We start from the raw sequence: 55,105 nt of genomic DNA on the forward strand, positions 1-55,105 counted from the left end.
CGCGGCCAAGCGCTTCAATGATCTGGATTATGCGGACCGGCTTCTCACGCTCGCCGAGCGCATGCTGGAGCCGAGCGATGAGATCTTCACCGATCACGGCCTCGTCCTCCTCAAAGCCCGCCGCCTGCAGGAAGCGCGCGAGCGTCTCGGCAAGGCGGTTCGCATGAGCCCGGACCAACCCGCGCCCGCCCTCTACCTGGCGGCGATTCACCTGCAACTCGGCGATAGGGCGGAGGCCTGCTGATCGGGATCGCCCCTGGCCGAAACAGGCGTGCGTCGATTGCCGCCTGCGCGGCTCTCTGTTACCCACGACAGCATGAAAAAAAGTGGTTCAGGTCGGGGCGGCGCCAGTGGCGGCCGCAAGGGAGCGCGGCAGGATTTCCGGTCGCGGGAGCGCATGCCTGCGGACAAGGGCCGCGCCGGACCGGGTGCGGCCGGGCAGGGGCGTGCGTCGAAGCCGGATGCGCGCAAGTCCGCAGCCCGTCCGACGCGGACCAGCGCCTCGGACCTGTCCCGTCCCGCCAACCCGACAAGCCCCGTGAAGTCGCCACGTCCCGCGAAGGCGGCTCCTCCGGCCGCTCCCAAGCCGACCCGGGCCCAGGCGAAGGCTGCCGCCCAGGAGGTGCTGGCGACCGGCGTCCAAACTCTCACGGTGGAACCTGACGAGGGTGATATGCGGGTGGACCGCTTCCTGGTCGCGCGCTTCCCGCAACTGGCCTTCACCCATATCCAACGCATCGTCCGCAAGGGCGAGTTGCGGGTTGACGGCAAGCGGGCCCAGCCGAATGACCGGCTCCTCGCGGGCCAGAAGGTTCGCATCCCGCCCCTCAAGCTCGATCAGCCGCGACCGGCCTCGCGCAGCGCCGCGAAGGACCAGACCGACCGCGACTTCCTGAAATCGATCACGCTCTACGAGGACAAGGATGTCCTGGTGATCAACAAGCCCATGGGGTTGGCCGTGCAAGGCGGTTCCGGCACCACGCGGCACGTCGACGGCATGCTCGATTCCCTCACCGACGCGGACGGCCAGAAGCCCCGCCTCGTCCATCGCCTCGACAAGGATACGGCCGGCTGCCTCGTCATCGCCAAGACACGCTTCGCGGCCTCCACCCTGGCGAAGTCGTTCCGGTCACGGACGACGCGCAAGATCTACTGGGCTCTCGTGGCGGGCGTGCCCCGCGTGCGGCAGGGACGCATCTCCACCTACCTGTCGAAGGAGGAGGGCGGCGAGGGCGATTCCAAGATGCGGGTCGCCAAGCATGGCGACGAGGGCGCGAGCCACGCGCTCACGTACTACGCCGTGGTCGATACCTCGGCCCAGAAACTCGCCTGGCTGTCCCTCAAGCCCGTGACCGGCCGGACGCACCAGTTGCGGGCCCACACGGCGCATATCGGCCATCCTATCGTGGGCGATCCGAAATACTTCGACATCGAGAACTGGGAGCTTCCCGGCGGCATCCAGAACAAGCTGCATCTCCTGGCCCGGCGCATCGTCATCGCGCATCCCCGCACGGGAAAGCCCATCGACATCACGGCGCCCCTGCCGCCCCATATTCAGCAGAGTTTCAACCTCCTGGGCTTCGATACCAGCGAATACGACCCCATCGTGGAAGCACCCGAGGAATAAGGGTGCTCCCGCCCACCTCCGCCGTCGCACTTTTGCCGTGCCGGCGCCCTAGGCTCCAAGACCTCGGTGCGCCGTTCGGGCGGGCCGGGCAAGGAGGAGATCGATGGAACACAAGCATCTTGATCAGCTCCGTAGCGTAGCCGACGTTGAGCCGAGGTCGATGACCCGGCAGGAGCGCCTTCAGCGTTGGATCGACATTCTCGAGCGCAACCCTCATCGGCGTTTGAACTCCCTCGGTGAGATCGAGTACCAGCCGCCGGCGGAGCGGGCCCTCGTCCGGGCCAACGACTCGCCGCTGACGGTCGCCTTCGAAGACCCGGTTCTACGAACCGAAGGATTGGCCAGCGACAGGCTAGGGGATGCCATGAGGTTCTTCGAGCTGACGGAAGGGCAGGCGCACTACGCGCTCTGCTCCTGCCTCAGCGGGCACCACATGGAGGCCGCGTCGTTCGCGCAGCGCCTGCGCAACACGACCGGAGGGCAGGCGTGGCACGCGGTGGCGGGCGCCTGGGGTCTGGCGGGCCTCGCCATGGCCTTGCCGGGTTTTCTCTACCTGATCGGTTGAAAGGTCGACACGGATCGGGAGACCTGCCGGGGCCTCCCGATCAATCGTTTGACCTTTGCGTCCGCGTCGGGAATGAAGGACCCGCAGAGCAATACGGCGTCCCACCATGCTTCACATCGAGCCCGTCCGGCTTTCCACCGACAAGCTGATTCTTCGCCCCCTGAGCCTCGAGGATGTCCCCGCCCTCGGGACGGCGGCGAGCGACGGCGCCCTCTGGGAGAAGCGCACGACCACGGTGCCCCGGCCCGACGGGTTCACCGAATATGTCTCGAAGGCGCTCCAGTTGCAGGAGGCGGGCTTGGCGCTCCCCTTCGCGACGGTGGTCCGCGACGGCGACAGGGTCGTCGGCAGCACCCGCTACATGAACATCGACGCCGCCAATCACCGGGTCGAGATCGGCACGACCTGGATCGCCGGCTCCTGGCAGCGCAGCTTCGTCAACACCCACGCCAAGTATCTGATGCTGCGCCACGCCTTCGAGGTGCTGGGCTGCCACGCCGTCGAGTTGCGCACTCACTCCCAGAACGACCAGTCCCGCCGGGCCATCGAGCGGCTGGGCGGCAAGCTCGACGGCATCCTGCGCCAGCACATGATCATGCCTGACGGCCATATCCGCGACACGGTGGTCTACAGCATTCTGCCGGATGAATGGCCCGCCGTGAAGGAACGCCTCGAACGGCGCATGGCCGCCTAAGCCCGGGACCCCTCATCCATGAAACTCGCCCTCTTCGACGTCGACGGAACCCTGGTCGACAGCCAGAACATCATTGTGGCGGCCCAGCGGGCGGCCTTCGGGGCCCTCGGCCTGGAGCCGCCGAGCCGGGAGCGCTCGCTGTCCATCGTCGGGCTATCGCTGGCGGAGGCCTTCACGGTCCTGGCGGGCCCCAAGGCGCCCGTCGCGGAGCTTGCGGAGGCCTACAAGGACGCGTTCTCGCAGCTTCGCCTCGACCCAGCCCATGAGGAGCCCCTGTTCCCCGGCGCGGAGGCGTGTTTGCAATGGCTCTCCGGCCAGGAGGATCTGGTGCTAGGGATCGCCACGGGCAAATCCCGCCGCGGCGTCTCGCACCTGCTCGACCGTCATGGCTGGCGCGAGCTGTTCACCACGATCCAAACCGCCGACGACGCACCGTCGAAGCCTCATCCGGCCATGATCCGTCAGGCCATGGAGGAGGCGGGCGCTGAGCCCCGGGACACGATCATGATCGGCGATTCCACCTATGACATGCAGATGGCCAAGGCGGCGGGCGTGATGGCCGTCGGCGTCTCCTGGGGCTTCCAGCCGGTGGCCGCCCTCAAGGAGGCCGGGGCCGACGTCATCGTCGATTCCTACCCGGACATGATGCCGATCCTGCGGGATTTCGCGTCCATCCCCTCCCGAAGCGCTGTCTGAGCCCTTATCTCAAGATCATGACCGATACCCGCGACTGGTTCCCGTCCCCGGAGGAGCCGAACCCCATGCGCGCCGCACAGGCCGGCATGAAGCCGGCCCTGCCCAAGCGCTTCTACAAGCAGACCGGCGTGGAGGAACGCGACGGCGTTTTCGCGTTGACCCTCGATGGGCGCACGGCCCGCACCCCTGGCCGCCATATCATCGCCGTGCCGTCCCGGTCCCTCGCGGAAGCGCTCGCGGAGGAATGGGCCGGGCAGGGGGAGGAGATCGACCCGTCTGTCATGCCTCTGACGCGGATCGTGAACTCGGGGATTGACGGCGTTGCGCCGCGCCGCATGGAGGTCGCCGACGACCTGTCGCGCTATGCGGAAACCGACTTGGTCTTCTACCGTGCCGGGGAGCCGGCAAAGCTGGCCGAGGCCCAGGAACGCGCCTGGGAGCCGGTTCTCGCCTGGGCGCGCGACGACCTCGGGGCGCGCTTCCTGCTGGGCGAAGGCGTCATGCATGTGCGCCAGCCCGAAGCCGCGACGGTCGCGGTTCGTGACAGGGTGACGGCGGAGGAGTCCCCGTTTGCCGTCGCGGCCCTGCATGTGATGACCACGCTGACCGGATCCGTGCTGATCGCGCTCGCCCACGCCTCCGGCCGTCTAGGAGCGGACGAAGCTTGGGACGCTGCCCATGTCGACGAGCGCTTTCAGGAAAGCGTCTGGGGCGAGGATCATGAGGCGATGGTCCGCCGCAACTTGAGGAAGGCCGATTTCATTGCCGCCTCAAGGGTCTACCGCCTCGCCAAGAGGGCTTGAGCGACCCGTCAGGAGCGCTGGAAGCTGATACCGCACTTCTTCTGAACGGAGGCCTGCTCGATGGCCTGCATCTGACCCTTGAGCTGGGCCAGTTCTGCCGTCTTGGCGTTGTCGCCACCCACGAAGAAGGCCGCCGGCCAGAAGATCACGACGGCCGCGGTGGTCACGGCCGCATCCTTGCTGCGCTGCGAATCCTGCACGCCGGCGGCCGTGGCGGCGGCCGAGCTGACCCTCTGGGCTTCCTGGCTCAATTCCCGGCAGCTGTAGCTCTGGTACATGACGGGCGAGACGTAGGACGCGGACACGTCCGACGACCGGCTGGCACAGGCGGCCGTCAGGGCCGATGCAGCCAGCAAAGCGGCGACGGACTTGAAAGGAAGCAGCATGAATTCCTCCATATATAACGGTACATCGTAACGTTTGAGCTATCATATGGTTTCGCATCCCGTGCTGGTGCGCACGCCTATCGTTGGATTTTTGCGGTCTCGGCTTGTGTGCTAAGCCAACGCACCTTTCCCGCTGGCTTGCTTAGAGTTTCCCCATGAAAGACATGCTCGAACGCCTCGAATCCCGCCGTGCTCAGGCCCGACTGGGAGGCGGCGAGAAGCGGATCGCGGCGCAGCATGGGCGGGGCAAGCTCACCGCCCGCGAGCGAATCGAACTCCTCCTCGATGGCGGGTCCTTCGAGGAATTCGACATGTTCGTCGAGCATCGCTCCACCGATTTCGGCATGGAGAAATCAAAGATTCCGGGCGACGGCGTCGTCACCGGCTGGGGCACCGTCAACGGCCGCACCGTCTTCGTCTTCGCCAAGGATTTCACGGTCTTCGGCGGCTCGCTCTCCGAGGCCCATGCCCAGAAGATCATCAAGATCCAGGACATGGCCCTGAAGATGCGGGCACCTATCGTGGGTCTGTTCGATGCGGGCGGGGCCCGCATCCAGGAGGGCGTGGCGGCGCTCGGCGGCTATGGCGAGGTGTTCAAGCGCAACGTGATCGCGTCGGGCGTCATCCCGCAGATCTCCGTCATCATGGGGCCCTGCGCCGGCGGAGACGTGTATTCGCCCGCCATGACCGATTTCATCTTCATGGTGCGCGACCGCTCCTACATGTTCGTGACCGGCCCGGAGGTGGTGAAGACGGTCACCAACGAGACCGTGACTTCGGAGGAGCTGGGCGGCGCCAAGATCCACACCACCAAGTCCTCCGTGGCGGACGGTGCCTACGACAACGACGTGGAGGCCCTGCTGCAGGTGCGCCGGCTCCTCGATTTCCTGCCCGCCAACAACCTCGACGGCGTGCCGGAGATCCCGAGCTTCGACGATCCCGGCCGGGCCGACGAAAGCCTCGATACCCTGATCCCGGACAATCCGAACAAGCCCTACGACATGAAGGAGTTGATCCTGAAGGTCGTGGACGAGGGCGATTTCTTCGAAATCCAAGAGGCCTATGCGAAGAACATCATCACGGGGTTCGGACGCGTGGAGGGACGCACGGTCGGATTCGTGGCCAACCAGCCGATGGTGCTGGCGGGCGTGCTCGACTCGGATGCCTCCCGCAAGGCCGCCCGGTTCATCCGCTTCTGCGACGCCTTCGGGATCCCGATCGTGACCTTCGAGGACGTGCCGGGGTTCCTTCCGGGAACAGCCCAGGAATATGGTGGGCTCATCAAGCACGGCGCCAAGCTCCTCTTTGCCTATTCGGAGGCGACGGTGCCGCTGGTGACGGTGATCACCCGCAAGGCCTATGGCGGGGCCTACGACGTGATGGCCTCCAAGCATGTGGGCGGCGACGTGAACTACGCCTGGCCCACGGCCCAGATCGCCGTGATGGGCGCCAAGGGCGCGGTGGAGATCATCTTCCGGGCCGATATCGGCGATCCGGACAAGATCGCGGCCCGCACGAAGGAATACGAGGATCGCTTCATGTCGCCCTTCGTGGCCGCCGAGCGCGGTTATATCGACGAGGTGATCATGCCCCATTCCACCCGGCGCCGGATTGCCCGGGCGCTCGCCATGCTGCGCCACAAGGAAACCGAGCGCCCCTGGAAGAAGCACGACAACATCCCGCTTTAGCGCCATCCGACCGTCGTTAACGGGAGCCTGCCGACGCGGTCGAACGGTTCGCCCCAACGCCCGGAAACTGTTGTATTTTTGACGCTCCGGAACGTAACGCTGGGCGGTGTAAGGGTGAAGAATCCGTTGACCGGCGCCAGGGGCCGGGCGGATGTCTGGAGGTCGAATGCCAGCGATATCAGCGGCTTCGCGCCGGGTCTTAAAGCCGGGGCTCGGCCAGCCCCCGTTCCCGGAAACGGTTTCGCAACCAAAGAGTCTCAACAACACTTAACCTCAACGGCCGTTCACCGTGATCCGTTAAGGATTTCACCCCCCGCCCCGTGGGACATTCCCGATCCTAAAAGGGATCAGCCGGCGCCTGAAAGCCGGAGGGGGTTTTGAGCCAATGATCAGCCTGAAGCTTCACGATTTCATCGAACGGGTGAGCGCGGCCGGGTGCCTTTCGGCGGGCGACGTCGAACATCTGCGGGCCGACATCCTGTCGGCCGGCATCGCGAGCCGGATCGAGGCCGAGGCGCTTCTCACCCTCGATCGTTCGGTCGAGGGTGACGACGGCTGGAGCGCCGCTCTCGCATCCATCATCGTCGAGTTCGTGGTGTGGAGCCGTTCCCCGAGAGGGTCGGTGGCGAGCGAGGACGCTCTCTGGCTGACGACCTTGCTCGAAATGGGCGGCCCGTCCGCCTCCGCGATGGCGATCGCCTACGGGATCCTCGACGAGGCGCACCATGTGGACGGCACGCTCCTCGATTTCATCATGCGGGGCCGTCAGCAGGCCCGCCTGATGAGCGTGGCCGCCTGAGCCGGGCGGCCGCATACCGCTAATTGTTGACCCGTCGGCGCTTCCCGAAAGGTCTGCCGTGCAGTAACGGAGGGTGCACCGGCACCGTACCCTTCGGTATGGTGTCGGCAAACGGTACCGTTCGTACCGCGTGCCCTGGGGGATCTCCCGCCCGGGCATGGTCGTCACCATCCGGTTGCAAGCGCTCGAGGGCCTATGTTCTCAAAAATCCTGATAGCCAATCGCGGCGAGATCGCGTGCCGTGTGATCAAGACCGCCCGCCGAATGGGCATCAAGACCGTGGCGGTCTATTCCGACGCCGACCGGGATGCCCTGCATGTGGAGATGGCCGACGAGGCCGTGCATATCGGGCCCGCCGCCGCAGCCGAATCCTACCTCGTCATCGACAAGATCGTCGAGGCGTGCAAGGCCACCGGCGCCGAGGCCGTGCATCCGGGCTACGGCTTCCTGTCGGAGCGCGAGGCCTTCCCCAAGGCGCTGGAAGCCGCCGGCATCGTGTTCATCGGCCCCACCCCCCATGCCATCGCGGCCATGGGCGACAAGATCGAGTCCAAGAAGGCGGCGGCCGCCGCCAAGGTCTCCACCGTTCCGGGCTATCTCGGCGTGATCGAGGGGCCGGAGCAGGCGGTCACGATCGCCGATAAGATCGGCTATCCGGTCATGATCAAGGCCTCGGCGGGCGGCGGCGGCAAGGGCATGCGCATCGCCTATTCGGCCGACGAGGTCGCCGAGGGCTTCGCCCGCGCCAAGTCGGAGGCGGCCTCGTCCTTCGGCGACGACCGGGTGTTCGTGGAAAAGTTCATCACCGACCCCCGCCACATCGAGATCCAGGTGCTGGGCGACAAGCACGGCAACGTCATCTATCTGGGCGAGCGCGAGTGCTCGATTCAGCGCCGGAATCAGAAGGTCATCGAGGAAGCCCCGTCGCCCCTGCTGGATGAAGCCACCCGCAAGCTCATGGGCGAGCAGGCGGTCGCCCTCGCCAAGGCGGTGGGCTACGATAGCGCCGGCACCGTCGAGTTCGTGGCGGGCCAGGACAAATCCTTCTATTTTCTCGAGATGAACACCCGGCTCCAGGTCGAGCATCCCGTGACCGAGATGATCACAGGCGTCGACCTCGTGGAGGAGATGATCCGGGTCGCGGCGGGCGAGACCCTGCGGCTCAAGCAATCGGACGTGACGCTCCGGGGCTGGGCGGTGGAGAGCCGCATCTACGCCGAGGATCCGGTGCGCAACTTCCTGCCGTCCACGGGCCGCCTCGTCACCTACCGGCCGCCTCAGGAGGGCGAGGAGCACGGCGTCACCGTGCGTAACGATACCGGCGTCTACGAGGGTGGCGAGATCTCGATCTATTACGATCCGATGATCGCCAAGCTCGTCACCCACGCGCCGACCCGCGAGGAGGCGATCACCGCCCAGGCGACGGCCCTCGATGCCTTCGCCATCGAGGGCATCCGCCACAACATCCCGTTCCTGTCGGCCCTGATGCAGCACCCGCGCTGGCAATCGGGCCAGCTCTCCACCGGCTTCATCGCCGAGGAATTCCCGGGCGGCTTCCAGGTGCCAACTCCGGAGGGTGAGGCCGCACACGTCCTGGCGGCGGTGGGGTCGGCCATCGACCACGTCCAGAATGAGCGCAAGCGCCACATCTCGGGCCAGATGCGCCCTCACGCGGCGGTGAAGTTCGACCGGGAGCGCGTGGTGATGCTGGGGCGGGACCGCCATGAGGTCACGATCGAGGACATCGAGGGCGGGTTCGCGGTGAATATTTCCGGCGAAGCCTGGCCCATCGTGTCGTCCTGGCACCCGGGCCAGCCGGTCTGGACCGGACAGGTGGGCGGCAAGACCGTCGCCGTGCAGGTGCGGCCGATCCTGAACGGCATGATCCTGTCCCACGCGGGCGCCTCGGCGGAGGCCCGGGTCTATACCCGCCGCGAGGCCGCATTGGCGGCCCTGATGCCCGAGAAGGTGGAGGCCGATACGAGCAAGAAGCTGCTCTGCCCCATGCCGGGTCTCGTGAAAGCCATCAGCGTCAAGCCGGGCCAGGAGGTCAAGGCCGGGGAGGCGCTCTGCATCGTGGAGGCCATGAAGATGGAGAACGTGCTGCGCGCCGAGCGAGACGGCACGGTGGCCAAGATCTACGCCAAGGAGGGCGACAGCCTGGCGGTCGATGCCACCATCATGGAATTCGCCTGAGGCCGGATATCATGCCGCTTTATTTCGCCTACGGGTCCAATATGGACCGGGTCGCCATGGCCCAGCGCTGTCCCTCCTCCAGGGCCATCGGCCCCGCGCGCCTCATGCGGCACCGGTTCATCGTGACCGTGGACGGCTACGCATCCGTGGGGCGCGACCCGGCCCATGCGGTCTGGGGGCTGCTCTGGGATCTCGCCCTGGCCGATATCCCGGCCCTCGACCGCTACGAGAGCTTGTCGACCGGGCTCTACAGCAAGGTCGTCCAGCCCGTGCTGACCCAGCAGGGCGCGCGCCGCGCCCTGGTCTATCTCGGCCGAACGGCGAAGGTGGGCGCCCCGAAGGCAGGCTACATGGAGGGCGTCCTGGCGGCGGCCATGGAAGCCGGTCTCCCGGCCGAATACCTGCGCGAGCTCGGCCAATGGAAGCCGCAGGGCCGATCGCCCGGACCGGGGCCCGATTTGCCCGAAGGCCAGCCCGGGCGCCCGGCGGTCCGGCCCCGCTGGAGCGCGCCTGCGGGCGGAATCCGCCGGCCGTCCGAAATCTGAGCCTGGCCGCGCGGCGTGGCCGAGCGACCATCGTCAGTTTGGCCTGCGCCACGTCCCCGGCAGGTGGATGGCCCTGCGGTCCTGCTCTATGATGGCTCGCCGCATATCGGCGAGAACGACGCCGGACCGAATATCCGCGCCGATGCGGACAGGACCCACCTGCTCCAGCTGATTTCGATAGACACCGGAAACGACGAACGGATCCTCACCATGCCCGAATCCCCTCCTGAGCGTGCCGCGCACATCCTCGTCCATGGCCGTGTCCAAGGCGTGGGTTTCCGGGCTTGGGTCCACCACCAGGCGGAGCTGCGGGGCCTGGACGGCTGGGTGCGCAACCGCCGGGACGGGACGGTCGAGGCCTATTTCTACGGGCAGGACCATGCCGTGGAGGCCATGCTGGAGGTCTGCCGGGAGGGGCCGTCGAGCGCGCGCGTGGATCGCGTCGAGACGCTGGACGGGGGCAAGGCTAGGGCCGACAACGGCGAGGCGCGGGGCTTCAGCGTGCTGAAGACCGTCTAGGACGTCGGGGAAGCACCCTCCACGGGGCCGCCCGCCTCCTTCCAGGCTGCGAAACCGCCATCCACGTGAGCGACCGGCCGCAGGCCCATATCCTGGGCCGTGGCGGCGGCGAGTGCCGACCGCCACCCTCCGGCGCAGAAGAATACGAACGTCTTGTCCTCGGAAAAGACGGTCTTGTGGTAGGGGCTTTCGGGATCGATCCAGAACTCCAGCATGCCGCGCGGGCAGTGGAGCGCGCCTGGAAGACGGCCCTCCCGGTTGAGCTCCCGCAGGTCGCGCAGGTCCACGAAAACGACGTCGTCCCGGCCATGCAGGGCAATGGCGTCCGGTGTGGAAAGGGTGAAAACCTTCGCGTGCGCTTCGGCCAGAAGCACCTTGTATCCGCGCGAAATCACCTGAACCATGAACACTACCCCATTGAGATTCCAAGGATACTGGTCATCATGGGGCCAGAGTCAACCGGAGGTGAAGGTGCACGCCCTATCGAGTCTCGACTTCGCGGCCCTGGTGTTCTTCCTCCTCTCCTGGTTCGGCTACCACGTGCTGCTGGAGCTGACCGGTCTCGGCGAGAGAGGCCTCAACCGAATGATGAACGACTACCGCTATACCTGGATGGAGCAGATGGTCGTGCGGGAGAACCGCATCGTCGATTCGACCCTGACCTCGTCGCTGCAGAACGGCACGGCGTTCTTCGCCTCGACCTCCCTGGTGGCCCTCGGCGGCGTGGTCACGCTCTTCCGCTCCACCGATACGGCCGTGACGATCTTCGCGGACCTGCCCCTAGGATTGCCCACCACCCGCGAGGCTTGGGAGATCAAGGTGATCGGGCTTGCGATCATCTTTATCTACGCGTTCTTCAAATTCGCGTGGTCCTATCGGCTGTTCAACTACGTGGTGATCCTGGTGGGGGCCGTGCCGGTGCTGACAGTTTCCAACAAGGAAGAGGCGAGGGTCGCGGCCCGGCGGGCTGCAGCTCTCAACGTGGTGGCGGGCAAGCACTTCAACCGAGGCCAGCGGGCCTTTTTCTTCGCGCTGGCTTATCTCGGCTGGTTCGTGAGCGCCTATATCCTGTTCCTTACCACGGCCGGGGTCTTCCTCGTCATGTGGCGACGCCAGTTCACGTCCGACGCGCGCCGGGCGCTGCTGGACCCCACATCGTCGGAGACCGAAATATGACGGGCCGTCCCGATCCCGAGCCCATCGAGCGGGCCATGCTCGAGCTCCTAGCGCAAAAAGGCGCCGGCCGGAATCTCGACCCCACGGAGGTGGCGCGAGCCGTGGGCGGCTCTCATCCGGATGGATGGGGCCCGCTGATGCCGCACGTGCGGCATGCGGCCATTCGGCTGATGAAGGAAGGCCGGATCGTGATCCTCCGGAAGGGCCGGCCCGTGGATCCGGACGACTTTCGCGGGATCTATAAGCTGACGCTGCCCGGCACCGGCGGTTGATCCCACGCGATCTTCACAAGAAATCCGTTTCGGTCCAGAAAACCGGAGAGCCAAATGGCGGCCGATGGGGGGCAGGTATGAGCGCACGTTTCGAGTTGCACGGGGTGTTCCTGTCGGGTCCGACCTACAAGGTCGCCCTCACGCTGGCCCTCCTAAGCCAGCCGTTCGATTACGTTCACGTGGATCTGCCCGGGCGCGCCCATAAGGAGCTATCCTACATGGCGCGGCAGCGCTACGGCCAGGTGCCCCTCCTGGTGGACCGCTCGAACGGGCGCCACCTGTGCCAGTCGGCCGCCATCCTGGAATACCTGGCGGACATGCTCGGCCGGTTCGGGGGCGCGACCCTCGATGAGCGCCTGCAGGTGCGCGAGTGGCTCTACTGGGAGTTCGAACTGCTGACGCCCGTGTTCCGCGCGCGGGCCATGAGGCTTGGCTTCTACCCAGGCAAACCGGACGTCATCGAGCATTACGTCGCGGGTGCCGCAGCGGCGCTCGCCGTGCTGGACGATCACCTGGCTGGGCGCAATTGGGTGGTCGGCGAGGGGCCGACCATCGCGGACATCGACCTGTACGGCGCGGCGTCCTATGCGCCGGAGGCCGGGATCGCGCTGGAGCCTTATCCCCACCTCCTGAAATGGATGGCGCGGGTACAGGGGCTTCCGGGTTTCGCTCCCGCATCGACGCTGCTCCCACGGCCGACGGGAGCTGCCGCGTGAGCGAGATGCTGATTCGACGGGCCATGGCCGAGGACCTCGAGGCGATCATTCGCCTCCACGAGGAGGACGAACTTGGCGCTCATGGGGATGTCTGGACGGCGCAGACCGCACCCGCCTACCGGGCGGCATTCGACGCCATCAGCCGGAGCGCCGACAATCTGCTTTTCGTGGCCGAAACGGACGGCCGCGTCGTCGGCACGTTCCAGATGACCCTCATTCCCAACCTGACCGGGCGCGGAGCGCTGCGGGTCAAGATCGAGAGCGTGAAGGTGTCGTCAGGCCTGCGCTCTCGGGGAATCGGCGCGGCCATGATGGCTCATGCGGAGAATGAGGCCCGCCAGCGCGGCGCTGCACTTCTGGAGCTCTCCTCCAACAAGACCCGCACGGCCGCTCATCGCTTCTACGAACGCATCGGTTATGCGAAGAGCCACGAGGGCTTCAAGAAAAAGCTCTGAGGACGGCCGTGGGATCGAGCCACCGGCTCCATGGAGATGCCAGCGGGCGGGACCGCGACTTCGGGAGGGATTCAGGCCTTCTTTTCGCCCTTGAGGCGCGTGTTGCAGGCGCTCCAGAATTTCGGCCACTTCATGCCGGGCTCCGCCTTGCCGGCTGCTTTCACGGTCTTCCACTCGGCACCGCAGGTCTTCTGGCGTTCGCGAAGAGCGGCCTGGGCAGCGGACATGTCCTTCGCGGGTTTGCCCATCTCGGACTTACCCATTTCGGACTTACCCATTTCGGGCTTGGACATATCGGACTTGGACATATCAGATTTGGACATCTCTGCCTTGGCGTCCGGCTTCATGTCCGGTTTGGCATCCTGGGCCATGGTCCCCGTTCCGAAGACGACGCCGGCGCTCAATCCGCCGGCCAACACAATGCGAAGAAAGAGTTTGGTCATCGAAATTCCCGCAATCGACCGATGCGCTTTAAGGTTGCTTCAGAAGGCTAGCGCATCGCTCCAATCGATATAACAACATAATAACAATACATGCAAGCCATGCTCGAAACGAGGGTGATCTTTCCACCATCTTCCTTGCTCGGGCAGGGGCTTCGCCTCATCTTAGGCACGAGGCTTCCACCGAGGCCCGTCCCAAAGGAAGAGGAATGCCATGGCGGTCTCACCGCAACAGCCCATCGAACTGCATTACTGGCCGACCCCCAACGGTTGGAAGATTTCCATCATGCTCGAGGAATGCGGCCTGCCCTATTCGGTCGTTGCGGTGAATATCGGCAAGGGCGATCAGTTTTCGCCTGAGTTCCTGGCAATTTCTCCCAACAACAAGATGCCCGCCATCGTCGACCCCGACGGGCCCGGCGGGGAGCCGATCTCTGTCTTCGAATCCGGCGCGATTCTCCAGTATCTCGGCCGCAAGACGGGCCTGTTCTATCCGGCCGACGAGCGGGCGCGAGTGCAGGTCGACGAGTGGCTGTTCTGGCAGATGGCCGGTTTCGGTCCCATGCTGGGCCAGACCCACCACTTTCGCATCTATGCGCCCGAGAAGGTGCCTTATGCCATCGACCGTTACACCAACGAGACGAACCGGCTCTACGGCGTGCTGAACAAGCGCCTCGCCGACCGGGAATTCGTGGCGGGCGAGTATTCCATCGCCGACATGGCGATCCTCGGCTGGGCCAAGATGTGGGATCGGCAGGGCCAGGACATCGCGGAATTTCCGCACGTGAAGCGCTGGCTCGATACGCTCCTGGCCCGCCCGGCCGTCCAGCGGGGCCTCGCGGTCCATGCCGATCAGCGCAGCTCCAACGACCTGAAGGATCCGGCCGTCCAAGCGATCCTGTTCGGGCAGCGGGCGCGGTAACCTCCTCTGCCATGTAGGAGATGGCAGGGGAAGGGGAGAGCCTGTCAGGATGGAGCGAGGAGCCTCGACGTTCTTCCCTCCCCCTTGTGGGGAGGGCTAGGGTGGGGGTGAGGGCTCCGAACCGATGAAGGTTGGCGCTCACACCCCCACCTCCAACTCCTCCCCACAAGGGGGAGGAGGGCAAGCCGCGCAACTCGAGGCATGTTCATCACGCTCTTTCGCATGCGCGGACCTCACTCCACCCAATCGGGCTTCTCCAACCGCATGCCGTGCGCTCCCTTGTAGCGCTCGAAAGCCGGACGGGGCTGCTCCCAGCCCTTCAGGACGGCGTCGTCCAGCTTGTAGATCTCCACGCCCAGCGGACGGCAGACGTCGATGGGATCGCGGGCGTCAGGGCCCCAGAGCGGCACCGACAGGTCGCCGCCTGGGCACGTGGACAATGCGCAGAGAAGGTCGATTTCGGCGAAGAATTCCAGATAATCGCCGGTTTTCGCCGGGCAGTCGCGCATGAAATACTGGTCCTGGCCGTTCAGGCCAGTGCATTGGAAGACGTTGAGCACGTCATGCACGTCCATCTCGGTGAGACCATGAGGCGCTACGGCCCGGGTCAGGTTCGAATGGCAGCAGAAATCGAAATCCTCGCCCGTCAGCATCTTGTTCACGTAAGGATCGCAGCGGGTGCCGAGGAGGTCGTGAACCCGGCCGCCGTATTCGTCGATTCCGTAGCCGGAGAGGCTGTCGTCTGTGATGGTCACCAGGGGGCGCAGATATGGCAGGTTCGACCACAGACGGTCGAAGGTGGTCACGTGGGCGGCCTGCAATTGCCGGGTCCGCGAGGCCCAGAGCCTTTCGCGCGGGTTGTGCCGGTTCCAGATGTTGAGGTCGCCGACTTGGGGGCCCTCAATGGTGACGATGCGGAAGACGTGGCCGGCCGGAACGGTCCAGGACCGGCCCGTGCGGATCGGGATGGTGAAGGATTCCACGAGGGTTCGCGTGTCCGGCGCCTGGGTCACGCGCCGGTAGAACGCCTTGTCAACATCGAGCGCGGAGCCTTCCGTTGCTTGGTAGGCGGCGGGAAAATCGAGCATATGGGTCTCCTGGGCCGACGGGATGCCGCACAGGATGACCATGCTTCCCGGGTCAGGCCAAGGGGAGGGGGCCGCTCTCAGCTCGCTTTCGCCCAGGTCTGCGCGCGACAGATCAAACCGCCCAGGACGCAGCCGGAAAGTTCGAGCGCGTTGCCCTTTATTTTCATCTTGCCCGCATAGGTCTTGCCGTCCTTGTAATTGTAAAGCGAGCCGTTCCAGCCGTCGGCGGTGGGCTGGATGTTGGAGATCATCTGGACCCCCACGAGGCTGCGATTGCGTAAGGAGGGATCAGGATTATTGGCGTCCTTCGTCTCTCCCTTCACCGACACAATGGTGCCGCACCAGGCTGCGCCGCATCTGGCGATGCGGACCCGGGTCTCGCCGGTCTCGCTTACATAGGTGCCGCTGGGATCGGCCGACTGCGCATGGGCGGCACCCGAGAGGGCAAGCAGCGCAAGGGCCGCCAGGCTTAAAACTTTCATGGCTCACTCCCGAAGACGGCCTTCGCTGGGCCGATGCAATAAGGTTAGGGGAGAGCCGGGCCGAATCCAACGGTCGATAAGCCGAATCTGTGGCCGAAAGGCCCTTGAGGGCGCAGGAAGCCGCCGCTATAAGCGCCCCACTTTCCAGATTTCTCCAGTCAATGAGTGGATGACCCATGGCCATCGAGCGCACCTTTTCCATCATCAAGCCCGACGCGACCGAGCGTAACCTGACGGGCTCCATCAATGCCGTCATCGAGAAGGCAGGCCTGCGCATCGTGGCGCAGAAGCGCATCCTGATGAGCCGCCGCGAGGCCGAGACCTTCTACGCGGTCCACAAGGAGCGTCCGTTTTTCGGTGAGCTCGTCGAGTTCATGACCTCGGGTCCGGTGGTCGTGCAGGTGCTCGAGGGTGAGAATGCCGTGTCCCGCTACCGCGAGGTCATGGGCGCCACCAATCCGGAGAGCGCCGCCGAGGGTACGATCCGCAAGCTCTTCGCCAAGTCCATCGGCGAGAACTCGGCCCACGGCTCCGACAGCCAGGACAACGCCAAGATCGAGATCGCCCAGTTCTTCTCGGGCAACGAGATCGTCGGGTAAGTACGGTCACGAAATACTCCACGGCCCTCATCCTGAGGGAATTGCACAGCAATTCGTCTCGAAGGATGAGTCCAGCGGAGTGTTTCCTGCGCCACCTGGAGCCCTCCTTCGAGACGCTCGCTTCGCGGGCCCTCAGGATGAGGTTTAGTGATCTCGAAATCCGACGCTTCATAAGGCCGCCTCCGGGCGGCCTTTTCCTTTCCGTTTCGCCCCTTCTATGATGCCGCCCATGAATCAAGCGCCCCCCATCGAACGCCGCCCGTCCGTCTGCCCGCACGACTGCCCGTCCGCCTGCTCGCTGGACGTGGAGGTCGTCGAGGGCCGCAGCATCGGGCGGGTCCATGGGGCCAAGTCCAACCTCTACACGGCTGGCGTCATTTGCGCGAAGGTCGCGCGCTATGCGGAGCGGATCCACCATCCCGACCGTTTGCTCCACCCCTTGAAGCGGACCGGTCCAAAGGGGTCGGGCCAGTTCGAGCGCGTCAGTTGGGACGAAGCTCTCGACCTCGTGGCCCAAAAATTCCTGGAGGCGGAGCGGGATTTCGGCACCCCATCCGTCTGGCCCTATTATTATGCCGGAACCATGGGCCTCGTGATGCGCGACGGCATCAACCGCCTGCGACACGTTAAGAAATACTCCGGCCAATATTCCACCATCTGCACCACCATGGCCTGGACGGGCTACATCGCCGGTACCGGAAAGCTCGCCGGGCCCGATCCGCGCGAGATGGCGAAGTCCGATTGCGTGGTGATCTGGGGCACGAACCCGGTCCACACCCAGGTCAACGTGATGACCCACGCCATGAAGGCCCGCAAGGAGCGCGGCGCCAAGATCGTGGCGGTGGACATCTACATGAACCCGACCATGAAGCAGGCCGACATGGCCCTGCTCCTGAAGCCGGGCACCGATGGAGCCTTGGCCTGCGCGGTCATGCACGTGCTCTTCCGCGACGGCCATGCGGATCGGGATTATCTGGAGCGCTACACCGATCACCCGGCCGAGCTGGAAGAGCACCTGAAAAGCCGCGATCCGGCCTGGGCGTCCGCCATCACGGGGCTGTCGGTCGAGGAGATCGAGGCCTTCGCGCGGCTCGTGGGCGAGCGCAAGCGCACCTTCTTCCGCCTCGGCTACGGCTTCGGCCGCCAGCGCAACGGGGCGGTGAACATGCATGCGGCGGCCAGCATCGCGGCGGTGACGGGCGCCTGGCAATACGAGGGCGGCGGCGCCTTCCACAACAACGGGGCGATCTATCACTGGAACAAGGCGCTGATCGAAGGCCATGACGCCATCGATCCTGCCGTCCGCCGCCTCGACCAGTCGCAGATCGGCCGGGTTCTCACGGGGGATGCCGAGGCCCTACGGCATGGCCCGCCGGTCAAGGCCCTGCTGATCCAAAACACCAACCCGGTCTCCGTCGCGCCGGAGCAGGAGCTGGTCAAGCGGGGCTTCGCCCGCGAGGACCTGTTCGTGTGCGTGCACGAGCAGTTCATGACCGAGACGGCCCTGATGGCCGATGTCGTCCTGCCCGCCACCATGTTCATGGAGCACGATGATTTCTACCAGGGTGGCGGCCACCAGTACTTTCAGCTCGGCTCCAAGCTGGTGGACGCGCCCGGCGAATGCCGCTCCAACCACGAGGTGATCCGGGGTCTGGCCTCCCGCCTCGGCGCGGAGCATCGCGGCTTTGCGATGGAGCCCCGCGAGATCATCGACTGGACGCTTCAGAACTCGGGCTGGGGCAGCATCGAGGAGCTGGAAGCGCAGCTTCACATCGATGCCCAGCCGGACTTCCGGCAGGCCCATTACCTCGACGGCTTCGCTTATCCGGACGGCAAGTTTCGCTTCAAGCCCGACTGGTTGAAAGTGCCGTCCGCCAATGACGGCCCGATGGGTCCCTGGGCCGAGATCCCTGCCTTGCCGGACCACTGGGGCGTGATCGAAAACGCCACGGAGGCTCACCCCTTCCGCCTCGCCACGAGCCCGGCGCGAAGTTTCCTCAACTCGACCTTCACCGAAACGCCGGGCTCCAGGGAGAAGGAGGGCCGTCCCTCCGTGATGATCCACCCAGAGGACGCGGCGCGCCTCGGCATCGGCGAGGGGGACTGGACCCGCCTCAGGAACGACCGTGGCGATGTCTATCTGCGGGCGCAGCTCTACGAGGGCGTGCGCCGGGGGGTGCTGATCGCGGAATCGATCTGGCCCAACGCGGCTCATCCGTTTGGGCGTGGCATCAACACCCTCACGGGTGCGGACGCCGTCGCGCCCTATGGCGGAGCCGCCTTCCACGACAACCGGGTCGCCATCGAGCGGGTCGAGCCGGGGGCCGAGGGGTTATTGTCTAACTTTTAAGCCTAACGGCAAACACGTCTTGACCCCTGCCGGGGATGCCTATCCTTAACGCTCGACCGAGTACGGTTTTGCTCGTTTTCCGAAGGACTTCCCCATGATCTCCGTCATTCGCGCGGCGCTGGCCGCCGCAGCCTTGACCGCTTCCGTTTCCGCCGCCTTGGCGTCGGCCTCCACCACGCCGACCAATTATCAACCGGATCCGGCGCTGAAGACGGAAACCATGAGCCAGCTTACCGCCCGCGTGCGCAATGCCTGCGGCGTCACCCAGGCCAAGCTCCAGAATGCGTCGGAATCGTCCGTCAGGCGCCCCTGCGAATGCTATGCGGGCCGCACCATGCGCTCCCTCAGCCCCGAGGAAGTCCAGGCCTACCGCGACACCGGCGTCTTCAACGACACCGCCCGTGCCAAGGCCGTGGCGGCGCTGGATGCCTGCCAGCTCGCGCGCCCGGCGATGTAGGGATCCAACATCAGGAACGCCGCAGTCAATCGGGATCGTTATCACGCGGGCGGGGACAACAGTGCCCCGCCGGCATCCCAGCCTTCCCGGAACACGACGCGGCCATCCTCTAGCCAGGCGTCTCCCGCGCAGATCATCCGCAGGGCCGCCGGATAGAGTCGGTGTTCCTGCACGATGATCCGGGCCGCGAGGCTCTCCTCCGTGTCGCCCGGCACCACCGGCACAGCGGCCTGGGCCACGATCGGTCCGGCGTCCAACTCCGGCACGACGAAATGCACCGTGCAGCCATGGACCCGCACGCCTTCCTCCAGGGCCCGGCGATGGGTGTGGATGCCCCGGAAGAGGGGAAGGAGGGAAGGGTGGATGTTGATCATCCGGCCCTGCCAGCGTTCCACGAAACCGTCGGTCAGAACGCGCATGAAGCCCGCAAGGCAGACGAACGCGATGGCGTGCTCCCGCAAGACCGCATCGAGCGCGGCGTCGAAGCTCTCCCGGTCCGGATGGCTCTTGTGGTCCACGCTGGCGGTGGCGATTCCGGCCTCCCGGGCGACCTCCAGGCCGGCGGCGTCGGGCCGGTTGGCGAGCACAAGGGCGATTTCGGCGGGGAAATCGGGCGAACGAGCCGCCTCGATGAGCGCGCCCATATTGGAGCCGCGCCCCGAGATCAGAATGGCGACGCGGCGGCGGGACATCAGACGGACAGGCGACCCGTGGTCTGAACGCGCTCACCGCCCGAATGGGCCACCACCTCGCCGATGCGCACGGGATTCTCGCCGGCCTCCCGGAGGGCGGCTGTCACGGCGTCCGCCTTCTCGGCCTCCGCGAAAACGATCATGCCGATGCCGCAATTGAAAGTGCGCAGCATCTCGGATTCGATCACGCCGCCGGTCTGGGCGAGCCAGCCGAAGATGGGCGGGACCGGGATGGAATCGAGGTCGAGACGCACGCCGATGCTGTCATCCAGCACGCGGGGGATATTGTCGGGGAAACCGCCGCCCGTGATGTGGCACAGGGCGTTGATGCCGCCCGTGGCCTTGAGGGCGGCGAGCAAGGGCTTCACGTAGATGCGGGTCGGCTCCAGCAGAGCCTCGCCGAGGGTCTTGCCCTCCGCGAAGGGCGCGGGAGCGTCCCAGCCGAGGCCCGAGACCTGCACGATCTTGCGCACCAGCGAGAAGCCGTTGGAATGGACGCCCGAGGAGGGCAGACCGATCAAGACGTCTCCGGCCAGGACAGGCTTCGGTAGCAGGGTGCCACGCTCGGCGGCGCCCACCGCGAAACCGGCCAGGTCGTAGTCGTTCTCGGCATAAAGGCCCGGCATTTCGGCCGTCTCGCCGCCGATGAGCGCGCAGCCAGCCCGGCGGCAGCCCTCGGCGATGCCCTTCACGATGTCCACACCCACCTGCGGGGTCAGCTTGCCGGTGGCAAAATAGTCGAGGAAGAGCAGGGGCTCGGCACCCTGCACGATGATGTCGTTCACGCACATGGCCACGAGGTCGATGCCGATCGTGTCGTGAATATTCGTGTCGATGGCGATCTTCACCTTGGTGCCGACGCCGTCATTGGCCGCGACCAGGATCGGGTCCGTGAAACCCGCCGCCTTGAGGTCGAACAGCCCGCCGAAGCCCCCGATTTCCGAATCCGCGCCGGGCCGCCGGGTGGCGCGCACCAGGGGCTTGATCTGGTCCACCATGGCATTGCCGGCATCGATGTCGACGCCCGCTTCGGCATAGGTCAGGCCGTTCGGCTTGCTCTCGGTCATTGGCTCACCCCGCATTGCTGCGGCAGTAAGGCGAGAGGGGGCGAGAGGCAAGGGGCTTGTGGCGAAAGGGGCGGGGTTCGGCGGCCCTTGGGCCGTCAGCAAAGGAGCGGCCGGCGGGACGTTCGGGGCGGCTGGACGCGGCCGCTCGGGCATGGAAAACCGGACGTGCCGACATTGAACTTGCGGCCGCGCCCCTCCATCATGGAGCGGATGACGATCCCGAACCTCATCACGGTCGCCCGCCTGATCCTCGTGCCGATCATCCTCGCGCTGATCGTGCGGGAGCAGTGGATCGCGGCGTTCGGGCTGTTCGTGGTGGCGGGTCTGTCCGATTTCGCGGACGGCTACATCGCCCGGCGTTTCCACATGGAGAGCCGGTTCGGGGCCTACATGGACCCGGTCGCCGACAAGCTTCTGATGGTGTCGATCTACGTGGCCCTGGCGCTGTCGGGCGCCATCCCGGCCTGGCTCACCGGCCTCGTGGTGGCCCGGGACGTGCTGATCGTGTCCGCCGTCCTCCTGTCCGGGGCGCTGGAGCGCCCCGTGGAGATCAGGCCGCTCCTGGTCAGCAAGCTCAATACGGCGGCCCAGATCGCTTTCGCGGCCTTCGCGCTGGGCATCAACGCATTCCGGGTCGAGCTGGGCGCCGTCGAGACGTTAGCCATGCTCCTGACCGCCGCCTTGACCGCCGCTTCGGCAGGTGCCTATCTCCACCTATGGCTCAGGCACATGACGGGCAGGAGCGGCGTGGAGGATGCCGAGGCGCGATGACGGTCCAAAGACAGGTCACATTCTGGCTCGTGGCGCTCGTCGTCGCGGTCGCGCTGCTGTTCCTCCTGCGCGGCATCCTGCTCCCCTTCGTGGCGGGCTTCGCCCTGGCCTACCTGCTCGACCCCCTGGCGGATCGGATGCACAGGCTGGGCCTCAGCCGCCTGGGGGCGAGCCTCATCATTCTCGTGCTGTTCGTCCTGCTGTTCATCCTCACCCTCGTGATCGTCGTGCCGCTCGTGGCCCAGCAGGTGGCGGCCTTCGTGGAGCGCTTGCCGGGCTACGTGGCCCGGCTCCAGCAATTGGCCGTCCAGGAGGGCGGGCCCTGGATCGAGAAGATCGGCGGATCCTCCGCCCTATCCGAAATGCAGACATCCGTCGGGAATCTCATCAGCCAGGGCGTGGCCTGGATGGGCGCGTTCCTGAACTCGCTCTGGTCCGGCGGGCAGGCGCTCATCGGCGTCGTATCCCTGCTGGTGGTGACCCCCGTGGTGGCTTTCTACATGCTCATCGACTGGGACCGGATGGTCGGCACCGTCGATTCCTGGCTGCCCCCACGCAACCGCGACACGGTGCGCATGATCGCCAGGGACATCGACCGGGCCATCGCGGGCTTCGTGCGCGGCCAAGCCATGGTTTGCATCATCCTCGGCACCTTCTACGCGGTGGGACTGACCCTGATCGGCCTGAATTTCGGCCCGATGATCGGCATGACGTCCGGTATTCTGAGCTTCATCCCGTATGTCGGGTCGCTCACCGGCCTGATCCTGTCCGTGGGAGTCGCGATCGTTCAGTTCTGGCCGGATTGGACCATGATCCTGGCAACGCTCGGCATCTTCGTCTTCGGGCAGTTTGTCGAGGGTAACATCCTGTCGCCGAAGCTCGTGGGCGACTCGGTCGGCCTGCACCCGGTCTGGCTGATGTTCGCGCTCCTCGCCTTCGGCGCGCTGTTCGGCTTCGTGGGCCTGCTCCTGGCGGTGCCCCTGGCGGCGGCGGTGGGCGTGATCGCCCGCTATGCCCTGCGCCGATACCTCGCGAGCCCGTTCTATCGCGGCGAGACGGTGGTGCTGCGGAGCGACGTCGATGCCTGACGCCCCCAAGCAGCTCGCCTTCGACCTGCCCCTGGATCCGCGCTATGGGCGCGAGGATTTCCTGGTCAGTCCGTCCAACGAAAAGGCCTACGGTCTCATCGAGGCTTGGCCTGAATGGCCGGACACCATCCTGGTGCTGGTGGGACCGCCCGGGAGCGGCAAAAGCCATCTGGCGTCGATCTGGGCGACGGACGCCCGCGCCTGGACCATCGAGGCGGCCGAGGCGTCGGGCGACAAGGTCCCGCATCTGATCTCCAGCGGCGCGCTGGCCATCGAGGACATGGATCGCGGCCCCCTCGACGAGGCCGCCCTGTTCCACCTTCTCAACCTGGCCCGCGAGCGCGGGGCTTTCGTGCTGATGACCTGCGAGAACCCGCCCGACCGCTGGGGACTGACCACGCCCGATCTTCTGTCGCGGCTGCGCCTGGCACCCAGTGTGTCCCTCGACCCGCCCGACGACGCCCTGCTGAAAGCGGTGCTGGTCAAGCTTTTTGTCGACCGCCAGCTCGTGGTCGACACCACGGTGGTGGACTATATCGCCCTCAGAATCGAGCGGTCGCTGGCGCGCGCCGCCGACGTTGTGTCGCGGCTGGACAAGGAAGCCCTGAGCCGTGGACGACGCGTTTCGCGGGCCATCGCGGCCGAAATTCTCGGATCGCAGGAAACGGAAGAGAGCGAGTGAAGGCACAAGTGCAGAATCGTCGTGAAACCGTCACCAAAGCCGAGGCAAAGCGGGGTCCCAAGAAGGTTGCGGGAGAACGTGACGTGGCGAGCGCGGTAAATGCGGCAGCGGCAGGAGAATTCATTCTCGACGACGTCGAACTCGTCACCGACACGCCCCTGCCCAAGGCCCCCGCCGATATCGAGCTCGACGGCGCGGCCCTGCGGCAGTTTCCGCAGCGCTTCGTGAACCGCGAGCTGTCCTGGCTTCAGTTCAACCGCCGGGTCCTGGAGGAGGCCTCCAACCGCAACCATCCGCTCCTGGAGCAGCTGCGCTTCCTGTCGATTTCGGCGAACAACCTCGACGAGTTCTTCATGGTCCGTGTGGCGGGTCTGCGCGGGCAGCTTCGCTCAGGCGTCGAGACGGTCTCCCAGGACGGCCTGACCCCACAGGAGCAGCTGTCCAAGATCGCGGCCGAGGTCTCGGGGCTGGCCTCCGACCAGCAGCGCCGCTGGCGCGAGCTGCGGGACGACCTCCAGGAGGAGGGCATCTTCCTCGTCGATGGGCCGGGGCTGGCGAAATCCGAGGCTTTGTGGCTCGAGGACTACTTCCTGAGCCACATCTTCCCGGTTCTGACGCCGCTTGCCATCGATCCGGCGCATCCCTTCCCATTCATTCCCAATCTCGGCTCGTCCATCGCCCTCAAACTCGCCCGCCAGAGCGACGGCAAGGTTCTGAACGCCCTGATCCGCCTGCCTTCCAAGGTGGACCGCTTCATCCGCCTACCGGACCTCGCCGAAACCGGAGCAACCCGCTTCATCGCACTGGAGCAGGTGATCGTGCTCTACACGGGCCGTCTCTTCCCGGGCTACAGCGTCCAGGGGCAGGGGGCCTTCCGGGTGATCCGCGATTCCGACCTCGAACTGGAGGAGGAGGCCGAGGACCTGGTGCGGGTGTTCGAATCCGCCCTCAAGCAGCGGCGCCGCGGCTCGGTGATCCGCCTGGAGGTCGAGGCCGCCATGCCGGAGGACCTGCGCCTCTTCGTGACGGAGGAATCCGAGATCGGCGGGGACGAGATGTTCGTGGTCGAGGGCATGCTGGGCCTCAACGACCTGTCCCAGCTCGTGGGCCTCGACCGGCCGGATTTGAAGTTCAAGCCCTACAACCCGCGCTTTCCCGAGCGGATCCGCGAGCATAGCGGCGATTGCTTCGCGGCGATCCGCCAGAAGGACATCCTGGTCCACCACCCCTATGAATCCTTCGATGCGGTGGTGCAGTTCCTGTCGCAGGCCGCCCGCGATCCTAACGTGGTGGCGATCAAGCAGACCCTTTACCGCACCTCCAACGACAGCCCCATCGTGGCAGCCCTGGCCGAAGCCGCCGAGGCTGGAAAGTCCGTGACGGCGCTCGTGGAATTGAAGGCCCGTTTCGACGAGGAAGCCAATATCCGCTGGGCCCGCAACCTGGAGCGGGCGGGCGCCCAGGTGGTCTTCGGCTTCATCGAGCTGAAAACCCACGCCAAGCTCTCCATGGTGGTCCGGCGCGAGGGCAGCCAGCTTATCACCTACTGCCATGTGGGAACGGGCAACTACCATCCGATCACGGCCCGCATCTACACGGACCTGTCCTATTTCACGGCCGATCCGGTCATCGGCCGGGACGTGTCGCGCATCTTCAATTTCGTCACGGGCTACGCCGAACCGGCCGAGCTGGAGCGCATGGCGGTCTCGCCCCTGAACCTGAAGAAGCGGCTCCTGCAGCACATCGCCGAGGAAGTCGCCCATGTGAAGGCGGGCCGGCCCGGCGCCATCTGGGGCAAGTGCAATTCCCTCGTGGACCAGCAGATCATCGACGCGCTCTACGACGCCAGCGCGGCGGGCGTGCAGGTGGACCTCGTGGTACGGGGCATCTGCTGCCTGCGGCCCGGCATCAAGGGCCTATCGGAGAACATCCGGGTCAAGTCCATCGTCGGGCGCTTCCTGGAACACACCCGCATCTACGCCTTCGGCAACGGCCAGGGCCTGCCCAACCCGAAAGCCCACGTCTACATCTCGTCCGCCGACCTGATGTCGCGCAATCTCGACCGTCGGGTGGAGGCCCTGCTGCCGATCCTGAACCCCACCGTGCACCAGCAGGTGCTCGATCAGATCATGCTGGCCAACTTTCTCGACAACGAACAGAGCTGGCAGGTGCTCCCGGACGGCAAGAGCCGCCGCGTCGCGCCCGCCGAGGGCGAGGAACCTTTCAACGCGCACAAGTATTTCATGACGAATCCGAGTCTGTCAGGCCGTGGAAAATCCCTCCGAACGTCAAGCCCCAAGGCGCTTCCCAAGCGGAGACAGCGCTGACATGCCGGTCAACCACGACGAGGCGCCGGGCCGCCTGAAGCTCGGCCGTCCGGTCGCGATCATCGATATCGGGTCGAATTCGGTCCGGCTCGTGGTCTATGAGGGTCACGCGCGCTCTCCCGCCGTCCTCTACAACGAGAAGGTCCTGTGCGGCCTGGGCCGGCAGGTGGCCACCACCGGCAGACTGGACGACGACGCGGTCGACCGGGCCCTGAGGGCGCTGGCCCGGTTCCGGGTGCTGTGCGACACGATGGGCGTCGCCGAGGTCTTCGTGCTCGCGACGGCGGCGGCCCGTGACGCCTCGAACGGTCCGGCCTTCCTCAAGGCGGCGGCCAAGGCCTGCGGCCGCAGGATCGAGCTCCTGTCGGGCGCCAAGGAGGCGGAATTGTCGGCCCTCGGCGTGGTGTCCGGCTTCTTTCGCCCGGACGGCATCGTCGGCGACATGGGCGGCGGCAGCCTCGAGCTCGTGGAGGTCATGGACCACACGGTCGGAGAAGGCATCACGATGCCGCTGGGCGGCCTTGCCCTGCAGGACGTGAGCGGCGGCTCCATCCGCCGCGCGGAACGCATCGTGCGCCAGGCGCTCGAAAAGGCGCCCGAGTACCTGGCCCATCTCCAGGGCCGCACGTTCTACGCGGTGGGCGGAACCTGGCGCGCCCTCGCCAAGCTGCATCAGGCCGCGCGAGGTTATCCGCTGCACGTGATGCACAACTACATCATCAGCCCCGACGACGGTCTCGACTTCCTGCATCTCGTCGAAGAGGCGGACGTCAAGTCGTTGAAGGACATCGAGAGTATTTCCGAGGCCCGCCGTCCGCTCCTGGCCTATGGCGCCATCGTGCTGGAGGAGATCATCCGTCTCGGCCAGCCGAAGGAAATCGCCATCTCGGCCTTCGGCGTGCGCGAGGGGCTGCTGTACGATCGGCTGCCCCCGGAAGCCCAGGCGCTCGACCCGCTGCTGGCCTCCGCGAACGACCTGAATTTTCTGCGGTCCCGCTCGCCCCGCCACGGCGAGGAACTGTGGGATTGGACCAACGCCTTCGTTCAGAGCCTGGGTCTGCCCGAGACCGAAACCGAGCACCGCCTGCGCCATGCGGCCTGCCTGCTCGCGGACATCGGCTGGCGCGCCCATCCGGATTATCGCGGCGAGCAGAGCCTGAACTTCATCGCGTTCGGGTCGTTCTCCGGGCTCGACCATGCCGGCCGCGCCTACCTGGCGCTCGCGGTCTTCTTCCGGCACGAGGGCCTGTCTCCGGACAAGGTGGGCTCTCGTATCAAGACCCTGGCGGGGCCCAAGCTCATGGAGCGCGCCCGCCTTCTCGCGGCCCTGATGCGGATCGCCTATCCGGTTTCCGTGGCCATGGAAGGCGTCCTGCCAAAGACGCCGCTTCTCGTGCGCGGCAAGAGCGTCGTCCTTCAGTTACCCAGCGAGATGGCCGATCTGGCCAACGAGCGCCTCGTGGGCCGCATGAAGGCGCTGGGCAAGCTGCTCAACCTGGAGCCCAAGATCGAGATCGGCTGAGCGGCTTCCAAGCCCGGGCGTTCCATCGTATGCCCGGACCTGGAGGAGCCATGACCCAGGACATCACCGCCACGTCGAGCCATGTCGTTTACGAGAACCGTTGGATGCGCGTCCGGGAGGACGGCATCCGCCGCCGCGACGGTTCGACGGGGATCTATGGCGTGGTGGAGAAAGCCGATTTCGCCGTGATCATGCCCGTGGAGGATGGCTTCACTTGGCTGGTGGAGCAGTATCGGTATCCGGTCGAGGGCCGGTACTGGGAGCTGCCGCAGGGCTCCTGGGAGGGCGCACCCGGCAAGGATCCGCTCGACCTGGCCCGCGCCGAGCTCTTGGAGGAAACGGGCCTCGCCGCCCGCGAGATGGTTCATGTGGGCCATCTGTTCGAGTGTTACGGCTATTCTACGCAAGGTTACGATATCTTCCTGGCCCGAGGCCTGGAGCTGGGCGCAGCCCAGCGGGAGGCGTCGGAGCAGGACATGGTCTGCCGCAGGTTCGCCTTGACGGAAGTCGAGGATATGATCCGCAACGGCACGATCAAGGACGCGACAACGGTCGCGGCTTTCGCGATGCTGAGATTGAAGGGGCTGATCTGAATAGACGATGCACGGTCCGATGCGATTTGAAACCGAACGCCTCATCCTGCGTCCGCCACAGACCGCCGATGCGCCATTGCTTTTCGATTTTCTCGGCGATCCCGAGATCATGCGTCACACATACCGGCGCGAATCGGTCGAGGATTGCCAGCGCTATCTCGTCGCTCATGAGAAGCAGAGAGCCCCGATCGGTTTTGCGCCCTGGACGGTCTTGAACAAGGCGGATGAACGCATCATCGGGTTCGGAGGCCTCTACGACGACCCGTTCGACCCCGGCTGGGGCCTGGAGGTCGCCTACTTCTTCGCCAGGGCGGCCTGGGGACAAGGCTTCGCATTGGAACTGACGCGCTTTTGCCTGGATCATGCCGGGGAGCGCGGCGTGGCCGAACTCTCGGCTTTTGCGCATGCGGACAATGCCGCATCGCGGCGCGTCCTGGAAAAGGCCGGTTTCGAGGAAAAGAGGTTTCTGCCGGAGATGGAGCGCTACCTGTATCGGTGGGCAGCCTGAGGCGCGTCATCGGTTACGAAGCCGCTGAAACCTGAAGCCCTATCGGGCTGCCGGCCCATGGGACCGCTCGTTCAGTCCACCGTCTCGGGCACGGGCCGCACGGCCACGCGGCCGCGATCCAGCACGAGGCCGAGTTGCCCGCCTTTGAGGGCCAGGGCCTTCTCGCCGAAAAGGGAACGCCGCCAGCCGTGCAGGGAGGGCACGTCGGCATTGTCGTTCTCGGCAATGGCCTCCAGCTCCTCGACGGTCGCGATGATCTTGGGCGCCACGCGCTCCTGCTCGGCCACGGCCTTGAGGAGAACCTTCAGCAGCTCCACCACCGCGCCGGTATTGCCCCGGCCACGGGACCGCTCCGGCATGGGCACGCTCGCCGGGTCGCGGGCAAGGCCGCGCTCGACGGCTTCCAGGATGTCCGCGCCCGTCCGGGACCGTTCGAAGCCGTTGGGGATCGAGCGCAGGCGCCCGAGAGCCTCGACGCTGCGCGGAGCCGAGACGGCCACGTCGATCACCGCGTCGTCCTTGAGGATGCGCCCCCGTGGCACGTCCCGGCTCTGCGCCTCGCGTTCGCGCCAGGAGGCGACCTCCATCAGAACGGCGATCTCGCGGGATTTGCGCAAGCGTCCGGACAGCCGCTTCCAGGCATTGTCGGGGTCGGCCTTGTAGGTTTCGGGAGAGGTCAGGACCGCCATCTCCTCGCCGAGCCATTCCAGGCGGCCATTGCCCTGAAGCTGTGCCATCAGCGCCTCATAGACCTTCACGAGGTGCGTGACGTCGGAGAGGGCGTAGGTGAGCTGGGCATCCGAGAGCGGCCTGCGCGACCAGTCCGTGAACCGTGAGGACTTGTCGACCTTAGCCTTGGCGAGGTCGTTGACGAGCTGTTCGTACGAGACCGAGTCGCCATAGCCGCAGACCATGGCGGCCACCTGCGTATCGAAGAGCGGAGCGGGCACGATGCCGCCCAGGTTCCAGATGATTTCGAGGTCCTGCCGGGCGGAGTGAAAGACCTTGATGGTTCCGGGATCCGCCATCAGCGCCATGAAGGGCTCCAGGCTCAACTCCTCGGCCAGAGGATCGATCAGGTAGGAATCGGCCGGGTCCGGGCCCGCCATCTGGATCAGGCAGAGCTTCGGGTAATAGGTCGTCTCGCGCAGGAATTCCGTATCGACGGTAACGAACGGCTGGGAGGCGAGGCGGGCGCAAGCCTGGGCGAGGCCCTCGGTCGTGGTGATCAAATCCATGCTAGGGGTTTTAGAGCATTTACCGACAAGGTGGGAACCGGTCGCAGCCGGGAAAATGCGGCATCCAAAGGATTTTCCGCATTTTTGAACGCCACGGAACCGATGCGGCACGTATCAGGCGGCGTTTCGGGCCTGCTGGTCTCGCGCCGCCTTGGCGGCGAGCTTGCGGCGTTCCTTGGCCTGCTGCTCGGCCCGCTTGATGAGCCAATCGACGATGTTGCGGTCGATCACACGCCCGGTCTCGGCGTCGATGATCCGCTCGATCCGGTCGCCCCGGAAGCCGCGATAGCCGTCATCGGCCATGTCGATGCCGCCCAGAAGGGTCTTGCCGGGGCCGACCTTCAGCTCCCGAACGATGATCCAGCGCCGGCTCGGGTTGCCGGACTGATCGATATAGTGAAGCTCCAGCGCCCCCTCCATCGGATAGACGCGCCAATGGCCCTCGATCCTCTCCTCGACGGGAGCGTTCGTGGCCCGCTTCATGAGGTTGGTGGCAGTGTTCATTTCCATAGGAAGAATATGGGAGTTCTGCCTTTGTTCCGCAAGGGAATTGGGCTCCAAACGAACGGAATTTTCCTTTGTTTCAGCGGATTTTAAGCCCTAACGCCGCCATCAGGTCGCTGTCTGCATTCGCAGGGTCGCCGCAGCGCCTCCGGCGGCCAAATCAGCCAAATCGGCTATGAAGGACCGGATGGCGGATGCGACCTCGCCCGGCTTGGCTTCCAGGAGCATGTGGGGGCCGTCGAGGCTTACGATCCGGCAATCCGGACGGGCCTTCCGGAAGACCCGGGTCTGCCAGGGCCACACGATCCGGTCCTTTCGACCGTGGACGACCAGCATTGGCACCGGCAAGCGCGTCAGCAGGTCCCTGACGTCCACCGCCAGCGCGAGCCTGATCCGGTGCTTCAGGAGAGGCTCGGGCGCCTGCCGGAGCGACTCGGCGAGCTTGTCCCGCAGGCTCAGCGTTTCGTCCTTCCCCTTCATGGCCCATGAGATCAGCCGCATGGGCAGGTGCCGGAACGGGACCGCGAGCAGGGCGCGGACCAGCGCTCTTGGGGCGTGAAGCCTGGCGAAGGTCGACAGAAACACCGTTCCGACCACCACGTCGGGCCGGCGCTCCGCGATCATGGCCACGAGCGGTCCGCTGAAGGATTCGCCGACGAGCAGAACCGGGCGGTCGGGCAGGGTGGACGCATAGGCCTCGGCCAAGGTCCGGTAATCGTGGTCCAGGGCGTTCGGGAGCGGGACCGCGCGGACGGCGAAATGGGGCTCGAGCGCGCCGACCAAGCCTCTCCGGAGGCTCGGCTGGCCGTCAAGGCCGGGGAAAATCAGGATTTCTGGCGCGGGGAGCAGCATCGTCCGACGGTCTGGGTCACGGTTCCGGCTAAGTAAACCGTATTGCGCCCGTGCGTTCCAGCGGAATTCAGTCGCAGCGCCTTGACTTCGCCCGGCTCGCATGAATGGTGCGCGAAACACATTCACCCAGGCATTTCAGGCTTCTTTTCATGTCCGCCCCGTCCCAGACCCTGCATCGCTACCGTTCCCACACCTGCGGCGCGCTCCGTGAGAGCGATGTCGGGGGCGTGACCCGCCTGTCCGGCTGGTGCCACCGGATCCGCGACCATGGCGGCGTGCTGTTCATCGACCTGCGCGACCATTACGGCATGACGCAATGCGTGGTGGACCCGGATTCGCCGGCTTTCAAGCTCGCCGAGACCGCCCGGTCGGAGTGGGTGATCCGGATCGACGGCAAGGTGCGCAAGCGCCCCGCCGGCACCGAGAACGCCGAGCTGCCCACCGGCACGGTGGAGGTCTACATCACCGACATGGAAGTCCTGGGGCCCGCGGACGAGCTGCCGATGCCGGTCTTCGGCGACCAGGACTACCCGGAAGAGACCCGCCTCAAGTACCGCTACCTGGACCTGCGCCGGGAGAAGCTGCACGCCAACATCATGAAGCGCGGCGCGATCGTCGACTCGCTGCGCACCCGCATGAAGCAGACCGGCTTCTTCGAGTTCACGACCCCGATCCTGACGGCCTCGTCGCCGGAGGGCGCCCGCGACTTCCTGGTGCCGTCCCGCATCCATCCCGGCCAGTTCTACGCCCTGCCGCAGGCCCCGCAGCAGTTCAAGCAGCTGATCATGATCTCCGGCTTCGACCGGTACTTCCAGATCGCCCCCTGCTTCCGGGACGAGGACCCCCGCGCCGATCGCCTGCCGGGCGAGTTCTACCAGCTCGACGTGGAGATGAGCTTCGTCACCCAGGAGGACGTGTTCCAGGCTATGGAGCCGGTGATCCGCGACACCTTCAAGGAATTCGCGGACGGCAAGCCCGTGACGGACGTGTTCCCGCGCATCCCGTATTTCGAGTCGATGCTGAAATATGGCTCCGACAAGCCCGACCTGCGCAACCCGCTCGTGATCGCCGACGTGTCCGAGGTGTTCGAGCGCGAGGACGTGACCTTCAACGCGTTCAAGAACGTGGTGAAGGGCGGCGGCGTCGTGCGCGCCATTCCTGCGACCGGCGCAGCCTCCCAGCCGCGCTCCTTCTTCGACAAGTTGAACGAATGGGCCCGCTCGGAAGGAGCCCCCGGCCTCGGCTACATCGTGTTCGAGGACGAGGGCGGAACGATCACGGGCAAGGGCCCCATCGCCAAGTTCATCCCGGAGGCCGCGCAGGCGGTGATCCGCGAGAAGGCCGGCATCAAGGCGGGCGACGCGGTGTTCTTCTCGGCCGGCAACGAAGACAAGGCGGCGTCTCTCGCCGGCAAGGCGCGCGTTCGCATTGGCGATGAGTTGGCCTTAAGCGACAAGGACCAGTTCGCCTTCTGCTGGATCGTGGACTTCCCGCAATACGAATGGAACGAGGACGAGAAGAAGATCGACTTCTCCCACAACCCGTTCTCCATGGGCAACATGGACCATGACGCGTTCATGGCGCTGGACCCGTCGGACAAGGACACGATCCTGAAGATGACGGCCTTCCAGTACGACATGGTCTGCAACGGCTACGAGATGGCCTCGGGCTCGATCCGCAACCACCGCCCCGACCGGATGGTGAAGGCGTTCGAGATCGCCGGATACGGCGAGCAGGAGGTCATGGACCGCTTCGGCGGCATGTACCGGGCGTTCCAGTACGGCGCTCCGCCCCACGGCGGCATGGCGGCGGGCGTGGACCGCATCGTCATGCTGCTCTGCGGCGCCCAGAACCTGCGCGAGATTACGATCTTCCCGATGAACCAGAGGGCCGAAGACCTGCTGCTCGGCGCCCCCTCCGAGGCGACCGCGAAGCAACTGCGCGAGCTTCACATCCGGACGAACCTGCCGGAGAAATGAGCGGCGCGTCCGTCACCGCCATCGTCGTGGCCTTCGACAGCGCCCACGCGCTGCCGGAGTGTCTGGCCGCGCTGCGGCGCGAGGGCGTGAGCGCGATCGTGGTCGACAACGCCTCGACGGACGACACCACGCGAATCGCCGAGGGGCAGGGCGCGGCGGTCATCCGCAACCCCCGCAACGAAGGCTACGGCCGGGCCAACAATATCGGCGCGCGGGCGGCCTCGACCGAGTTCGTCCTGATCGTCAACCCCGACTGCACGATGGGGGAGGGCGCGGTGGCGGCGCTGGTCGATGCGGCGCGGCTTTATCCCGATGCGGGCCTGTTCGCGCCCCAGATCGTCGAGCCCTCGGGACGCGTATTCTTCCAGCCCCGCTCGCTCCTCTCACCCTACCTGCACAACCCGTCCGGCCGTCTCGTCATTCCGGACGGGGATGCTTGCGTACCGTTCCTGTCGGGAGCGTGCTTTCTGGTGCGCCGCGACCTTTTTGCGAGGATCGGCGGCTTCGACGAAAACATCTTCCTGTTCTACGAGGACGACGACCTCTGCCGCCGGGTGGCGGATTCCGGGTCGGCCCTCGTCTACGTGCCGGGGGCCACCGTCCGGCACGGGCGCGGCCGGTCGAGCGAGCCGAAGCCGGGGCGGGTGTTCAAAGCCCGCTGGCATCAGGCCTGGTCACGGGCCTATGTGAGCCGCAAATACGGGCTGCCGAAACCGGCGCCGGGCATGTTCGCCGTCAACGCGTTCAAGACGGTGCTGGCGAGCCTGACCCTCCGGCGCTCTCTGGTGGAGCGCTATGGCGGATCGGCCGCCGGCGCGCTCGCCTTCCTGCGCGGGCGCTCGGCGCTGGCCACCGAGCGTCTCGAAGGAGAGGCCGCATGACGAAGGAATTGTCCGGCCCCACCGTCGCGGAGGCCATGGCCCAGGACGCCAACAATTTCACCCTGGTGCGCCTCGGGCTGGCGCTCGCCGTGGTCCTGTCCCATGCCTTCAGCGTCACCAGCGGATCGCTGATCGACGAGCCCCTAACGGCATCGACCGGGTTCACCCTCGGCGAGCATGCCGTGAACGGGTTCTTCGCCATCTCGGGCTTCCTCGTCACCATGAGCTTCGACCGGCGCGGCTGGCGCGATTATGTGATCGCCCGGACCCTGCGCATCGCGCCGGGGCTCATCGTGGCGGTGCTGGCGGTCGGTCTCGTGCTCGGACCGTTGATGAGTCGTCTGCCCTTGGGCGAATATCTCGCGAGCGCGGAGTTGTGGCGCTTCATCACGGCCACGCTCACAACCTTCAAGAGCAACACGGTCTTGCCCGGGGTCTTCGAGGCCAATCCGTTCCGCTTCCCCATGGGAACGGTCTGGACCCTCAAATACGAGGTCTTGTGCTACGCGGGCGTGCTCGTGGCGGGGTTGGCCGGGCTGCTGCGATGGCGGATGGCGGGTCTGGTCCTCGTGGCGGCGTTGGCCCTCGGCCTGCTCGGCCTCGATGCCCTCAATCCCGAGCCGCCCAAGGGCATCGAAACGGCCCTGCGTCTGCCCCTGATCTTCGCCTGCGGAGCCGCGCTCTACCTCTGGCGGGACAGCGTGCGCCTGTCGCTGTTCGCAGCTTTCTTGGCCGTGATGGGGGCGATGTTCCTGAAGGAGACGTTTCTCTACAAGACGGCCCTGTTCATGGCGTCGTCCTATGCGATCCTGTGGCTGTGCCTCGTGCCGGTGCGGTACGCCGTCGAGCCGGGGGCCGACCTGTCCTATGGGACCTATCTCTACGGCTGGCCGGTGCAGCAGGCTCTGCATGCGCTGTTCCCGACCGCCGCCGCCCTGACGCTGCTGGCGCCCTCGCTGGCGATCACCTTGGGCGTGGCGGCGCTGTCCTGGTTCGGGATCGAGAAGCCGGCGCTTCGCCTCAAGGCGAGGGCGCTCGGCCTGCGCACCCTCAAGACGATCGAGCCCGCAGGGCCCTGACGGCCTCGATCAGCTCTCCGGTCCGGCCGCTCTGCAGGAGCGGGATCAGCCCGGCCACCTGCTCCGGCGAGAGGTCCCACCAGGCCGTCTCCAGAAGCGCCGCCACGGTAGCGTCGTCGAAGCGATGGCGGATCACCCGCGCGGGGTTGCCGCCCACGATGGCGTAGGGCGGAACGTCTTTCGTCACCAGCGCGCCCGCCGCCACGACGGCGCCATGGCCGATGGTGACCCCCGACAGGATTATCGCTCCCGATCCGAGCCAGACGTCGCTGCCGATGGTCACGTCGCCCCGTGACGTATGGTAATCCTGCGTCTCAGGCGCGGTCGGCCACAGGCCGCGCAGGGCTGAGAACGGGTAGGTCGTGACCCAATCGGTGCGGTGGTTGCCGCCGAGCAGGATCTCGACCTTGTCGGCGATGGAGCAGTAGCGCCCGATGGTGAGCATCCGCCCGGCCTCCGGAAACCGCACCTTGGGACGTCCATAGCTGAAGGCGCCGATGTCGTAGCCGTACCGGCCCACCAGCTTTTCCAGGTGCAACCGCGTCTCGTTGTGCGGGTTGCGCCAGTTCTTGAGGCGATGGCGCAGGCTCATGGGGCAAACTCCCGCAGGGGAAGGGGCTTTCCGGGATAGGAGCCGTGCGGATTGAAGCGTTGACGGCGGGCCCTTCCGGCGCGCAAAAGGGCGCTCGACAGAACAACGGCCGCGGGCAACAGGGGAGCGTCGGGGATGGCTGACAACATCTCGCAGGATCTGAAACAGGGTGCGCTCTTCTATCACCGCAACCCGCGCCCCGGAAAGCTCGAGATCCAGCCGACCAAGCCCCTCGGCAACCAGCGCGACCTGGCGCTCGCCTATTCGCCCGGCGTGGCCGCCCCCTGCGAGGCGATCGCGGCGGATCCGGCCGAAGCCGCCAACCTGACCTCGCGCCAGAACCTCGTGGCGGTGATCTCGAACGGGACGGCCGTGCTCGGCCTCGGCGACATCGGCCCGCTGGCCTCCAAGCCCGTCATGGAGGGCAAGGCGGTCCTGTTCAAGAAATTCTCCGGCATCGACGTGTTCGACATCGAGGTGGCCGAGAAGAATGTCGACAAGCTCGTGGAGGTCATCGCGGCCCTCGAGCCCACCTTCGGGGGCATCAATCTCGAGGACATCAAGGCCCCGGAATGCTTCGAGGTCGAGGAGCGGCTGAAGGCCCGCATGGGCATCCCGGTTTTTCACGACGACCAGCACGGCACCGCCATCATCGTGGGCGCGGCCGTCACCAATGCCCTGGAACTCGCCGGAAAGCGGATCGAGGACGTCAAGATCGTCACCTCCGGGGCGGGCGCGGCGGCCCTGGCCTGCCTCAACCTGCTGGTGTCGCTCGGCGCCCGGCGCGAGAACATCTGGGTCACGGATATCGAGGGCGTCGTCCATGACGGCCGCAACGAGCTCATGGACCGCTGGAAGTCGGTCTATGCCCAGAAGACCGATGCGCGAACGCTGGCCGACGTCATCCCCAACGCCGACGTGTTCCTCGGCCTCTCGGCGGGCGGCGTGCTCAAGCCGGAGCTTCTCGCCCAGATGGCCCCGGAACCGCTGATCCTGGCGCTCGCCAATCCCTATCCGGAGATCATGCCGGACCTGGCCGAGAAGGCCCGTCCGGACGCCATGATCTGCACGGGCCGCTCGGACTTCCCGAACCAGGTCAACAACGTCCTGTGCTTTCCCTACATCTTCCGGGGCGCCCTCGACGTGGGCGCGACCACCATCAACGAGGAGATGAAGGCCGCGGCCGTGAAAGCCATCGCGGGGCTTGCCCGCGAGGCTCCCTCCGAGGTGGTGGCGCGGGCCTATGGCGGCGAGGCGCATCCGTTCGGGCGCAAGTCGCTGATCCCGAGCCCCTTCGATCCGCGCCTGATCCTGCGCATCGCACCCGCGGTCGCCCAGGCCGCGATGGATTCGGGTGTCGCGACCCGGCCCCTGGAGGACATGGAGGCCTATACGGATTCGCTCGGCCGTTTCGTGTTCCGGTCCGGCTTCATTATGAAGCCGCTCTTCTCCAAGGCGAAGGCCAATCCGAAGCGCGTCATCTATGCCGAGGGCGAGGACGAGCGGGTGCTGCGCGCCGTCCAGGTGGTGGTCGAGGAAGGCATCGCCCGTCCCATCCTCATCGGCCGCCCCAATGTGGTGGACACCCGCATCAAGCGTTTCGGCTTGTCCATGGAAGCGGGCCGTCATTTCGACCTCATCAACCCGGAGGACGATCCGCGCTACCGCGACTACGTGGCGACCTACGTGGACGTGGCAGGACGCAAGGGCATCACGCCCGATCTCGCCAAGACGCTGGTGCGCACCAACACGACGGTGATCGGCGCCCTGGCCGTGCGGCGAGGCGATGCGGACGCGCTGATCTGCGGCCTCGAGGGGCGCTTCCAGTCCCGGCTCAAGCATATCGGCGACATCATCGGCCTGGCGCCGGGCGTGCGGGAGATGGCGGCCCTGTCCCTCGTCATCACGTCGAAGGGCGCCTACTTCCTGGCCGACACCCATGTGCAGCCGGATCCGAGCGCCGAGCAGATTGCCGAGATGACGGTCGCCTGCGCCAGCCACGTGCGCCGCTTCGGCATCACGCCGAAGATCGCCCTCCTGTCCCACGCGGATTTCGGCGCGGCCGACACCCGTTCGGCGATCAAGATGCGGGCGGCCCTCGCCCTGATCCGCGAACGCGCGCCGGACCTGGAGGCCGACGGCGAGATGCAGGCCGATGCGGCCCTGTCCGAGATGATCCGCGAGCGGGTCTATCCGGGCTCGACCCTGAAGGGCGAGGCGAACGTGCTCATCATGCCGAACCTGGACGCCGCCAACATCGCCTTCCAGTTCACGAAGATCCTAGCCGACTCGCTGCCCGTCGGCCCGATCCTCATCGGGCCGTCGAAGCCGGCCCATATCCTGACGCCCTCCGTGACGGCGCGCGGCATCGTCAACATCACCGCCGTGGCCGTGGTGGAGGCGCAGGCGGCCGAGCAGGATCCGACGCTGTTTTGAGGAAGGCACAACATGCCCTCCTCCCCCTTGTGGGGAGGAGTTGGAGGTGGGGGTGTAGGCGCCAACCTTGCTAGGTTCGATGCTCACACCCCCACCCTAGCCCTCCCCACAAGGGGGAGGGGACGCCGTCGCGTCTCCGTTTATCTCACTCGTTCTTCGCCGTCACGTCGATCAGCTTGATGATCTCGCCCGGTTCCGGCTGCGCGGCGAAATCCGCCACGCCCACGCCCGCCGGATCCTTCGACGTGGCCTGCAAGGTGATCCGTCCCGGTTTCGCGATGAACTTCGAGACCGCCTGGCCGATGGTCCGGGCCCCGTCCGAATTGCCGATCATGGACGGGATCAGGAAGGCCGCAGCCGTGCCGTAGGTGCGGCGCAGGGTTTCGGGCTTGGTGCGCTGGTCCTGGGCGGCCTTGGCGAGGTAGCGGTCGAACAGGCCCTTGTTCTCCAGCGTCACGTCGAGAGACTTCACCGTGGCGGCCATCAGCGCCACGCTCGCCACCGCCGTATCCGGGTTGAACACGTCCTTCGACACGTTGCCGAGCGTGCCCTTGATGGCGACATCGCCCATGTCCTTGCCCTGGAACGAGAGTTCCGAGACGTCGAGGCTGTTGGAGGCGGCGTTCCACCGGGTCGAGACCAGGAAGGAGACGTCGAGGCTGGTATAACCCCAGTCGATCAGCGTCTTGACGCCCTCTTCCTCGCTGCTCGCGGGCAGGGCCATCACATAGTTCTGGAGGCCGAGGCGGAAGTTGGTCGCGAGCCCGTCGACGGGCTGGTCGGCGGTCAGCTCGAAGGACTTGAGCGAGGCCTTGATGCGCTCGGGCGTGGGGCTCTTGTCCTCGGCGTTGGGGACGTCAATGGAGAACCCCGACATCTTCGTGGTTCCGAGCACCGGAATGAGGGATCGCATCTGCTCCGGCGAGAGGGATTTCATGGATTTGCCGCGCAGGGCGCGCAGGCCATCGAGGGTCGGCCGCAGGGAGAAGCCGGTCACGCTCACGGAATCGATCTTGACGCCGCCGTCACCCGTTCCGGCCTGGAGGCCCTCGATGACGGTTTGGGACGGCTGCCCGTCCCGTGCGCTCGCATAGCTCATCCTGGCGATTCGGCTCGACGTGGCCTTTCCGGTCTGCGCCGCGGGATTCGACACGTCGATGCCGGTCGCTTCCAGGGCGCCGAAATCCATGGCGTCGATCATGTCCGTGACGGCCGTGATCAGGCGCGTTTCGTCCTCCGTCGAAAGTTTGTCGGTCTCCGACAGGGCGAAGAGCATCGAGATGGTGCCGCTCCAGGAATCCTGGGTCGGCCGGGCGCGGAAATCCGAGCCGGTGATGCGCTCGATCCGGATCGTGGCGCCGTTCGCCTCCGACACCGTCGAGTTTTCGATGACGAAGCTGCCGTAGATCTTCGTCAGGGGTTCCGGCTGCTGCCCGCCGCGGTCGAGATAGAGGTGAGCCAGTGCCGCGAGGTCGATGTCGCTGATCGTAGAGCGGCCCTGGGTGGTGGTGCTCTTTCCCTTCGGGGTGGTCATCTCCTGGGCCGTCGTCTCGGCCGTCAAGGTCGTGACCCTCCCGCTCTGGACCGCGTCGGCGGTTACGTTGCGGTAGGTGGTGCGCTGGGTGAGGGGACCCATGGTCTGGTCGGCCACGATCTCCGGGATGACGATCTGCCGGGCGCTGATGCGGCCGAGGCGGTCCGCGAGAGGCTGTGCCGACCCGGCGCCGAAGATGGCCTCGATCTCGGCGCGGGGCGTCGTGACCCCCGCAAAGTCGATGCGCTTCATCCGATAGGTGGCGGAGCCGGCCTGCAGGGTGACGTTCTCAAGGCTGAACGTATCGGCCGATTGGGCCAGCGCGGCGTTCCACAGGGAGGTGCGCACCGCTCCCACGGACAGGCTTGCGCCGCCCGAGTGCACGGCGAGGTCGCGAAGCACGGCGGGTTCGAAGGAAAGCGTGGCCGTGCCTGCGAGCAGCGCGATGGCTCCGATGCCGGAGCGGAACAGCAGCCTCATGGTCTTTCCTCGGTGCAGAGTGGTGCGTGTAACCCTAATCCACTTTCGGCGCGGTGGCGTGCCGGAAAGACCTGCCGGGCGCTTTTACAGGGAGAATGATGTTCCGCAGCCACAGGCCGCCGTCGCCAGCGGGTTCTCGATCTTGAAGGATTGGCCCATCAGGTCGTCCACGAAGTCGATCACGGCTCCGTCCATGTACTGGACCGAAACCTCGTCAATCAGCACGGAGGCCCCGTCCTTCTCGATGCGAAGGTCTTCGTCCTGCTGGGTTTTCTCGACGTCGAACGCGTATTGGAATCCCGAGCATCCGCCGCCGTTGACGCTGATTCTCAGCATCGACCCCTCGGCTTCGGACGTCATGATCTCGTTGATGCGACGGGCGGCGCGTTCGGTCAGGATAATCGTGGACATGCGTGGATCCGGCCTTGGACAAGCTCTATCTCCAAGGTAATGCCGCAAGGACGCGGCTTCAACCCGAGGAACAGGCGTGCGGCCCTTTGGCGAGAGATGGCGAGCCCCCTATGCCTGCGACCCCTGGGCGAGCCGGGGACGGCTCTACCCCGAGGCGGTGTCGCCGACCCGCAGCGAATTTCAGCGCGACCGGGACCGGATCATCCATTCCTCGGCCTTCCGGCGCCTGAAGCACAAGACGCAGGTTTTCGTCTACCACGAGGGCGATCACTTCAGGACCCGGCTGACCCACACCATCGAGGTGAGCCAGATCGCCCGCGCCCTGGCCCGGTCCCTCGGTCTCGACGAGGATCTCGCGGAGGCGCTGGCCCTGTCCCACGACCTCGGCCACACGCCCTTCGGCCATACCGGAGAGGACGCGCTGGACGATTGCATGAGGGCCTATGGGGGGTTCGATCACAACGCCCAGGCGCTGCGGATCGTCACCCGCCTCGAGACCCGCTACGCCGCCTATGACGGCCTCAACCTCGCCTGGGAGACCCTCGAGGGGCTGGTCAAGCACAACGGGCCGCTCCTGGACCGGGAGGGGCGGCCCACCCTGCGCTATGCCGAGCGGGGCATCCCGCTGGCGATCTTCGAGTATAATGCCGTCCAGGACCTGGGCCTGGACACTCATGCGAGCGGCGAGGCCCAGGCGGCCGCCATCGCGGACGACATCGCCTACGACGCCCACGATATCGACGACGGGCTTCGGGCCGGGCTCTTCACTATCGAGGAACTGCGGCAGGTGCCGTTCCTGAACGCGCTGCTGGACGAGATCGACGGGTTGTATCCGGGCCTCGAGTTGTCCCGGCGCATCCACGAGCTGACCCGCCGGGTCATCACCCGTTTCGTGGAGGATGTGGTGGCCGAAGGCGAGCGGCGGCTCGCCGCCGCGAGTCCGGCCAGCGCGGACGCCGTCCGGAATGCTCCGGACGCGATGGTGTGCTTTTCCGACGCCATGCGGGAGGCGGACGCGTCGGTCAAGCGGTTCCTCTACCCGCACATGTACCGGCACCCGAAGGTGATGGCGGTGCGGCGCCAGGCGGACGCGATCCTGCGGGACCTGTTCCGGCGCTTCACCGGCGACCCCCGCTCCATGCCCCTGGAATGGCAGTCGGGGCTGGAAACCCTCGACGAGGCGCGGTTGGCGCGGCGCGTGGCGGATTACATCGCCGGCATGACCGACCGCTACGCCCAGCAGGAGCACCGCCGCCTGTTTGACGTAACCCCCGACCTGCGCTAGGCGCAGCCAGCTTTCGAGCGCCGCCCCGGCGGGCGGGGTCCAGACGAGATAGGTTCATGAACATCTTTGGCTTGTTTGAGAAGCGTGTGGCGGATGCGCTCGGCCGCATGGCCGAGGCCGGGCAGATTCCATCCGGGCTCAACGTGAGCCGGGTGGTGGTCGAGCCGCCGCGCGACCCCTCCCACGGCCATCTCGCCACCAATGCGGCCATGGTCCTGGCCAAGGAGGCGCGCATGAACCCGCGCGCCCTGGCCGACCTTCTCGTGGCCGACCTGCGCGAGGATCCGCGCGTGACCAAGGTCGAGGTCGCGGGGCCGGGCTTCATCAACATGACCCTCGCGCCGGAGGTTTTCCACGAGGTCGTTCGCGCCGCCATCGGGGATACGGGCGGCTTCGGCCGCAGCGGGCAGGGCGCGGGCCGGCCCGTCAACGTGGAATTCGTTTCCGCGAACCCCACCGGCCCCATGCATGTGGGCCACGGTCGCGGCGCCGTCTTCGGCGACGCTCTGGCGGCTCTGCTGGATTTCGCCGGCTACGCGGTCACGCGGGAATATTACATCAACGATGCGGGCGCTCAGGTCGACGTCCTGGCGCGCTCGGCTTTCCTTCGCTACCGGGAGGCCTTGGGACAGGAGATCGGCGCGATCCCGGACGGGCTTTACCCGGGCGATTACCTGAAGCCCGTCGGCGAGCGCCTCGCCCGGGAGCACGGCGAGGCCCTGCTCGGCCAGTCCGAGGATCTCTGGCTGCCGGTCGTCCGGCAGGTCGCCATCGACGCCATGATGGACATGATCCGCGAGGATCTCGCGGCCCTCGACATTCACCATGACGTCTTCTTCTCGGAAAAGTCCCTCCAGCAGGACAACGGTGGGGAAGTCGCCCGGACGATCGAGGGCCTTCGCGCGCGGGACTTGGTCTATATGGGCCGCCTGCCGCCCCCCAAGGGCCAGAAGGACGACGACTGGGAAGACCGCGAGCAGCTGCTCTTCCGCGCCACGGCCTTCGGGGACGAGGTCGACCGCCCGCTCCTCAAGTCGGACGGCTCGTTCACCTATTTTGCCTCGGACATCGCCTATCACCGCTCCAAGTTCGAGCGGGGTTTCCCGACCATGATCGACGTGTGGGGCGCCGACCATGGCGGCTACGTCAAGCGCATGCAGGCGGCCGTCAAGGCGGTGACGGACGGCCAGGGCGATCTCGACGTCAAGCTCTGTCAGCTCGTGAAGCTCCTGCGCGGCGGCGAGCCCGTGAAGATGTCCAAGCGGGCAGGGGATTTCGTGACCCTGCGGGAGGTGGTGGACGAGGTGGGCCGGGACGCGGTGCGCTTCATGATGCTCTACCGCAAGAACGACGCGACCCTGGATTTCGATCTCGCCAAGGTGGTGGAGCAATCCAAGGACAATCCCGTCTTCTACGTCCAGTACGCCCGGGCCCGCTGCGCCTCGGTGCTCCGCCAGGCCGCCGAGGCCTTCCCGGGTGCGACATTTTCGGCCGACCGGCTCGTCCGGGCGGATCTGGCCCTGCTCTCGGACGAGGCGGAAGCGGACCTGATCCAGCGAATCGCGCAATTTCCGAGGCTGGTGGAAGCAGCCGCGGAAGCACACGAGCCTCACAGGGTCGCATTCTACCTCTATGACCTTGCGTCATCGTTCCATTCTTTATGGAACAAGGGCAAAGACTTGCCTCAATTACGCTTTGTTAATCAAACTAATGAAGATTCAACACACGCGAGGCTCGCGTTGGTCCATGCCCTGAAGGGCGTTCTGGACGCGGGTCTCTCCATTTTAGGCGTCACGGCACCTGACGAGATGCGCTAGCTTTTTTCCGAAGCAAACCAAAGGTTTGGGAGAAAGGCCGGGGTGGTGGTTCCGTAGCGTCGTGTTCGCGCAGGCGAGAGCCTGCGCTGCGTAACCCGGAGGTCCGGCGCCATGAGCGAATCAGTGAAGCCCCGTATTGCAGTCGATCTCAACGAGATCGAACGGCAGCTCGCCTCCGCGCAAGCCGCCCCCCATGCCGCGCCGTCGACGCGGAACGATCCGCTGGCCGAACTGGCCCGCATCGTCGGCCAGGACGACCCCTTCCAGTCGCTCCTGGCGGGAGACCGTCAGCCCCGGCCGCAGGACCGCCGCCAGGCCCACGATCTCGACGATCTGTACCGGGCATCCGAGATTCCGGCTCCGCGCGCTCCGGCCCAGGAATTGCGGGCCCATGTCGATCAGCACCAGGCCTACGACCTTGACGATTACGGGCAGGTCCCCCAGACCCACACACCCCAGGCCTATGCCTACCAGCAGCCCCAGGCCGCCGCTCATTCCCACGCCGCCTACGACGAGCACGCCGGTTACGAGCAGGGCTACTACGCCGAGCCCGAGCCCGACCATTCCGCCTACGCGGATGAGGGAGACGTGCGGGCCCTCGAGCCACGCCGGTCTCGCAAGGGCCTGATGGCCGTCAGCGCCGTCGTCGCGGCGGCCGTGATCGGCGGCGGAGCCGCCTGGTACGCCACGGGTTCGTCCGCCATGATCGCGAGCGGCGAGCCCCCGTTGATCAAGGCCTCGGCCGAACCCACCAAGGTCCAGCCGGACAATCCCGGCGGCGTCGAGATCCCGAACCAGAACAAGCAGATCTACGAGCGCGCCAAGCAGACGGCGGAGACCAAGGTCGTCAATCGCGAGGAGCAGCCGGTCGACGTCAAGGAGGCGACCCGGATCGCCTCGGCCGGCACGTCCCCGGTCGCGACCGGGGCCACGGGCGGCGCCCAGCCACATGCGGCCAACTCCCTCAACCTTGGCGAGCCCAAGAAGGTGCGCACGGTCTCCATCCGCCCGGACGGCACGGTCGCCGGCCTGGACAATGCCCCGGCCGCCGGTTCGCCCCCTCAGGCCCCGCGCTCGGCGGCGGTTCCGCCTCCGCCGGCCATGACGATGCCGACCTCCGCCCAGCCCGCGCCTCCGACGATCCAGACGGCTTCGGCGGCTCAGCCGGCCGCCTCGACGCCCGCGGCTCCGGCGGCGGCCTCCAAGCCTGTCGCGGCGCCCGCGACCCCGAGCGGCACTTCGCCGCAGCGCGTGGCTTCGATCCAGCCGGTCGCTCCGGCCGAGACCGCCCCGGCCGCCGTTGGCGGCTTCTCGGTCCAGCTTGGCGTCCGCTCCTCGGAGGGCGACGCCCAGAAGGCCTTCAGCCAGTTCCAGTCCAAATATGCCAATCTGCAGGGTCAGCCGGCGCTGATCCGCAAGGCCGAGGTGAACGGCTCCACGATCTATCGCGTCCGGGTCGGACCGATGTCGCGGGACGATGCCTCCAGCCTGTGCTCCAAGCTGCAGGGCGATGGAGCCCAGTGCTTCGTGGCCAAGAATTGAGGCCCTTCACCACGACGGGCGAGACTTCTTGACCCGGCTCGACCGGGGACGTAAGGCGCGGGCATGACCACCCGCGCCTTTATTGCTGGCTGCTCCGGCCTCGAACTGACCCCGCAGGAACGTGCCTTCTTCCGGGAGGCGCTGCCGTGGGGCTTCATTCTGTTCAGGCGGAATATCGACAACCCGGCTCAGGTCCGGGCGCTGTGCGACGCCTTGCGTGAGACGGTCGGCCGGGCCGACGCGCCGATCCTGATCGACCAGGAGGGCGGGCGGGTCCAGCGGATGGGGCCGCCGCATTGGCCAAAGTATCCGTCCGGCCGGACGTATGGCCGCCTTCATGCCGAAGATCCCGTCGCGCAGCGCGAAATCGCCCGCTTGGGCGCGCGCCTCATCGCCCACGATCTCCTGTCCGTGGGCATCAACGTGGATTGCCTGCCCGTTCTCGACGTGCCGGTCGAGGGCGCCCACGACGTCATCGGCGACCGTGCCTACGCCCGCGAACCCGACAAGGTCGCTGTTCTGGGCCGCGCCGCCGCCGAAGGGCTCCTGGCCGGCGGGGTCCTGCCGGTGATCAAACACGTTCCAGGTCACGGCCGCGCCGGCGTGGACAGTCACCTGTCGCTTCCCGTCGTGGATGCGTCGATGGATGAGCTGGAAAGCCGCGACTTCAAGCCTTTCCGCATCCTCGCGGACATGCCCCTCGCCATGAGCGCCCACGTGGTCTACACGGCCCTGGACCCCGACAACCCGGCCACCACATCGGCCCGCGTCGTTCAGGACGTGATCCGGAGCAGGATCGGCTTCGACGGTCTCCTCATGACGGACGACCTGTCCATGCAGGCCCTGAGCGGCACCTTCCGGGACCGCGCCGAGGCGGCGATCCGGGCAGGCTGCGACATGCTTCTTCATTGCAACGGCAGGCTGGACGAGATGGCGCCCGTGGCCGAGGCCGCTCCTGAGCTGGCGGACTCCGCCCGGCGCCGGGCGGAGTCCGCGCTCCGCCGCATCGGCCACGAACCGGAGCCCCTCGATCCTGTGGATGCCCGCGCGAGGCTCGATGCCGCCGCGAGCGCGGTCGCCTAAGGTAGGGCCTCGGGGCACGATCGGACCATGGCACAGGCAAACCCTTTCGATGAAATGGAGGTCGCGGAGCGGGCCGAGGGCGAGCCGCTGCTGCGCGTGGACGTGGATGGCTTCGAGGGGCCTCTTGACCTGCTCCTGGAGCTGGCGCGGCGCCAGAAGGTCGACTTGGCCCGGATCTCCATCCTGGCTCTGGCCGAGCAATATCTCGTCTTCATCGAGGAAGCCCGCCGCATGCGCCTGGAGCTGGCGGCCGATTACCTCGTTATGGCAGCTTGGCTCGCTTATCTGAAGTCCAGGCTCCTTCTGCCCGAGCCGCCCAAGGGCGAGGAGCCCAGCGCCTCGGACCTCGCCACCGCCCTTGCCCTGCGCCTGCGCCGCCTGGAGGCGATCCGCGAGGCGGCCAGGAAGCTCGGCGAACGGGACTGGCTCGGCCGCAACGTTTTCGCGCGTGGCGCCCCGGAGCCCGTTCTGGTCCGCAAGGACACCCATTTCGACGCCACGCTCTACGATCTGCTCTCCGCCTATGCTCGCCAGCGCCAGAAGCAGTTCAATTCGCAGGTCACCCTGCACAAGCGCCACGTGTGGTCCCTCGTGGACGCCCGCGAGGCCCTGGAGCGGCTGGTCGGGCACTTGTCCGACTGGGTGTCCCTGGAGAGCTATCTGATCGACTACATGGTCGAGCCGTCCATGCGCCCGACGGTGCTGGCCTCCGCTTTCTCGGCGACCCTGGAGATGGTGCGCGAGGGGAAGCTGTTCCTGCGCCAGGATGAGGCCTTTGCGCCCCTGTGGGTCAAGACGCCGGAAGCGGCCGAGGCTGAGGCCTGATCATGAGCCAGAACACCCAACGCGATGCGGAGAACGATCCCGGCTTCGACGATGAGCCGACGGACAATTCCGGGGCGGGGCCGGACCGCGACGAGGCCATGCGGGTGGTGGAGGCCCTTCTCTTCGCCTCCGCGACGCCCCTGGGCGTCGAGGATCTGACCGGCCGGGTGCCCGAGGGGGCCGACATCGAGGGGATCCTTCAGGACCTCTCCGGGTTCTATGCCGGGCGAGGGGTCAATCTGGTGCGGGTCGCGGGCAAGTGGACCTTCCGGACCGCGAGCGACCTCTCCTTCGTGCTGGCCCGGGACGTGGTCGAACAGCGCAAGCTCTCCCGCGCCGCCATGGAGACCCTGGCGATCGTGGCCTATCACCAGCCCGTGACGCGCGCCGAGATCGAAGAGATCCGGGGCGTCGCGACATCGAAGGGCACCCTCGACCTCCTCATGGAAACGGGCTGGATCCGCCTGCGCGGCCGGCGCCGGGTGCCGGGCCGCCCTGTAACCTACGGGACCACCCCTCATTTCCTCGAGCATTTCGGCCTCGACGTGATCGAGGATCTGCCGGGGCTGGAGGAATTGAAGGGAGCTGGCTTCATCGAAGGCCGCGTTCCGTCCGGGCTGTCCGTGCCGGTGCCGACCGACAGCGACACACTCCAGCCCGACGAAGATCCCCTGGACGGCGACGAGCTGTTCCAGCCTCTCGTGATCGAGAGCGAGGGAGAACCCGAGCCGTGAGCGCCGCCCAGAGCCGGGCGGGATTCCTGCGGTGGGGCACGCGCGGCACGGCCGGCGCCTCGATCGCGGCCCGATTGACCTTCGAGAATGTCGTCCAGACCTATGGGCCGCTCAACGCCCTGCAGGACGTGAGCCTCACCGTCGAGCCGGGCGAGCTGGTATGCCTGCTCGGCCATTCCGGCTGCGGCAAGACCACGCTGCTGCGGATCGCGGCGGGGGTGGAGGCGCCGACCTCGGGCCGCGTGCTCATCGATACCCTGGAGGCATCGGGCCCCTCCGCCTTTCTGCAGCCCGAGAACCGGGGCATCGGCCTCATGTTCCAGGACTATGCCCTGTTCCCGCACCTCACCGTCCTGCAGAACGTTATGTTCGGCCTGAAAGACCTGCCCGCACGGGATGCGGAGGCCTCGGCGCGGCGAGCCTTGTCTCGCGTGGGACTCGACCACTACGCGAAGACCTATCCCCATACGCTCTCGGGAGGCGAGCAGCAGCGCGTAGCGCTAGCCCGGTCCATTGCGCCCAGGCCCGGCATCCTGCTCATGGACGAGCCGTTCTCGAACCTCGACCGGCGCATGCGCGACGCGATCCGGGACGAGACGGTGGCCATCCTGCGCGAGACCCGCGCCACCACCATCGTCGTGACCCACGACCCGGAGGAGGCCATGCGGATCGCCGACCGGATCGTGCTGATGCGTCAGGGCCGGATCGTCCAGCAGGGGACGGCCGAAGACCTGTACCTCCGGCCAAAAGACCTGTTCGCGGCGCGTTTCTTCTGCGATTTCAACGAATTGCCGGCGACGGTGTCGAACGGGCAGGCGCTGTGTCCGCTCGGCGCCTTCCCGGCGCCCCATCTGCCCGAGGGCTCGGACGCCATCGTGTGCCTGCGCCCGCAGGGCATCCGGCTCACGCCTCCCGGCGCAGGGCTGCCGGGGCGCCTTTTGTCGCGGCGTTTCCTGGGGGAGGTCGAGTTGGTGCAGGTCGACGTTCCTAATATCGAGTCTCCCCTGCAGGCACGGGTTCACGATCCCGTGCAGGCTCGCGTCGGCCAAGATGTCGGGATCGCGATTGACCTAAAGGATGTCCTTGTTTTCGCCGCGTCCGGTCCTTAGGTTGGCGGCGAGTTTCGGAATCTCACACCGCGCCCTCGGAGGCGCAGGAGGAACGCCATGGGTGGCGCTAGCATTTGGCACTGGATCGTCGTCGGTCTGATCGTTGTCCTGCTCTTCGGGCGCGGCAAGATCTCCGACATGATGGGCGACGTCGCGAAGGGCATCAAAGCCTTCAAGAAGGGCATGAACGAGGACGAGACCCCGGCCACGCCGGTTCCGCCGTCCGAGCCTGTGCGCACGATCGACCATCAGACCATCGCGAACAATCCGGCCCCGGCCACCAGCGACCGCAAGGTCGGCTGAGCCCGTCAGTTCGGCCGCCCACCCCGGTGGGCGGTTTTCGCGTAAGTGTATCGAAGGTGGGTCCGAGGCCGCGCCATGTTGGACATGAGCTGGGGTGAAATCATGGTGATCGGTGCCGTGGCGCTGATCGTCATCGGCCCCAAAGACCTGCCGAAAGCCCTGCGCACCGTCGGCAACGTGACGGGCAAGATCCGCCGCATGGCGGCGGAGTTCCAAGGCCAGTTCAACGAGGCCATGCGGGAGGCCGAGCTCGACGAGGTCAAGCAGCAGCTTCAAGGCATGAACAACGACGTGGCCAAGGGCTTCAACCCCATCCAGACGATCCGCAACGAGATCAAGGGCTCCATCGAGGCTCCGGTCACGGCGCCGGAGAAATCCGCGACAGAGACCGTCTCCGACGCGATGGCTCAGGGACGGGGAGAGGCCGGTCCGGTGGCGCCCATCGAGCCGCCGATCGACCTGGTGGTGCCGGCCGTGCCGCCGATCGTCGATCCGGCCGAGTCCATCGCCGCAACCCTGCGTCAGGAGGCCGACGCCAGGGCTGCCGAGGAGCGGGCCGCGGCGGCGGCCGCAGAGACGACCACCGCCCCCGATCATTCCACCGCCAAACCGGACGCGAAAGCCTGATGACCACCGAAGTCGAGGATGAGGTCGAGGCATCGCGCGCGCCCCTGATTTCCCATCTCATCGAGTTGCGCTCGCGCCTGATCCGGGCGCTGGTGGCGTTCGTGCTGATGTTCTTCGTGTGCTTCGCGGGCGCCAAGTACATCTACAATGCGCTGGTATGGCCCTATGTGGTGGCGGTCGGCTCGGCCGAGAACGCGCACCTCATCTATACCCACGGCCTGGAATATCTGTTCACGCAGATCCAGGTGGCGGCCTTCGGCGCGGGCTTCCTGGCCTTCCCGGTCATCGCCAACGAGATCTACAAGTTCGTGGCTCCCGGCCTCTACAAGAACGAACGTCGGGCCTTCCTGCCCTATCTGATCGCGACCCCGGTTCTTTTCGCGCTCGGCGCGGCCGTGGTCTATTTCATGGCCATGCCGCTCCTGATGCGATTCTCGGTCGGCATGCAGCAGCTCGCCACGGAATCGACGCCCGGCATCGCTTTCATGCCCAAGGTCAGTGAGTACCTGTCGCTGATCATGACCCTGATCTTCGCGTTCGGCATCTGCTTCCAGCTGCCCGTCGCGCTCACCCTTCTGGCGCGGGCAGGGATCATCGATTCCGATTTCCTCAAGGCTAAGCGCAAGTATGCGATCGTGTTCGTGTTCATCGTGGCGGCGGTGCTCACGCCCCCGGACGTGATCAGCCAGTTCGCCCTTGCGGTCCCCACCCTGCTTCTTTACGAGGCGTCCATCCTCTCCGTCCGCATGGTGGAGCGGAAGCGTGCGGAGGCCGATGCCGCGCGCGCGGCGGCAGGCTAGGGTCTCCCGAACCGGCCGCGACACCTTTTCGGCGTTTATCACGGTCGGTTTTCCCATGCATGACATCCGCGCCATCCGCGAGAATCCCGCGGCTTTCGATCAGGGCCTCCAGAAGCGGGGCATGGAGCCGTTGTCCGAGCGCCTGATCGCCCTCGACGACCGCCGGAAAGCCGCCGTTTCCGCCCTCCAGAGCGCCCTTGAGCTGCGCAACAGCCGTTCGAAGGAGATCGGCCAAGCCAAGGCCAAGAAGGACGAGGCGCGGGCAGGGGAGCTAATGGCGGAGGTTGCTCGCCTCAAGGAGAGCGTGCCGGCCTTGGAGCAGGAGGAGCGCGAGGCGGGCCAAGCCCTCGACACGCTGCTGGCCTCCCTGCCGAACATCCCCAAGCCGGATGTTCCCGTCGGCGCCGACGAGGCCGGGAACGTGGAGCGCCATCGCTCCGGCAACCCGAAGAACCTCACCGTCGCCAAACAGCATTTCGAGATCGGCGAAGACCTCGGCCTCATGGATTTCGAGACCGCCGCGAAGCTCTCGGGCTCGCGCTTCGTGGTGCTCAAGGGTGGTCTTGCTCGCCTGGAGCGGGCGCTCGGACAGTTCATGATCGACCTGCACACCAACGAGCACGGCTATACGGAGGTGAGCCCGCCGCTCCTGGTGAGGGACGATGCCATGTACGGCACGGCGCAGCTGCCGAAGTTCGAGTTCGACCAGTTCTGGGCTTTTCCGGGCTCGGCTCTCGAAGACATCCTGTCGTCCGCACAGGGCGGTGCGAGCCGGGATGAGCTTCAGAAGGCGATCAAAGATTCCCGCTATGGGATGATCCCCACCGCCGAGGTGACGCTCACCAACCTAGTGCGTGAACTCATCCTGTCGGAGGAGGAATTGCCCCTGCGCTTCACGGCGCTCACCCCCTCCTTCCGTGCAGAGGCAGGCTCCGCCGGGCGCGATACGCGGGGCATGATCCGCCAGCACCAGTTCGTGAAGTGCGAGTTGGTCTCGATCACCGCGCCGGACACCTCGGCGGACGAGCATGAGCGCATGCTCACCAGCGCCGAGGCCGTGCTGAAAAAGCTCGACCTGCCGTTCCGCACCCTCACGCTGTGCACCGGCGACATGGGCTTTTCCTCGACCAAGACCTACGACATCGAGGTCTGGCTGCCGGGGCAGGGGATGTACCGGGAGATTTCGAGCTGCTCGGTCTGCGGCGACTTCCAGGCGCGTCGCATGAACGCCCGCTACCGGGCCGCAGGCGAGAAGCAGCCGCGCTTCGTCCACACGCTGAACGGCTCGGGCCTCGCGGTGGGGCGTACCCTCGTGGCGGTCCTGGAAAACTACCAGAACGAGGACGGCAGCGTCTCGGTCCCGTCGGTTCTTCAGCCCTATATGGGCGGTCTTACCCGTATCGAACGTCAGGCCTGACATGCGCATCCTCTGCACCAACGACGACGGCATCCACGCGCCGGGATTGAACACCCTGGAAGCCATTGCCCGGGCACTCTCAGATGATGTGTGGATCGTGGCTCCGGAGACGGACCAGAGCGGCGTGGCGCACTCCCTGTCGCTGAGCGACCCCTTGCGCCTGCGCGAGGTCTCCGAGAGGCGCTACGCCGTGCAGGGAACGCCCACGGATTGCGTGATCATGGGCGTGCGCCACCTGCTCAAGGACCACAAGCCCGATCTCGTCCTGTCGGGTGTCAATCGCGGCCAGAACGTGGCCGAGGACGTGAGCTATTCGGGCACGGTGGCGGGCGCCATCGAGGGCACGATCCTCGGCATCCCGTCCATTGCGCTCTCGCAGGCCTATGGCGGTCCCGGCGGACGCCGGGACGTGCGCTGGCACTGCGCCGAGCATCACGGGCCGAAGATCATCAACAAGATCCTGGCCGCGGGGATCGACAAGGGTATTCTCGTCAACGTGAACTTCCCGCCCTGCGAGCCGGACGAGGTTCAGGGCACGGCGGTGGTCAACCAGGGCCAGCGGACCCAGGAGCTTCTGGGCTTGGATCAGCGCGAGGACGGTCGCGGCATTCCCTATTTCTGGATCGCCTTCTCCCGCCAGCCCTTCACGCCCGGCAACGGCACGGATCTCTGGGCGCTGGCGAATCGCCAGATCGCCGTGACGCCCCTGCGGCTCGACATGACGGACGAGCCGACGCTCACCCGCTACGCCCAGGCCTTCGACGAAGCGTGAGGGCGCGATGACCGGAGACCCGTTCCGCCCAGGCGACTCCCTCCCGGTATTCGACGACATCGACCGCGCTCAGGAAGAAGCCGTGGAGGCTGCGTCCTTCGTGCTGTCCTTGAGGGCGCGCGGCATCCGCGACACCGCGACGTTGCGGGCCATGGAGCTGGTGCCGCGCGAAATCTTCGCGCCCCGCCGCTTCACGGACCTCGCCCGCACCGACGTGGCGCTTCCCCTGGCCTGCGGCCAGACCATGACGGCGCCACGAACGGTCGCCGTCATGCTGGTCGCCCTGGGGGTTTCCCTCGGCCAGCGGGTCCTCGAGATCGGGACGGGGAGCGGTTACGTGACGGCGCTCCTGTGCCGACTCGGAGCGGATGTCCTCTCCCTGGAACGCTTCGGCACCCTGGCCGAGAGCGCCACGCAGCATCTGAGGCACGTGGAAGGCAACGGACAGGCGAGGATCGAGGTGGGAGACGGCCTCGCGGCGCGCCAAGGGGAGCCCTTCGACCGCATTCTGCTCAACGGCGCCGTCCCCGAGATTTCGGAATGTCTGACCACGCAACTGGCTCCTGGAGGGCGCCTGGTGGGAGCCCTGTCAGGGGATGGAGCCCCGCGCATGGTCCGAATCGACAGAGATGGAAGCGGGGAGTTGCGGACAGAGGCAGGAGCAGGCCTTCGGATCGCCCCGCTCGTCGCAGGAGTCGCGCTGACGCTGTGAGCCTTGCCTACGGGAGGCCGCCGATCCACACCGGCAGTTGGGTGAGAGATTCGAGCTCCCGGAATCGCGGATGTCCGGCGGGCGCGTCGGCCGCCTCGTGCGCCCATACGAGCGGGTAGGGGATCAGGGCCGCGTAGCTGCCCGCCTCCAGGGCTGGGAGGATATCGGATCGCACCGAATTGCCCGCCATGACGGCCTCGCGCGGATCGGATCCGTGGCGGCGGAAGACCCGATGATAGGTCGCCGCGGATTTGTCGCTCACGATCTCCACGCCTGAGAAGAAGTCGCCCAGGCCCGAGGCCGCCAGCTTCGCCTCCTGATGGAACAGGTCTCCCTTCGTGATCAGGACGAGTCGGGCGCGCTCGGCCAGAACCTCCAGCGCTTCCCGCACGCCGGGCAGGGGCTCGACCGGATGTTTCATCATCTCCCGTCCGGTCGCCAGGATCTCGCCGACAGCGGAGGAGCTCACGTCGCCCCTGCTCACATCGAGGGCCGTCTCCAGCATGGAGAGCGTGAAGCCCTTGGCCCCGTAGCCATATGTGCCGAGATTGCGGTGCTCGACTTCCGCCAGCCGCGCCTCGATGGCGTCGGCGTCACCATAAGGCGACAGGAGGTCGTAGAACCGCTTCTGGGCGGATCGGAAGATCGATTCGTTATGCCAGAGCGTGTCGTCCGCATCGAGGCCAATGATCGTGACCGGCATGGTCTCACCAGAAGGTCAGGCGCGGGTATCCAGGATGGCCCGCGCCGCATCGTAGAGCAGATCCGGCAGGATCTCGAAAGCGTAAGCCGCGTGAACCCGCTCGTGCTTCTGGTGATACTCCCGGCCCCAGGGGCCAATATTGACGGACGGAAACTCCAAGGCCTCCGCCGGCGCCTTGTCCACGTGGGCGGCGGCAGGCGTGTTCGCCCGGATGAAGGACGCCCGGGCCTCGTCCGGTCGATGTCCGAAGAAACTCATGTCGCAGATGCCGCCGAAGAACCCGCGCGACTTGATCGACGTTCCATGATCCGCCGCCACACGGGCCGCCGATTCTTTGAAGACGTCACGCAAGGCTTGCTGGACCGGCTCCCCAGGGTCGAGATAGGTGTGCGGGTAATAGAGGCTCGCAAGCCCGACGATGACCGCGGGTCCGACGATTCGGGCTTCCGCCACGAGGTGCGCCACGAGCGTTCGGCTCACGAGAAGTGGGTTCTCCTCGCGCTCCAGGGAGCGCTCCACCTCCGCAAAACGGTCCTGCGCCGACGGGCCGCCGACGCGAATCGCCGCCTGCTTCAACGCATTCAAGGTCAGGATGCGGCTCTCGCGCCGCGCCGGGGCCTGTCCTCCAGCCGCCGCGTAGTGGCGCCGGGCCTTTTCGGCCACCG

At 66.5% G+C, this 55,105-nt stretch carries 57 protein-coding genes and 1 pseudogene (2 of these 58 running past the window's edge); 43 read left to right on the forward strand and 15 right to left on the reverse strand.

Annotated features, from left to right (window positions below; genetic code table 11):
* From ILT42_RS18875 to ILT42_RS18900, 6 genes are all read left to right on the forward strand, one after another.
* Positions 1–244, forward strand: the 3' portion of a protein-coding gene (locus ILT42_RS18875; RefSeq protein ID WP_204217392.1) for a tetratricopeptide repeat protein. 365 nt of this gene lie to the left of the window's left edge; 244 of the gene's 609 nt are visible here — the last part of the coding sequence; the start codon falls outside the window, past its left edge; the stop codon is at positions 242–244.
* 72 nt (positions 245–316) lie between these two features.
* Positions 317–1,627: an RluA family pseudouridine synthase gene (locus tag ILT42_RS18880; protein ID WP_407664642.1), complete on the forward strand. Its 1,311-nt coding sequence runs from the start codon at positions 317–319 to the stop codon at positions 1,625–1,627.
* Positions 1,628–1,730: 103 nt separating this feature from the next.
* Complete coding sequence (locus ILT42_RS18885) at positions 1,731–2,192, forward strand: hypothetical protein (protein WP_204217401.1); 462 nt, start codon at positions 1,731–1,733, stop codon at positions 2,190–2,192.
* 106 nt (positions 2,193–2,298) lie between these two features.
* A complete protein-coding gene (locus ILT42_RS18890; RefSeq protein WP_204217403.1) occupies positions 2,299–2,886 on the forward strand; it encodes a GNAT family N-acetyltransferase in 588 nt (195 codons plus the stop codon).
* 18 nt (positions 2,887–2,904) lie between these two features.
* Positions 2,905–3,582 (forward strand): HAD-IA family hydrolase, encoded by a 678-nt coding sequence (locus ILT42_RS18895; RefSeq protein WP_204217405.1) that lies wholly within the window; start codon positions 2,905–2,907, stop codon positions 3,580–3,582.
* A 17-nt stretch (positions 3,583–3,599) separates the two neighbouring features.
* The gene (locus ILT42_RS18900; protein ID WP_204217406.1) at positions 3,600–4,385 is read left to right on the forward strand and encodes an ATP12 family chaperone protein; all 786 of its coding nucleotides are present in this window, start codon (positions 3,600–3,602) and stop codon (positions 4,383–4,385) included.
* A gap of 8 nt (positions 4,386–4,393) precedes the next feature.
* On the opposite strand, the gene ILT42_RS18905 is transcribed toward ILT42_RS18900, so the two are convergent.
* Positions 4,394–4,771: a hypothetical protein gene (locus ILT42_RS18905; protein WP_204217407.1), complete on the reverse strand. Its 378-nt coding sequence runs from the start codon at positions 4,769–4,771 to the stop codon at positions 4,394–4,396.
* Between the two features lie 155 nt (positions 4,772–4,926).
* On the opposite strand from ILT42_RS18905, the gene ILT42_RS18910 reads away from it, so the two are divergent.
* The 5 genes and pseudogenes from ILT42_RS18910 (at position 4,927) to ILT42_RS18930 (ending at position 10,518) form a co-directional block, all read left to right on the forward strand.
* Positions 4,927–6,459 (forward strand): acyl-CoA carboxylase subunit beta, encoded by a 1,533-nt coding sequence (locus tag ILT42_RS18910; protein WP_204217408.1) that lies wholly within the window; start codon positions 4,927–4,929, stop codon positions 6,457–6,459.
* 385 nt (positions 6,460–6,844) lie between these two features.
* The gene (locus ILT42_RS18915; RefSeq protein ID WP_204217409.1) at positions 6,845–7,258 is read left to right on the forward strand and encodes a hypothetical protein; all 414 of its coding nucleotides are present in this window, start codon (positions 6,845–6,847) and stop codon (positions 7,256–7,258) included.
* Between the two features lie 195 nt (positions 7,259–7,453).
* Positions 7,454–9,454: an acetyl-CoA carboxylase biotin carboxylase subunit gene (locus ILT42_RS18920; RefSeq protein WP_204217410.1), complete on the forward strand. Its 2,001-nt coding sequence runs from the start codon at positions 7,454–7,456 to the stop codon at positions 9,452–9,454.
* Between the two features lie 11 nt (positions 9,455–9,465).
* A pseudogene (locus ILT42_RS18925) lies at positions 9,466–9,876 on the forward strand (gamma-glutamylcyclotransferase family protein); the annotation flags it as partial.
* A gap of 333 nt (positions 9,877–10,209) precedes the next feature.
* Complete coding sequence (locus ILT42_RS18930; protein WP_229428776.1) at positions 10,210–10,518, forward strand: acylphosphatase; 309 nt, start codon at positions 10,210–10,212, stop codon at positions 10,516–10,518.
* On the opposite strand, the gene ILT42_RS18935 is transcribed toward ILT42_RS18930, so the two are convergent.
* Positions 10,515–10,922, reverse strand: coding sequence for a rhodanese-like domain-containing protein (locus tag ILT42_RS18935; protein ID WP_204217414.1), 408 nt, complete (start codon positions 10,920–10,922; stop codon positions 10,515–10,517). The two genes, ILT42_RS18930 and ILT42_RS18935, sit on opposite strands and share 4 nt — an antisense overlap.
* A gap of 67 nt (positions 10,923–10,989) precedes the next feature.
* Between ILT42_RS18935 and ILT42_RS18940 the strand changes: the two genes are divergently transcribed.
* The 4 genes from ILT42_RS18940 to ILT42_RS18955 all read left to right on the forward strand — a co-directional run bounded on the left by ILT42_RS18940 (position 10,990) and on the right by ILT42_RS18955 (position 13,137).
* Positions 10,990–11,694: a DUF599 domain-containing protein gene (locus ILT42_RS18940; protein WP_204217416.1), complete on the forward strand. Its 705-nt coding sequence runs from the start codon at positions 10,990–10,992 to the stop codon at positions 11,692–11,694.
* The gene (locus tag ILT42_RS18945; protein WP_204217418.1) at positions 11,691–11,966 is read left to right on the forward strand and encodes a DUF3253 domain-containing protein; all 276 of its coding nucleotides are present in this window, start codon (positions 11,691–11,693) and stop codon (positions 11,964–11,966) included. The genes ILT42_RS18940 and ILT42_RS18945 overlap by 4 nt, the downstream gene beginning before the upstream one ends.
* Positions 11,967–12,043: 77 nt before the next feature.
* Positions 12,044–12,682, forward strand: coding sequence for a glutathione S-transferase family protein (locus ILT42_RS18950; protein WP_204217420.1), 639 nt, complete (start codon positions 12,044–12,046; stop codon positions 12,680–12,682).
* Positions 12,683–12,687: 5 nt separating this feature from the next.
* A complete protein-coding gene (locus ILT42_RS18955; protein ID WP_229428778.1) occupies positions 12,688–13,137 on the forward strand; it encodes a GNAT family N-acetyltransferase in 450 nt (149 codons plus the stop codon).
* Positions 13,138–13,208: 71 nt separating this feature from the next.
* Here the strand turns inward: ILT42_RS18955 and ILT42_RS18960 are convergent, their stop codons facing one another.
* Positions 13,209–13,508 carry a hypothetical protein gene (locus ILT42_RS18960; protein WP_204217424.1) on the reverse strand — a complete coding sequence of 100 codons (300 nt, stop codon included), beginning with the start codon at positions 13,506–13,508 and terminating at the stop codon, positions 13,209–13,211.
* 283 nt (positions 13,509–13,791) lie between these two features.
* On the opposite strand from ILT42_RS18960, the gene ILT42_RS18965 reads away from it, so the two are divergent.
* Positions 13,792–14,499 carry a glutathione S-transferase N-terminal domain-containing protein gene (locus ILT42_RS18965; RefSeq protein ID WP_204217426.1) on the forward strand — a complete coding sequence of 236 codons (708 nt, stop codon included), beginning with the start codon at positions 13,792–13,794 and terminating at the stop codon, positions 14,497–14,499.
* 233 nt (positions 14,500–14,732) lie between these two features.
* Here the strand turns inward: ILT42_RS18965 and ILT42_RS18970 are convergent, their stop codons facing one another.
* Entirely contained in the window at positions 14,733–15,587 is an 855-nt protein-coding gene (locus ILT42_RS18970; protein WP_204217428.1) for an urea carboxylase-associated family protein, read from the reverse strand.
* 77 nt (positions 15,588–15,664) lie between these two features.
* A complete protein-coding gene (locus ILT42_RS18975; RefSeq protein ID WP_204217430.1) occupies positions 15,665–16,069 on the reverse strand; it encodes a DUF2147 domain-containing protein in 405 nt (134 codons plus the stop codon).
* Positions 16,070–16,245: 176 nt separating this feature from the next.
* On the opposite strand from ILT42_RS18975, the gene ndk reads away from it, so the two are divergent.
* The 3 genes from ndk (at position 16,246) to ILT42_RS18990 (ending at position 19,475) form a co-directional block, all read left to right on the forward strand.
* On the forward strand, positions 16,246–16,668 hold the full coding sequence (gene ndk / locus ILT42_RS18980) for a nucleoside-diphosphate kinase (RefSeq protein ID WP_204217439.1): 423 nt from the start codon (positions 16,246–16,248) through the stop codon (positions 16,666–16,668).
* Between the two features lie 229 nt (positions 16,669–16,897).
* A complete protein-coding gene (locus ILT42_RS18985) occupies positions 16,898–19,018 on the forward strand; it encodes a molybdopterin-containing oxidoreductase family protein (RefSeq protein WP_204217441.1) in 2,121 nt (706 codons plus the stop codon).
* A gap of 94 nt (positions 19,019–19,112) precedes the next feature.
* Positions 19,113–19,475 carry a hypothetical protein gene (locus ILT42_RS18990; RefSeq protein WP_204217443.1) on the forward strand — a complete coding sequence of 121 codons (363 nt, stop codon included), beginning with the start codon at positions 19,113–19,115 and terminating at the stop codon, positions 19,473–19,475.
* A gap of 41 nt (positions 19,476–19,516) precedes the next feature.
* Here the strand turns inward: ILT42_RS18990 and purN are convergent, their stop codons facing one another.
* Positions 19,517–20,167, reverse strand: a complete 651-nt coding sequence (gene purN, locus ILT42_RS18995) for a phosphoribosylglycinamide formyltransferase (protein ID WP_229428756.1) — start codon at positions 20,165–20,167, stop codon at positions 19,517–19,519.
* Positions 20,167–21,234, reverse strand: coding sequence for a phosphoribosylformylglycinamidine cyclo-ligase (purM, locus tag ILT42_RS19000; RefSeq protein WP_204217445.1), 1,068 nt, complete (start codon positions 21,232–21,234; stop codon positions 20,167–20,169). Before purM ends, purN begins: the two co-directional genes overlap by 1 nt.
* A gap of 165 nt (positions 21,235–21,399) precedes the next feature.
* Between purM and ILT42_RS19005 the strand changes: the two genes are divergently transcribed.
* The 7 genes from ILT42_RS19005 to ILT42_RS19035 all read left to right on the forward strand — a co-directional run bounded on the left by ILT42_RS19005 (position 21,400) and on the right by ILT42_RS19035 (position 28,725).
* A complete protein-coding gene (locus ILT42_RS19005) occupies positions 21,400–22,005 on the forward strand; it encodes a CDP-alcohol phosphatidyltransferase family protein (RefSeq protein WP_204217447.1) in 606 nt (201 codons plus the stop codon).
* On the forward strand, positions 22,002–23,093 hold the full coding sequence (locus ILT42_RS19010) for an AI-2E family transporter (protein WP_204217454.1): 1,092 nt from the start codon (positions 22,002–22,004) through the stop codon (positions 23,091–23,093). The genes ILT42_RS19005 and ILT42_RS19010 overlap by 4 nt, the downstream gene beginning before the upstream one ends.
* The gene (locus tag ILT42_RS19015) at positions 23,086–23,775 is read left to right on the forward strand and encodes a P-loop NTPase family protein (RefSeq protein WP_204217456.1); all 690 of its coding nucleotides are present in this window, start codon (positions 23,086–23,088) and stop codon (positions 23,773–23,775) included. Before ILT42_RS19010 ends, ILT42_RS19015 begins: the two co-directional genes overlap by 8 nt.
* A gap of 158 nt (positions 23,776–23,933) precedes the next feature.
* Positions 23,934–26,102 carry an RNA degradosome polyphosphate kinase gene (locus ILT42_RS19020; protein WP_229428780.1) on the forward strand — a complete coding sequence of 723 codons (2,169 nt, stop codon included), beginning with the start codon at positions 23,934–23,936 and terminating at the stop codon, positions 26,100–26,102.
* A 1-nt stretch (position 26,103) separates the two neighbouring features.
* Positions 26,104–27,624, forward strand: coding sequence for an exopolyphosphatase (gene ppx, locus ILT42_RS19025; protein ID WP_204217459.1), 1,521 nt, complete (start codon positions 26,104–26,106; stop codon positions 27,622–27,624).
* A gap of 50 nt (positions 27,625–27,674) precedes the next feature.
* Entirely contained in the window at positions 27,675–28,217 is a 543-nt protein-coding gene (locus ILT42_RS19030) for an NUDIX domain-containing protein (RefSeq protein WP_204217461.1), read from the forward strand.
* A gap of 19 nt (positions 28,218–28,236) precedes the next feature.
* Entirely contained in the window at positions 28,237–28,725 is a 489-nt protein-coding gene (locus ILT42_RS19035) for a GNAT family N-acetyltransferase (RefSeq protein WP_204217463.1), read from the forward strand.
* A 71-nt stretch (positions 28,726–28,796) separates the two neighbouring features.
* Here the strand turns inward: ILT42_RS19035 and rnd are convergent, their stop codons facing one another.
* The 3 genes from rnd to ILT42_RS19050 form a co-directional block, all read right to left on the reverse strand.
* On the reverse strand, positions 28,797–29,963 hold the full coding sequence (gene rnd / locus ILT42_RS19040; RefSeq protein WP_204217465.1) for a ribonuclease D: 1,167 nt from the start codon (positions 29,961–29,963) through the stop codon (positions 28,797–28,799).
* Positions 29,964–30,077: 114 nt separating this feature from the next.
* The gene (locus ILT42_RS19045; protein WP_204217467.1) at positions 30,078–30,473 is read right to left on the reverse strand and encodes a hypothetical protein; all 396 of its coding nucleotides are present in this window, start codon (positions 30,471–30,473) and stop codon (positions 30,078–30,080) included.
* A gap of 102 nt (positions 30,474–30,575) precedes the next feature.
* Positions 30,576–31,250: an alpha/beta fold hydrolase gene (locus ILT42_RS19050; protein ID WP_204217468.1), complete on the reverse strand. Its 675-nt coding sequence runs from the start codon at positions 31,248–31,250 to the stop codon at positions 30,576–30,578.
* A 239-nt stretch (positions 31,251–31,489) separates the two neighbouring features.
* On the opposite strand from ILT42_RS19050, the gene aspS reads away from it, so the two are divergent.
* Genes aspS through ILT42_RS19065 form a run of 3 tightly spaced genes read left to right on the forward strand, consistent with a single transcriptional unit; the run spans position 31,490 to position 35,258 of the window.
* Positions 31,490–33,298 (forward strand): aspartate--tRNA ligase, encoded by a 1,809-nt coding sequence (gene aspS / locus ILT42_RS19055; protein ID WP_204217513.1) that lies wholly within the window; start codon positions 31,490–31,492, stop codon positions 33,296–33,298.
* Positions 33,295–34,179, forward strand: coding sequence for a glycosyltransferase family 2 protein (locus ILT42_RS19060; RefSeq protein WP_204217469.1), 885 nt, complete (start codon positions 33,295–33,297; stop codon positions 34,177–34,179). The genes aspS and ILT42_RS19060 overlap by 4 nt, the downstream gene beginning before the upstream one ends.
* Positions 34,176–35,258 (forward strand): acyltransferase family protein, encoded by a 1,083-nt coding sequence (locus tag ILT42_RS19065; protein ID WP_204217470.1) that lies wholly within the window; start codon positions 34,176–34,178, stop codon positions 35,256–35,258. The genes ILT42_RS19060 and ILT42_RS19065 overlap by 4 nt, the downstream gene beginning before the upstream one ends.
* On the opposite strand, the gene ILT42_RS19070 is transcribed toward ILT42_RS19065, so the two are convergent.
* The gene (locus ILT42_RS19070) at positions 35,230–35,850 is read right to left on the reverse strand and encodes a CatB-related O-acetyltransferase (RefSeq protein WP_204217471.1); all 621 of its coding nucleotides are present in this window, start codon (positions 35,848–35,850) and stop codon (positions 35,230–35,232) included. The genes ILT42_RS19065 and ILT42_RS19070 overlap by 29 nt on opposite strands.
* Positions 35,851–35,985: 135 nt before the next feature.
* On the opposite strand from ILT42_RS19070, the gene ILT42_RS19075 reads away from it, so the two are divergent.
* Entirely contained in the window at positions 35,986–38,286 is a 2,301-nt protein-coding gene (locus ILT42_RS19075; protein WP_229428757.1) for an NADP-dependent malic enzyme, read from the forward strand.
* A 145-nt stretch (positions 38,287–38,431) separates the two neighbouring features.
* Here ILT42_RS19075 and ILT42_RS19080 read toward each other — a convergent pair whose 3' ends face one another.
* Together ILT42_RS19080 and erpA are read right to left on the reverse strand one after the other, a co-directional pair.
* Positions 38,432–40,300 (reverse strand): hypothetical protein, encoded by a 1,869-nt coding sequence (locus tag ILT42_RS19080; RefSeq protein ID WP_204217472.1) that lies wholly within the window; start codon positions 40,298–40,300, stop codon positions 38,432–38,434.
* An 84-nt stretch (positions 40,301–40,384) separates the two neighbouring features.
* Positions 40,385–40,711, reverse strand: a complete 327-nt coding sequence (erpA, locus tag ILT42_RS19085; protein WP_204217473.1) for an iron-sulfur cluster insertion protein ErpA — start codon at positions 40,709–40,711, stop codon at positions 40,385–40,387.
* Between the two features lie 76 nt (positions 40,712–40,787).
* On the opposite strand from erpA, the gene ILT42_RS19090 reads away from it, so the two are divergent.
* The 13 genes from ILT42_RS19090 (at position 40,788) to ILT42_RS19150 (ending at position 53,737) form a co-directional block, all read left to right on the forward strand.
* Positions 40,788–41,996, forward strand: coding sequence for a deoxyguanosinetriphosphate triphosphohydrolase (locus ILT42_RS19090; RefSeq protein ID WP_204217474.1), 1,209 nt, complete (start codon positions 40,788–40,790; stop codon positions 41,994–41,996).
* Between the two features lie 56 nt (positions 41,997–42,052).
* Positions 42,053–43,813: an arginine--tRNA ligase gene (gene argS / locus ILT42_RS19095; protein ID WP_204217475.1), complete on the forward strand. Its 1,761-nt coding sequence runs from the start codon at positions 42,053–42,055 to the stop codon at positions 43,811–43,813.
* Between the two features lie 111 nt (positions 43,814–43,924).
* Entirely contained in the window at positions 43,925–45,355 is a 1,431-nt protein-coding gene (locus ILT42_RS19100; RefSeq protein WP_204217476.1) for an SPOR domain-containing protein, read from the forward strand.
* A 63-nt stretch (positions 45,356–45,418) separates the two neighbouring features.
* Entirely contained in the window at positions 45,419–46,438 is a 1,020-nt protein-coding gene (gene nagZ / locus ILT42_RS19105; RefSeq protein ID WP_204217477.1) for a beta-N-acetylhexosaminidase, read from the forward strand.
* Positions 46,439–46,465: 27 nt separating this feature from the next.
* The gene (locus ILT42_RS19110; protein WP_204217478.1) at positions 46,466–47,263 is read left to right on the forward strand and encodes a segregation and condensation protein A; all 798 of its coding nucleotides are present in this window, start codon (positions 46,466–46,468) and stop codon (positions 47,261–47,263) included.
* Between the two features lie 2 nt (positions 47,264–47,265).
* A complete protein-coding gene (scpB, locus tag ILT42_RS19115) occupies positions 47,266–47,997 on the forward strand; it encodes an SMC-Scp complex subunit ScpB (RefSeq protein ID WP_204217479.1) in 732 nt (243 codons plus the stop codon).
* Entirely contained in the window at positions 47,994–49,106 is a 1,113-nt protein-coding gene (locus tag ILT42_RS19120) for an ABC transporter ATP-binding protein (RefSeq protein WP_204217480.1), read from the forward strand. Before scpB ends, ILT42_RS19120 begins: the two co-directional genes overlap by 4 nt.
* Before the next feature lie 57 nt (positions 49,107–49,163).
* Positions 49,164–49,409 carry a twin-arginine translocase TatA/TatE family subunit gene (locus tag ILT42_RS19125; protein WP_204217481.1) on the forward strand — a complete coding sequence of 82 codons (246 nt, stop codon included), beginning with the start codon at positions 49,164–49,166 and terminating at the stop codon, positions 49,407–49,409.
* Positions 49,410–49,484: 75 nt separating this feature from the next.
* Positions 49,485–50,036 carry a Sec-independent protein translocase protein TatB gene (tatB, locus tag ILT42_RS19130; protein ID WP_204217482.1) on the forward strand — a complete coding sequence of 184 codons (552 nt, stop codon included), beginning with the start codon at positions 49,485–49,487 and terminating at the stop codon, positions 50,034–50,036.
* Complete coding sequence (gene tatC, locus ILT42_RS19135; protein WP_204217483.1) at positions 50,036–50,836, forward strand: twin-arginine translocase subunit TatC; 801 nt, start codon at positions 50,036–50,038, stop codon at positions 50,834–50,836. The genes tatB and tatC overlap by 1 nt, the downstream gene beginning before the upstream one ends.
* Positions 50,837–50,891: 55 nt before the next feature.
* A complete protein-coding gene (serS, locus tag ILT42_RS19140; RefSeq protein WP_204217484.1) occupies positions 50,892–52,253 on the forward strand; it encodes a serine--tRNA ligase in 1,362 nt (453 codons plus the stop codon).
* A 1-nt stretch (position 52,254) separates the two neighbouring features.
* Entirely contained in the window at positions 52,255–53,025 is a 771-nt protein-coding gene (surE, locus tag ILT42_RS19145; protein WP_204217485.1) for a 5'/3'-nucleotidase SurE, read from the forward strand.
* 7 nt (positions 53,026–53,032) lie between these two features.
* A complete protein-coding gene (locus ILT42_RS19150) occupies positions 53,033–53,737 on the forward strand; it encodes a protein-L-isoaspartate O-methyltransferase family protein (RefSeq protein ID WP_204217486.1) in 705 nt (234 codons plus the stop codon).
* Between the two features lie 7 nt (positions 53,738–53,744).
* On the opposite strand, the gene ILT42_RS19155 is transcribed toward ILT42_RS19150, so the two are convergent.
* On the reverse strand, positions 53,745–54,440 hold the full coding sequence (locus ILT42_RS19155) for an HAD family hydrolase (protein ID WP_204217487.1): 696 nt from the start codon (positions 54,438–54,440) through the stop codon (positions 53,745–53,747).
* Between the two features lie 15 nt (positions 54,441–54,455).
* Positions 54,456–55,105: the end of a M20/M25/M40 family metallo-hydrolase gene (locus tag ILT42_RS19160; RefSeq protein WP_204217488.1), read on the reverse strand. 1,048 nt of this gene lie beyond the right edge of the window; 650 of the gene's 1,698 nt are visible here — the last part of the coding sequence; its start codon lies beyond the right edge, outside the window; the stop codon is at positions 54,456–54,458.

The organism is Microvirga pudoricolor (assembly GCF_016892705.1).
GTDB lineage: Bacteria > Pseudomonadota > Alphaproteobacteria > Rhizobiales > Beijerinckiaceae > Microvirga > Microvirga pudoricolor.

Bases quoted from the DNA above. Each gene is read 5' to 3' on its own strand.
- ILT42_RS18880 (WP_407664642.1), top strand. From the start codon at position 317: ATGAAAAAAAGTGGTTCAGGTCGGGGCGGCGCCAGTGGCGGCCGCAAG.
- ILT42_RS18885 (WP_204217401.1), top strand. From the start codon at position 1,731: ATGGAACACAAGCATCTTGATCAGCTCCGTAGCGTAGCCGACGTTGAG.
- ILT42_RS18890 (WP_204217403.1), top strand. From the start codon at position 2,299: ATGCTTCACATCGAGCCCGTCCGGCTTTCCACCGACAAGCTGATTCTT.
- ILT42_RS18895 (WP_204217405.1), top strand. From the start codon at position 2,905: ATGAAACTCGCCCTCTTCGACGTCGACGGAACCCTGGTCGACAGCCAG.
- ILT42_RS18900 (WP_204217406.1), top strand. From the start codon at position 3,600: ATGACCGATACCCGCGACTGGTTCCCGTCCCCGGAGGAGCCGAACCCC.
- ILT42_RS18905 (WP_204217407.1), bottom strand. From the start codon at position 4,771: ATGCTGCTTCCTTTCAAGTCCGTCGCCGCTTTGCTGGCTGCATCGGCC.
- ILT42_RS18910 (WP_204217408.1), top strand. From the start codon at position 4,927: ATGAAAGACATGCTCGAACGCCTCGAATCCCGCCGTGCTCAGGCCCGA.
- ILT42_RS18915 (WP_204217409.1), top strand. From the start codon at position 6,845: ATGATCAGCCTGAAGCTTCACGATTTCATCGAACGGGTGAGCGCGGCC.
- ILT42_RS18920 (WP_204217410.1), top strand. From the start codon at position 7,454: ATGTTCTCAAAAATCCTGATAGCCAATCGCGGCGAGATCGCGTGCCGT.
- ILT42_RS18930 (WP_229428776.1), top strand. From the start codon at position 10,210: ATGCCCGAATCCCCTCCTGAGCGTGCCGCGCACATCCTCGTCCATGGC.
- ILT42_RS18935 (WP_204217414.1), bottom strand. From the start codon at position 10,922: ATGGTTCAGGTGATTTCGCGCGGATACAAGGTGCTTCTGGCCGAAGCG.
- ILT42_RS18945 (WP_204217418.1), top strand. From the start codon at position 11,691: ATGACGGGCCGTCCCGATCCCGAGCCCATCGAGCGGGCCATGCTCGAG.
- ILT42_RS18950 (WP_204217420.1), top strand. From the start codon at position 12,044: ATGAGCGCACGTTTCGAGTTGCACGGGGTGTTCCTGTCGGGTCCGACC.
- ILT42_RS18955 (WP_229428778.1), top strand. From the start codon at position 12,688: ATGCTGATTCGACGGGCCATGGCCGAGGACCTCGAGGCGATCATTCGC.
- ILT42_RS18960 (WP_204217424.1), bottom strand. From the start codon at position 13,508: ATGGCCCAGGATGCCAAACCGGACATGAAGCCGGACGCCAAGGCAGAG.
- ILT42_RS18965 (WP_204217426.1), top strand. From the start codon at position 13,792: ATGGCGGTCTCACCGCAACAGCCCATCGAACTGCATTACTGGCCGACC.
- ILT42_RS18970 (WP_204217428.1), bottom strand. From the start codon at position 15,587: ATGCTCGATTTTCCCGCCGCCTACCAAGCAACGGAAGGCTCCGCGCTC.
- ILT42_RS18975 (WP_204217430.1), bottom strand. From the start codon at position 16,069: ATGAAAGTTTTAAGCCTGGCGGCCCTTGCGCTGCTTGCCCTCTCGGGT.
- ndk (WP_204217439.1), top strand. From the start codon at position 16,246: ATGGCCATCGAGCGCACCTTTTCCATCATCAAGCCCGACGCGACCGAG.
- ILT42_RS18985 (WP_204217441.1), top strand. From the start codon at position 16,898: ATGAATCAAGCGCCCCCCATCGAACGCCGCCCGTCCGTCTGCCCGCAC.
- ILT42_RS18990 (WP_204217443.1), top strand. From the start codon at position 19,113: ATGATCTCCGTCATTCGCGCGGCGCTGGCCGCCGCAGCCTTGACCGCT.
- purN (WP_229428756.1), bottom strand. From the start codon at position 20,167: ATGTCCCGCCGCCGCGTCGCCATTCTGATCTCGGGGCGCGGCTCCAAT.
- purM (WP_204217445.1), bottom strand. From the start codon at position 21,234: ATGACCGAGAGCAAGCCGAACGGCCTGACCTATGCCGAAGCGGGCGTC.
- ILT42_RS19010 (WP_204217454.1), top strand. From the start codon at position 22,002: ATGACGGTCCAAAGACAGGTCACATTCTGGCTCGTGGCGCTCGTCGTC.
- ILT42_RS19015 (WP_204217456.1), top strand. From the start codon at position 23,086: ATGCCTGACGCCCCCAAGCAGCTCGCCTTCGACCTGCCCCTGGATCCG.
- ppx (WP_204217459.1), top strand. From the start codon at position 26,104: ATGCCGGTCAACCACGACGAGGCGCCGGGCCGCCTGAAGCTCGGCCGT.
- ILT42_RS19030 (WP_204217461.1), top strand. From the start codon at position 27,675: ATGACCCAGGACATCACCGCCACGTCGAGCCATGTCGTTTACGAGAAC.
- ILT42_RS19035 (WP_204217463.1), top strand. From the start codon at position 28,237: ATGCGATTTGAAACCGAACGCCTCATCCTGCGTCCGCCACAGACCGCC.
- rnd (WP_204217465.1), bottom strand. From the start codon at position 29,963: ATGGATTTGATCACCACGACCGAGGGCCTCGCCCAGGCTTGCGCCCGC.
- ILT42_RS19045 (WP_204217467.1), bottom strand. From the start codon at position 30,473: ATGGAAATGAACACTGCCACCAACCTCATGAAGCGGGCCACGAACGCT.
- ILT42_RS19060 (WP_204217469.1), top strand. From the start codon at position 33,295: ATGAGCGGCGCGTCCGTCACCGCCATCGTCGTGGCCTTCGACAGCGCC.
- ILT42_RS19065 (WP_204217470.1), top strand. From the start codon at position 34,176: ATGACGAAGGAATTGTCCGGCCCCACCGTCGCGGAGGCCATGGCCCAG.
- ILT42_RS19070 (WP_204217471.1), bottom strand. From the start codon at position 35,850: ATGAGCCTGCGCCATCGCCTCAAGAACTGGCGCAACCCGCACAACGAG.
- ILT42_RS19075 (WP_229428757.1), top strand. From the start codon at position 35,986: ATGGCTGACAACATCTCGCAGGATCTGAAACAGGGTGCGCTCTTCTAT.
- ILT42_RS19080 (WP_204217472.1), bottom strand. From the start codon at position 40,300: ATGAGGCTGCTGTTCCGCTCCGGCATCGGAGCCATCGCGCTGCTCGCA.
- erpA (WP_204217473.1), bottom strand. From the start codon at position 40,711: ATGTCCACGATTATCCTGACCGAACGCGCCGCCCGTCGCATCAACGAG.
- argS (WP_204217475.1), top strand. From the start codon at position 42,053: ATGAACATCTTTGGCTTGTTTGAGAAGCGTGTGGCGGATGCGCTCGGC.
- ILT42_RS19100 (WP_204217476.1), top strand. From the start codon at position 43,925: ATGAGCGAATCAGTGAAGCCCCGTATTGCAGTCGATCTCAACGAGATC.
- nagZ (WP_204217477.1), top strand. From the start codon at position 45,419: ATGACCACCCGCGCCTTTATTGCTGGCTGCTCCGGCCTCGAACTGACC.
- ILT42_RS19110 (WP_204217478.1), top strand. From the start codon at position 46,466: ATGGCACAGGCAAACCCTTTCGATGAAATGGAGGTCGCGGAGCGGGCC.
- scpB (WP_204217479.1), top strand. From the start codon at position 47,266: ATGAGCCAGAACACCCAACGCGATGCGGAGAACGATCCCGGCTTCGAC.
- ILT42_RS19125 (WP_204217481.1), top strand. From the start codon at position 49,164: ATGGGTGGCGCTAGCATTTGGCACTGGATCGTCGTCGGTCTGATCGTT.
- tatB (WP_204217482.1), top strand. From the start codon at position 49,485: ATGTTGGACATGAGCTGGGGTGAAATCATGGTGATCGGTGCCGTGGCG.
- tatC (WP_204217483.1), top strand. From the start codon at position 50,036: ATGACCACCGAAGTCGAGGATGAGGTCGAGGCATCGCGCGCGCCCCTG.
- serS (WP_204217484.1), top strand. From the start codon at position 50,892: ATGCATGACATCCGCGCCATCCGCGAGAATCCCGCGGCTTTCGATCAG.
- surE (WP_204217485.1), top strand. From the start codon at position 52,255: ATGCGCATCCTCTGCACCAACGACGACGGCATCCACGCGCCGGGATTG.
- ILT42_RS19150 (WP_204217486.1), top strand. From the start codon at position 53,033: ATGACCGGAGACCCGTTCCGCCCAGGCGACTCCCTCCCGGTATTCGAC.
- ILT42_RS19155 (WP_204217487.1), bottom strand. From the start codon at position 54,440: ATGCCGGTCACGATCATTGGCCTCGATGCGGACGACACGCTCTGGCAT.